This window comes from Streptomyces amakusaensis (assembly GCF_039532665.1).
Taxonomy (GTDB): Bacteria; Actinomycetota; Actinomycetes; order Streptomycetales; family Streptomycetaceae; genus Streptomyces; species Streptomyces amakusaensis.
In genome coordinates, this window is sequence record NZ_BAAASB010000016.1 from 112,504 (window position 1) to 168,162 (window position 55,659).

Annotated in this window: 52 protein-coding genes and 1 pseudogene (2 of these 53 cut by a window edge); 22 read left to right on the forward strand and 31 right to left on the reverse strand. The window is 73.4% G+C overall.

Annotated elements, in window-relative coordinates:
- Positions 1–460, reverse strand: partial view of a pyridoxal phosphate-dependent decarboxylase family protein gene (locus ABD371_RS26380; RefSeq protein WP_344481752.1) — the 5' portion only. Its footprint begins 956 nt before the window's first position; 460 of the gene's 1,416 nt are visible here — the first part of the coding sequence; the start codon lies at positions 458–460; its stop codon lies off the left edge, out of view.
- A 208-nt stretch (positions 461–668) separates the two neighbouring features.
- Between ABD371_RS26380 and ABD371_RS26385 the strand changes: the two genes are divergently transcribed.
- The 3 genes from ABD371_RS26385 to ABD371_RS26395 all read left to right on the forward strand — a co-directional run bounded on the left by ABD371_RS26385 (position 669) and on the right by ABD371_RS26395 (position 4,083).
- Positions 669–1,868, forward strand: coding sequence for an acyl-CoA dehydrogenase family protein (locus ABD371_RS26385; RefSeq protein ID WP_344481755.1), 1,200 nt, complete (start codon positions 669–671; stop codon positions 1,866–1,868).
- A 94-nt stretch (positions 1,869–1,962) separates the two neighbouring features.
- Positions 1,963–2,517, forward strand: a complete 555-nt coding sequence (locus tag ABD371_RS26390) for a flavin reductase family protein (protein ID WP_344481758.1) — start codon at positions 1,963–1,965, stop codon at positions 2,515–2,517.
- 93 nt (positions 2,518–2,610) lie between these two features.
- A complete protein-coding gene (locus ABD371_RS26395) occupies positions 2,611–4,083 on the forward strand; it encodes an MFS transporter (RefSeq protein WP_344481761.1) in 1,473 nt (490 codons plus the stop codon).
- 24 nt (positions 4,084–4,107) lie between these two features.
- On the opposite strand, the gene ABD371_RS26400 is transcribed toward ABD371_RS26395, so the two are convergent.
- Both ABD371_RS26400 and ABD371_RS26405 read right to left on the reverse strand, forming a co-directional pair.
- Positions 4,108–4,683, reverse strand: coding sequence for a hypothetical protein (locus tag ABD371_RS26400; protein WP_344481765.1), 576 nt, complete (start codon positions 4,681–4,683; stop codon positions 4,108–4,110).
- 165 nt (positions 4,684–4,848) lie between these two features.
- Positions 4,849–6,012, reverse strand: a complete 1,164-nt coding sequence (locus tag ABD371_RS26405) for an ROK family glucokinase (protein ID WP_344481769.1) — start codon at positions 6,010–6,012, stop codon at positions 4,849–4,851.
- A gap of 303 nt (positions 6,013–6,315) precedes the next feature.
- Here ABD371_RS26405 and ABD371_RS26410 point away from each other — a divergent pair, with 303 nt between their 5' ends.
- From ABD371_RS26410 to ABD371_RS26440, 7 genes are all read left to right on the forward strand, one after another.
- Complete coding sequence (locus ABD371_RS26410; RefSeq protein WP_190123393.1) at positions 6,316–6,531, forward strand: hypothetical protein; 216 nt, start codon at positions 6,316–6,318, stop codon at positions 6,529–6,531.
- 97 nt (positions 6,532–6,628) lie between these two features.
- Complete coding sequence (locus ABD371_RS26415; protein WP_344481778.1) at positions 6,629–6,844, forward strand: hypothetical protein; 216 nt, start codon at positions 6,629–6,631, stop codon at positions 6,842–6,844.
- 121 nt (positions 6,845–6,965) lie between these two features.
- Positions 6,966–9,614 carry an FtsX-like permease family protein gene (locus tag ABD371_RS26420; RefSeq protein WP_344481782.1) on the forward strand — a complete coding sequence of 883 codons (2,649 nt, stop codon included), beginning with the start codon at positions 6,966–6,968 and terminating at the stop codon, positions 9,612–9,614.
- A 58-nt stretch (positions 9,615–9,672) separates the two neighbouring features.
- Positions 9,673–10,203, forward strand: coding sequence for a TlpA family protein disulfide reductase (locus ABD371_RS26425; RefSeq protein ID WP_344481787.1), 531 nt, complete (start codon positions 9,673–9,675; stop codon positions 10,201–10,203).
- Positions 10,200–12,104, forward strand: a complete 1,905-nt coding sequence (locus ABD371_RS26430; protein ID WP_344481795.1) for an ABC transporter ATP-binding protein — start codon at positions 10,200–10,202, stop codon at positions 12,102–12,104. Before ABD371_RS26425 ends, ABD371_RS26430 begins: the two co-directional genes overlap by 4 nt.
- Positions 12,098–12,757 (forward strand): ABC transporter ATP-binding protein, encoded by a 660-nt coding sequence (locus ABD371_RS26435; protein ID WP_344481799.1) that lies wholly within the window; start codon positions 12,098–12,100, stop codon positions 12,755–12,757. Before ABD371_RS26430 ends, ABD371_RS26435 begins: the two co-directional genes overlap by 7 nt.
- 1 nt (position 12,758) lies before the next feature.
- Entirely contained in the window at positions 12,759–13,271 is a 513-nt protein-coding gene (locus ABD371_RS26440; protein ID WP_344481802.1) for a S24/S26 family peptidase, read from the forward strand.
- Positions 13,272–13,278: 7 nt separating this feature from the next.
- Here the strand turns inward: ABD371_RS26440 and ABD371_RS26445 are convergent, their stop codons facing one another.
- The 4 genes from ABD371_RS26445 to ABD371_RS26460 form a co-directional block, all read right to left on the reverse strand.
- Positions 13,279–14,115: an ATP-binding cassette domain-containing protein gene (locus ABD371_RS26445; protein WP_190126805.1), complete on the reverse strand. Its 837-nt coding sequence runs from the start codon at positions 14,113–14,115 to the stop codon at positions 13,279–13,281.
- Positions 14,082–15,143, reverse strand: a complete 1,062-nt coding sequence (locus tag ABD371_RS26450; RefSeq protein WP_190126804.1) for an ABC transporter permease — start codon at positions 15,141–15,143, stop codon at positions 14,082–14,084. Before ABD371_RS26450 ends, ABD371_RS26445 begins: the two co-directional genes overlap by 34 nt.
- Positions 15,140–16,153 carry a sugar ABC transporter substrate-binding protein gene (locus ABD371_RS26455; RefSeq protein WP_344481819.1) on the reverse strand — a complete coding sequence of 338 codons (1,014 nt, stop codon included), beginning with the start codon at positions 16,151–16,153 and terminating at the stop codon, positions 15,140–15,142. The genes ABD371_RS26450 and ABD371_RS26455 overlap by 4 nt, the downstream gene beginning before the upstream one ends.
- Positions 16,154–16,493: 340 nt before the next feature.
- Entirely contained in the window at positions 16,494–17,213 is a 720-nt protein-coding gene (locus ABD371_RS26460) for a GntR family transcriptional regulator (protein WP_344481975.1), read from the reverse strand.
- A 156-nt stretch (positions 17,214–17,369) separates the two neighbouring features.
- Between ABD371_RS26460 and ABD371_RS26465 the strand changes: the two genes are divergently transcribed.
- Positions 17,370–18,374, forward strand: a complete 1,005-nt coding sequence (locus ABD371_RS26465; RefSeq protein WP_344481825.1) for a Gfo/Idh/MocA family protein — start codon at positions 17,370–17,372, stop codon at positions 18,372–18,374.
- A 15-nt stretch (positions 18,375–18,389) separates the two neighbouring features.
- Here the strand turns inward: ABD371_RS26465 and ABD371_RS26470 are convergent, their stop codons facing one another.
- Positions 18,390–19,067 (reverse strand): response regulator transcription factor, encoded by a 678-nt coding sequence (locus tag ABD371_RS26470; RefSeq protein ID WP_344481828.1) that lies wholly within the window; start codon positions 19,065–19,067, stop codon positions 18,390–18,392.
- Positions 19,064–20,314 (reverse strand): sensor histidine kinase, encoded by a 1,251-nt coding sequence (locus ABD371_RS26475; protein ID WP_344481831.1) that lies wholly within the window; start codon positions 20,312–20,314, stop codon positions 19,064–19,066. Before ABD371_RS26475 ends, ABD371_RS26470 begins: the two co-directional genes overlap by 4 nt.
- Positions 20,315–20,458: 144 nt before the next feature.
- Between ABD371_RS26475 and ABD371_RS26480 the strand changes: the two genes are divergently transcribed.
- Positions 20,459–20,674 carry a hypothetical protein gene (locus ABD371_RS26480; protein ID WP_344481834.1) on the forward strand — a complete coding sequence of 72 codons (216 nt, stop codon included), beginning with the start codon at positions 20,459–20,461 and terminating at the stop codon, positions 20,672–20,674.
- Positions 20,675–20,698: 24 nt separating this feature from the next.
- Here ABD371_RS26480 and ABD371_RS26485 read toward each other — a convergent pair whose 3' ends face one another.
- The 3 genes from ABD371_RS26485 to allB form a co-directional block, all read right to left on the reverse strand.
- A complete protein-coding gene (locus ABD371_RS26485) occupies positions 20,699–21,307 on the reverse strand; it encodes a dihydrofolate reductase family protein (RefSeq protein WP_344481837.1) in 609 nt (202 codons plus the stop codon).
- A 185-nt stretch (positions 21,308–21,492) separates the two neighbouring features.
- On the reverse strand, positions 21,493–22,641 hold the full coding sequence (gene alc / locus ABD371_RS26490) for an allantoicase (RefSeq protein WP_344481841.1): 1,149 nt from the start codon (positions 22,639–22,641) through the stop codon (positions 21,493–21,495).
- Between the two features lie 4 nt (positions 22,642–22,645).
- Complete coding sequence (gene allB, locus ABD371_RS26495; RefSeq protein ID WP_344481845.1) at positions 22,646–23,995, reverse strand: allantoinase AllB; 1,350 nt, start codon at positions 23,993–23,995, stop codon at positions 22,646–22,648.
- 248 nt (positions 23,996–24,243) lie between these two features.
- On the opposite strand from allB, the gene ABD371_RS26500 reads away from it, so the two are divergent.
- Positions 24,244–25,089 carry an IclR family transcriptional regulator gene (locus ABD371_RS26500; protein WP_344481848.1) on the forward strand — a complete coding sequence of 282 codons (846 nt, stop codon included), beginning with the start codon at positions 24,244–24,246 and terminating at the stop codon, positions 25,087–25,089.
- A 51-nt stretch (positions 25,090–25,140) separates the two neighbouring features.
- Here the strand turns inward: ABD371_RS26500 and ABD371_RS26505 are convergent, their stop codons facing one another.
- Complete coding sequence (locus ABD371_RS26505) at positions 25,141–25,833, reverse strand: alpha/beta hydrolase (protein WP_190126793.1); 693 nt, start codon at positions 25,831–25,833, stop codon at positions 25,141–25,143.
- A gap of 113 nt (positions 25,834–25,946) precedes the next feature.
- Complete coding sequence (locus ABD371_RS26510) at positions 25,947–26,294, reverse strand: DUF5955 family protein (RefSeq protein ID WP_344481853.1); 348 nt, start codon at positions 26,292–26,294, stop codon at positions 25,947–25,949.
- A gap of 198 nt (positions 26,295–26,492) precedes the next feature.
- Between ABD371_RS26510 and ABD371_RS26515 the strand changes: the two are divergent.
- Both ABD371_RS26515 and ABD371_RS26520 read left to right on the forward strand, forming a co-directional pair.
- Positions 26,493–27,095 (forward strand): annotated as a pseudogene (locus ABD371_RS26515) (nucleotidyltransferase family protein); the annotation flags it as partial.
- Positions 27,096–27,201: 106 nt separating this feature from the next.
- Positions 27,202–28,380 carry an FAD-dependent monooxygenase gene (locus ABD371_RS26520; protein ID WP_344481856.1) on the forward strand — a complete coding sequence of 393 codons (1,179 nt, stop codon included), beginning with the start codon at positions 27,202–27,204 and terminating at the stop codon, positions 28,378–28,380.
- A 37-nt stretch (positions 28,381–28,417) separates the two neighbouring features.
- On the opposite strand, the gene ABD371_RS26525 is transcribed toward ABD371_RS26520, so the two are convergent.
- Both ABD371_RS26525 and ABD371_RS26530 read right to left on the reverse strand, forming a co-directional pair.
- Complete coding sequence (locus ABD371_RS26525) at positions 28,418–29,365, reverse strand: fibronectin type III domain-containing protein (protein WP_344481860.1); 948 nt, start codon at positions 29,363–29,365, stop codon at positions 28,418–28,420.
- A gap of 125 nt (positions 29,366–29,490) precedes the next feature.
- On the reverse strand, positions 29,491–31,041 hold the full coding sequence (locus ABD371_RS26530; RefSeq protein WP_344481863.1) for a YfcC family protein: 1,551 nt from the start codon (positions 31,039–31,041) through the stop codon (positions 29,491–29,493).
- Positions 31,042–31,243: 202 nt separating this feature from the next.
- Between ABD371_RS26530 and ABD371_RS26535 the strand changes: the two genes are divergently transcribed.
- Positions 31,244–31,732, forward strand: coding sequence for a beta-class carbonic anhydrase (locus ABD371_RS26535; protein ID WP_344481867.1), 489 nt, complete (start codon positions 31,244–31,246; stop codon positions 31,730–31,732).
- 21 nt (positions 31,733–31,753) lie between these two features.
- Here ABD371_RS26535 and ABD371_RS26540 read toward each other — a convergent pair whose 3' ends face one another.
- The 7 genes from ABD371_RS26540 to ABD371_RS26570 all read right to left on the reverse strand — a co-directional run bounded on the left by ABD371_RS26540 (position 31,754) and on the right by ABD371_RS26570 (position 38,101).
- On the reverse strand, positions 31,754–33,874 hold the full coding sequence (locus ABD371_RS26540; protein WP_344481870.1) for a HEAT repeat domain-containing protein: 2,121 nt from the start codon (positions 33,872–33,874) through the stop codon (positions 31,754–31,756).
- A gap of 78 nt (positions 33,875–33,952) precedes the next feature.
- Positions 33,953–35,317: an 8-oxoguanine deaminase gene (locus ABD371_RS26545; protein WP_344481873.1), complete on the reverse strand. Its 1,365-nt coding sequence runs from the start codon at positions 35,315–35,317 to the stop codon at positions 33,953–33,955.
- 24 nt (positions 35,318–35,341) lie between these two features.
- Positions 35,342–36,244 (reverse strand): factor-independent urate hydroxylase, encoded by a 903-nt coding sequence (gene pucL, locus ABD371_RS26550; RefSeq protein ID WP_344481876.1) that lies wholly within the window; start codon positions 36,242–36,244, stop codon positions 35,342–35,344.
- Positions 36,245–36,254: 10 nt separating this feature from the next.
- On the reverse strand, positions 36,255–36,608 hold the full coding sequence (gene uraH, locus ABD371_RS26555; protein WP_344481878.1) for a hydroxyisourate hydrolase: 354 nt from the start codon (positions 36,606–36,608) through the stop codon (positions 36,255–36,257).
- A complete protein-coding gene (uraD, locus tag ABD371_RS26560; protein ID WP_344481880.1) occupies positions 36,605–37,162 on the reverse strand; it encodes a 2-oxo-4-hydroxy-4-carboxy-5-ureidoimidazoline decarboxylase in 558 nt (185 codons plus the stop codon). Before uraD ends, uraH begins: the two co-directional genes overlap by 4 nt.
- A gap of 268 nt (positions 37,163–37,430) precedes the next feature.
- On the reverse strand, positions 37,431–37,808 hold the full coding sequence (locus ABD371_RS26565) for a helix-turn-helix domain-containing protein (protein ID WP_344481882.1): 378 nt from the start codon (positions 37,806–37,808) through the stop codon (positions 37,431–37,433).
- Complete coding sequence (locus tag ABD371_RS26570) at positions 37,805–38,101, reverse strand: hypothetical protein (RefSeq protein WP_344481885.1); 297 nt, start codon at positions 38,099–38,101, stop codon at positions 37,805–37,807. The genes ABD371_RS26565 and ABD371_RS26570 overlap by 4 nt, the downstream gene beginning before the upstream one ends.
- Positions 38,102–38,267: 166 nt before the next feature.
- Here ABD371_RS26570 and ABD371_RS26575 point away from each other — a divergent pair, with 166 nt between their 5' ends.
- Together ABD371_RS26575 and ABD371_RS26580 are read left to right on the forward strand one after the other, a co-directional pair.
- Positions 38,268–39,071, forward strand: coding sequence for a hypothetical protein (locus tag ABD371_RS26575; protein ID WP_344481888.1), 804 nt, complete (start codon positions 38,268–38,270; stop codon positions 39,069–39,071).
- Positions 39,072–39,157: 86 nt separating this feature from the next.
- Entirely contained in the window at positions 39,158–39,685 is a 528-nt protein-coding gene (locus ABD371_RS26580; RefSeq protein WP_344481891.1) for a GNAT family N-acetyltransferase, read from the forward strand.
- A gap of 24 nt (positions 39,686–39,709) precedes the next feature.
- Here ABD371_RS26580 and ABD371_RS26585 read toward each other — a convergent pair whose 3' ends face one another.
- Positions 39,710–41,377, reverse strand: coding sequence for an AMP-binding protein (locus ABD371_RS26585; RefSeq protein WP_344481894.1), 1,668 nt, complete (start codon positions 41,375–41,377; stop codon positions 39,710–39,712).
- A complete protein-coding gene (locus ABD371_RS26590; protein WP_344481897.1) occupies positions 41,374–43,053 on the reverse strand; it encodes an AMP-binding protein in 1,680 nt (559 codons plus the stop codon). Before ABD371_RS26590 ends, ABD371_RS26585 begins: the two co-directional genes overlap by 4 nt.
- Positions 43,054–43,207: 154 nt before the next feature.
- Between ABD371_RS26590 and ABD371_RS26595 the strand changes: the two genes are divergently transcribed.
- The 3 genes from ABD371_RS26595 (at position 43,208) to lysA (ending at position 45,886) form a co-directional block, all read left to right on the forward strand.
- Complete coding sequence (locus ABD371_RS26595) at positions 43,208–44,008, forward strand: helix-turn-helix transcriptional regulator (RefSeq protein ID WP_381734609.1); 801 nt, start codon at positions 43,208–43,210, stop codon at positions 44,006–44,008.
- 175 nt (positions 44,009–44,183) lie between these two features.
- Positions 44,184–44,552 (forward strand): SAV_915 family protein, encoded by a 369-nt coding sequence (locus ABD371_RS26600; RefSeq protein WP_344481903.1) that lies wholly within the window; start codon positions 44,184–44,186, stop codon positions 44,550–44,552.
- Complete coding sequence (lysA, locus tag ABD371_RS26605; RefSeq protein ID WP_344481906.1) at positions 44,549–45,886, forward strand: diaminopimelate decarboxylase; 1,338 nt, start codon at positions 44,549–44,551, stop codon at positions 45,884–45,886. Before ABD371_RS26600 ends, lysA begins: the two co-directional genes overlap by 4 nt.
- 30 nt (positions 45,887–45,916) lie before the next feature.
- On the opposite strand, the gene ABD371_RS26610 is transcribed toward lysA, so the two are convergent.
- Positions 45,917–47,041 carry a winged helix DNA-binding domain-containing protein gene (locus ABD371_RS26610; RefSeq protein ID WP_344481909.1) on the reverse strand — a complete coding sequence of 375 codons (1,125 nt, stop codon included), beginning with the start codon at positions 47,039–47,041 and terminating at the stop codon, positions 45,917–45,919.
- A 460-nt stretch (positions 47,042–47,501) separates the two neighbouring features.
- Between ABD371_RS26610 and ABD371_RS26615 the strand changes: the two genes are divergently transcribed.
- Positions 47,502–48,107 (forward strand): LuxR C-terminal-related transcriptional regulator, encoded by a 606-nt coding sequence (locus ABD371_RS26615; RefSeq protein ID WP_344481912.1) that lies wholly within the window; start codon positions 47,502–47,504, stop codon positions 48,105–48,107.
- Between the two features lie 14 nt (positions 48,108–48,121).
- Here ABD371_RS26615 and ABD371_RS26620 read toward each other — a convergent pair whose 3' ends face one another.
- The 5 genes from ABD371_RS26620 to ABD371_RS26640 all read right to left on the reverse strand — a co-directional run.
- Positions 48,122–49,963, reverse strand: coding sequence for an ATP-binding cassette domain-containing protein (locus ABD371_RS26620; RefSeq protein WP_381734595.1), 1,842 nt, complete (start codon positions 49,961–49,963; stop codon positions 48,122–48,124).
- Entirely contained in the window at positions 49,960–51,759 is a 1,800-nt protein-coding gene (locus ABD371_RS26625; protein WP_425575827.1) for an ATP-binding cassette domain-containing protein, read from the reverse strand. Before ABD371_RS26625 ends, ABD371_RS26620 begins: the two co-directional genes overlap by 4 nt.
- Before the next feature lie 132 nt (positions 51,760–51,891).
- Positions 51,892–52,023, reverse strand: coding sequence for a SapB/AmfS family lanthipeptide (locus ABD371_RS26630; RefSeq protein ID WP_190126772.1), 132 nt, complete (start codon positions 52,021–52,023; stop codon positions 51,892–51,894).
- A gap of 31 nt (positions 52,024–52,054) precedes the next feature.
- Entirely contained in the window at positions 52,055–54,715 is a 2,661-nt protein-coding gene (lanKC, locus tag ABD371_RS26635; RefSeq protein ID WP_344481917.1) for a class III lanthionine synthetase LanKC, read from the reverse strand.
- A gap of 358 nt (positions 54,716–55,073) precedes the next feature.
- On the reverse strand, positions 55,074–55,659 hold the 3' portion of the coding sequence (locus tag ABD371_RS26640) for an alpha/beta fold hydrolase (protein WP_344481920.1). The gene runs 149 nt beyond the window's last position; 586 of the gene's 735 nt are visible here — the last part of the coding sequence; its start codon lies off the right edge, out of view; it ends in the stop codon at positions 55,074–55,076.

Below are 55,659 nucleotides of genomic sequence, written 5' to 3' on the forward strand. Positions count from 1 at the left end.
CCGCCGAGAAGTTGGCCATCGAACCGCCCGAGGTCAGCACTCCTCGGGCTTCGTCCGGGTAGTCGAACATGTCGCACAGCCAGCGCACCGCGGTCGCCTCGATCTGCGCGATCACGGGGGCCTTCCCGGCGAGACTCACATAGCGGTTGAAGCCGGCCGCGAGGAGGTCCGCGAGAGCCGAGGTGAAGAGGCCGCCACCGGGTATGTACGCCAGGAAGCCAGGCCCCGAATTATTGATGACTTTACTTGACGCAACGGCCACGATATCGAGCAGTTCGGTGAATGAACTGCCTTCCTCGGGCGCCCTCTCCTGAAGTTCTCTGGCTAACTCCATGGCACCATCGAGGTCTACGGCGGGAGCCTCTGGCAGCCCATTGACAAACTCCTCCACGAGAGCGAGCGCGGCCTCTCCCATCGAGTGCATTTCGCTGGCAGTGGGTTCGAGCGGATATTTATTCACAGACGGCATCGTAACCGCATTGCGCGCAGGCTCAATGAATTTGTATCCCGGGGGTGAAGAAGTGTATACCCCGGGCAACTTGGCGGTTCGAAATAGTCAACCGGGGTGGCATCGGAAATGTCACCGTCGAGTGGATGTGATGCACTATCGACCCCGACTAGCGTCTGCCGGCATGGCTATCCCGACCGCTGAGAGCACAGCGAACTCCATGAAACTTCCACGCGGCTCGGCCGTGCACGACACCGCCGGCATCGACGCCGCCGAGATCCTCTCCCGTGCCCGTGCCGCCGCCGGGATCCTGCGCGGCAGGTCCGAGGACATCGACCGGAAGCGGCAACTGCCGGACGACGTCGTGGCGCTCCTGCGCTCCACCGGCGTGTTCCGTATGGCCATGCCCGCGGCATGGGGCGGGCCCGAGCTGACCTCAGCGCAGCAGACCGAGGTCATCGAGGCCATCGCCACCGGTGACGCGTCCGCCGCCTGGTGCGCGATGATCGGCGCCGACTCCGGGATCTTCTCCGGCTATCTGGAGGATTCGGTGGCCCGCGAGCTGTTCCCGGATCTCGACACGGCCACCGCAGGTTTCCTGAACCCGGTGGGTCGCGCCGAGCGCGTGCCCGGCGGCTACAGGATCAGCGGCGACTGGGTCTTCGGCAGCGGCATCACACACTGCGACCTGCTGACGGCGGGCTGCCGGGTGTACCGCGACGGCGAACCGGAGCCGGACGCCGACGGCGACCCGGTGCAGTGGCGAGTGATGATCGCCAGGCCCGAGGACTTCGAGATCCATGACTCCTGGTACACCACCGGTCTCGCGGGGAGCGGCAGTCGGGACTACTCGACTTCGGATCTGTTCGTGCCCGAGGAGCACTCCTTCAGCTTCTCCGCGCCGCGCCGCGAGGGGCTGCTGCACGCGGCGCCCGACGCCATCCTGCGCACCATGCCGGGCGTGCCACTCGGTCTGGCGCGGGCCGCGCTCGACCATGTCCGCGAACTCGCCGAGAGCCGCACCGACCGCACGAGCGGTACGCCCTGGGCGCGGCTCGAACGGGTCACGCGGACCATCGCCGAATGCGAGATGGATCTCTCCGCGGCCCGGAGTTACGTCTTCGCCAGCCTCGACGAGCAGTGGAAGAGGCTCGCGGCCGGACAGCGGCCCACCGCCGACGAGCGGATCGCCACGGCTCTCGCCCGCTACAAGGCGTTCCACTCCTCCCACGCCATCGTCAGCCGGCTGTTCGCCCTCGTCGGCGGTGCCGCGATCTACAGCAAGCGGTCCCCCATGGACCGATGGCTGCGGGATGTCACGACGATGTGCCGTCATGTGGATGCGGGCGACCAGAATCTGACGTCCGCGGGCGAGCTGTTGCTGGGCGGCAGCATCCCGCAGAAGACGCTCCTCTGGTGAGTCCCGTACGTCATCGCGGACGGGCCCGTGCACATCGCCTCGCCGGCGCCCCGCTCTGCACACCACCCGCCTGCCGAGAGAATTCCGAAACGCGATGAACAGTCCCCTCAGCCCGATTCCCGCGGTCACCACGCCCGCGAGCGCCACGATCGCGCAGCACGTGGAGCCTTCCCAGTTCCGTTCTCTGATGACGACGTTCCCGACCGGCGTCGCCATCGTGACCACCGGAGAGGCCGAGGAGGGCCTCGCGGGCCTGACCGTCTCCTCGGTGAGCAGCGTGTCCCTGGAGCCCCCCGTCCTCCTGGTCTGCCTGCACAAGAACAGCAACACCCTCAAATCCCTGCTGCGCCGATGCACTTTCGCGGTCAATCTGCTGCATGACGGAGCGGGAGAGACCGCGAAACTTTTCGCGTCCGGCGATCAGGGCCGATTCAAGAAAGTGGAATGGGAGTACGGCCCGGAATTCGGCGGACCGCATCTGGTGAACGATGCGCATTCCATCGCCGACTGCCGCATCAGCCACACGCTTTCCATGGGCGATCACCATGTGGTCTTCGGCGAGGTGTTCCGCGTCGAACAGCAATCCCTTGAGAGGGTAAGGCCATTGCTCTATGGAATGCGCCGCTTCTTCTCCTGGCCCGCGGCCTGAGCGGATTGATTTCCCTGACCGGCCGTACGCCGGTGATCCGTACCCGCACGCAGAAGAGATCCGCAGTTCTCACACAAGGAGCGGCACCCGGCCATGTCCATCGCACCACCGGTCCCCGGTCCGTCCACGGGCCGTCAACATGGCTCCCTGCTCGCCCTGTTGGCGTTCGCCCACCTCATCATCGGGCTCGACTACAACATCGTCTTCGTGGCGCTGCCCGACATCGCCGCGGACGTGGGGTTCTCCGCCGGCACTCTGCAGTGGGTGGTGAGCGGCTACACGGTCGCCTTCGGCGGCTTCCTGCTCCTCGGGGGGAGGGCGTCGGACCTCTTCGGCAGACGCCGGATGTTCGTCCTCGGCCTCTTCCTGTACTTCGCCGCGTCGCTGCTCGGCGCTCTGGCGACCACACCCGAGGTGCTGGTCGCCGCGCGCGCCGGGCAGGGCCTCGGCGGCGCGTTCCTCACCCCGGCCACACTGTCCCTGGTCACCACCTCCTTCGCCGAAGGGCACGAACGCAACAAGGCGCTGTCCGTGTGGGCCGGAGCCGCGGGCTGCGGCATGGTGCTGGGCTCGCTGCTGGGCGGCGTACTGACCGAGATGTTCGGCTGGGAGGCCGTCTTCTACGCGAATGTGCCCTTGGCGCTCGTGGGCATGCTGCTGGCCTTCCCGCTGATTCCGGCCGATCGAGTCCGCCGGACGAGTGGGGGATTCGACCTCGTCGGCGCCGTCACGGCCACCGCGGGGTCCACTCTGTTCGTGTTCTCGCTCGCCCAGGGCCCGGAGGCCGGCTGGACCGCGCCGGAGGTCCTCGCCTGTGGCGGAACGGGCCTGGTGCTGCTCGCCGGATTCGCCGTGCTCCAGGCGCGCGGCCGTGATCCGCTGATGCCGCTGCGGCTGTTCCGCAACCGGAATCTGAGCACCGGCACCGTCACCACGTTCATGTTCATGGCAACCTTCGGGGTGCTCGCTTACTTCCTCACCCTCTATCTCCAGGAGGTGCACGGCTTCAGCGCGCTGCGGACAGGGTTCGCCTTCGTAGTGCCCTGTGTGGGGGTCCTTGTCGGCACCGCGCTCGGAGGCCGCCTGGTGACACACCTCGGGATGCGGAAGACGCTGACCCTGAGCCTGACCGTCGGCGCCGGGGGCACGGTGGCCTTCGGCCTGGCGCTCGCGCCCGACGCGTCGTTCGTGGCGATCGTGCCGGGGCTCGCCGTACTCAGCCTGGCCCAGGGCATTGTCTACACGGCGATGTACGCCGCGGCCACAACCGGTGTCGGAGAGGAGGACCAGGGCATCGCCTCCGGCGTCGCGACGACTGGGGAGCAGATCGGCAGCGCCGTCGGCCTCGCGGTCCTCGTCGCCCTGTCCCATGCCGGCACATCGGGCCACGCGGGCGGTGCGCTGAGGGATGCCGTCACCGAAGGCCTGCGGACAGCGGTGTTCGCGGCGGCGGCCGGTATCGCCCTGATGATTCTGGTGGCCCAGAACTTCCGGCGCCCGGCGACCGGCCCTCTCCGTACCGGCCGGCCGGAGGAGAACCGGCCGAGTGGCACCCTCGCCCCGTGACGGCGGGAAGAGGAAGGGGGCCGCTCAGGGGTTGGCGGCGGAGACGACGAACACCCTGGGGCGGTCGGGGTCGGTCCGGTCGACGGTGATGTCCTGGCTGGGGCGGGGGTGCGGGTTGTTCTGGCTGACGCTCGCCCAGGAGAAGTCGCCCCCGAAGTCCCAGCCGACGGTCTCGGCGTGGCGCCGGCTGATGGCGATCTCGCCCTCGGTCAGCTCGTCGCGGCCGGTGCCCACGTCCGCGAGGAAGCGGTCGAGCCCGGCGGCGGTGGTGGTGAACTGGACATACAGTCGGCTGGTCTGCCAGTTGCTGGTTTCAAAGTAGGCGACGTCGGTCGATTTCATCGGGATCGGGATCTCGAAGACCCGGCGCTTCATCTGGGACGGCCAGTTGTCCCGCAGCCCGCTCGCGGAGGACTCGGCCGCCTTGTGCCGGCCGCTCTCGCGGCTCTGCTCGGCGGAGATCACCAGATAGCCGGCCGGGATGCCGACGAGGAGAACGATGATGATCGCCGTGAGCCAGCGGCGGACGATCATCCTTCGGCGGCCCTCCGGGGGCCGGAAGGTCTCGTCCGGGGAGGCGGACTGGCGGGGCACGGTCATGACTGCGGGGTTTCCTGGACGGTTCCGGGGAGGGCGGACTGAACCGAAGTGTACGGTTTCGCCGGAGTCCGCGGGGTGGACCCGCCCGGACCTGGGGGTACGCCGGGGCGCGCCGCCCCGGGGCGCGCGCCGGGGTGCGGCGGTCGGACGGAATCCCGACATGGCCTAGCTCTCCGGGGTGGTGCCTCGGGGGGAGGCGGAGTTGCGGAGGACCTGGGCGTAGCGCTCGTACCGTTCGTGGCGTTCGAGGCGGCGGCGGTTGGCGCGGCGGAAGCGGCGGGCGACGAGGCGGGCGAGGTCGGCGGCGCCGACCATGCCGGCCTCGGGGCCGAGCTGGGCCTTGACGATGCGGGCCTCGGGCCGGTAGCCGCGGCCGGTGAGGTGGCGGCGGAAGCCGTCCCTCGCGGGGCCGATGAGGAGGTCGTCGGCGGCGCTGACGCCGCCGCCGATGACGAAGCAGGAGGGGTCGAGGGCGGCGGCGAGGTTGGCGATGCCGACGCCGAGCCACTGGCCGATGTCCTGGAAGAGCTCGACGCACATCGCGTCGCCCTCGCGGGCCAGCTCGGTGATGAGCGGGCCGGTGATGTCCGAGACGTTTCCGCCGACGCGGTCGATGAGGGAGTGGGCGACCGGCGACTCGGCGGCGGCCAGCTCACGGGCTTCGCGGACGAGGGCGTTGCCGGAGCTGTACTGCTCCCAGCAGCCCCGGTTGCCGCAGGGGCAGCGGTGTCCGCCGGGCACCACCTGCATATGGCCGAACTCTCCGGCGACCCCGAACTTGCCCCGCTTGACCCGGCCGTCCTCCAGGATCGCGCCGCCGATGCCGGTGCCGAGGGTGATCATCACCAGATGGTCCTCGCCGCGTCCGGCGCCGAAGCGCCACTCCGCCCAGGCGGCGGTGTTGGCGTCGTTGTCGACGAGCACGGGGACGGCGAGCCGCGCGGAGAGCGCGTCGCGCAGGGGTTCGTTGCGCCAGGCGAGATGGGGGGCGAAGAGGACCGTGGAGCGGTCGGCGTCGACCCAGCCAGCCGCGCCGATGCCGACCGCGTGGACGTCGTGGCGGTCGGAGAGGTCGAGGACGAGTTCGCAGATGGTGTCCTCGACCACTTTGGGGCTCTTGGACTTGTGCGGGGTCTCGGTGCGGACCTTTTCCAGGATGACGCCGTCGGCGTCGACGACGCCGGCCATCACCTTCGTGCCGCCGATGTCGATCCCGACGGTGGGCACGCGGGGCGCGGTGAGGTGCGAGCGCCGCTCGCGGGTGCCGACGGTGCGCAGGACGGTGGCCCGGGCGGAGCCCCGGTGGGCGAAGTCGCGATAGGTGCTCACAGGGCGTGGTCCAAAGCGGCGGAGCTGTTGGGGGCGGATGCTCGCACGGGTCGCGTCGTCCCTGGTGTCGTGGGGCCGGCCATCACGTGATGGGGTCGCCCACCAGGGGCCGGCGGCGGACGGCGTCCGCCATGGGCGATTCTGCCACCCCCACTGCTGGGGGGCGTGGGGGCGGTGGGCCACCGGTGCAGGGACCCGCCGAAGCGTCAATGTGAACTGGATCACAATTATGAACGCAGCGTTGCGGCCCGGTTCGGACGAGTGATCCACTTCAGCCGCTTCATCCCCGATGGAAGGGATCGTATGAACGCCCTGCGGCGAGTCGGCGACGCGTTACTGCGGAAGCTGGTCCCCGAGGCCGAGGCCAGAGCGGTGACCTGCGGTACGGCGTGCCCGTCCCGCAAGGAGTACAAGTGCATCGTCAATCGGCTCCATGAGCGGTGCTGCTACATGGCCCGCCCCCCTGCCTGCATGAACGCCTACTGCGGTGAATGGGAGTTCACCCGGTCGTTCTGCTGAGAGGTCCTGTCACCGGATCCCGCCCTTCGCCCGGGGCGGGGGTCCGGTTCCCCGAGGAACGGCGCGACACCGGAACCGGACCTGCGAAAGGGATCACATGAAGGCTCTCAGGAAAATCGGCGACGCCCTGCTGAACAAGCTCGTGCCGGAGACCGAGGCCCACGCGCTCACCTGCACCAGCGGGGCCTGCCCGGTCCGCAAGGAGAGCAGATGCAGCGGCGGGCTCAAGCAGGAGCGCTGCTGTTACCAGGCCTATGGATCGGCCTGCCCGCGCCCCTACTGCGAGCCCTGGCACACCGTCGGAGCCTGCTGACGGATCCCGGCCGCCGGGTCCGTCCGCTCCGGGCGGGCGGACGGACCCGGCGGACCCGGTGGACCCCCGGCGGACCACCACGAGAGCCCGCGCGGAGGCGGGAGAAGGGGAAGAGGACCGGGTGTTTCTCTTCGTCCGGCGACAGCTGGCGGGGCGGCCGGCGCGATCGCTCGCCCTGCTGCTGGGGGTGCTGACGGCCGTCTCCTCCTTCGTGGTGCTCTCCTCCACCACCGAGTCCTCCCGGCTCGACGTGCGCGGCGAGCTGTCCCGCACCCGGGGCGCGTACGACATCCTCGTACGCCCCCAGGGCTCCGCCGGAGCGCTGGAGGCCCGGCTGGAGCTGGTGCGGCCCAACGCCGTGTCGGACGTGCACGGCGGCATCACCACCGCCCAGCTGGCCCGGATCCGGCAGACCCCCGGCGTCGGCGTCGCCGCCCCGATCGCCGTGCTGGGCTTCGCGCCGACGGTCGGACGCGCCACCCTCGACCTCGCCCGGATCCTGCCGAAGGGAACCCGGGGAACCTTCGAGATCACCCGCGACTGGACGTACGACCGGGGGCTCTCGACGGTCCGGCAGAGCAGCCGGCGCGTCTACCTCACCCCGAACCCGATCACCGTCGAGGAGGGTCCGACGGTGACACTGGACGGCGGGAGCCGGCGGGTCACCAACCGCTATCGGGAACGGCTGCCGTCGGGCGAGGAGAGAGAGGTCTGCCGGGGCCGCCACGAAGCCCCGTCGGCGAAGAACCTCCACACCTCGGAGGAGCCCGTCCTCTGTCTCTCCTGGACGAGCGTCACCAGCCGGCACCGGGGACCCGGCACCGGGCGCGACCTCGCGCCGACCGTCGCCGTCCTCTCCTTCCCCTCCTCCTACGTCCTCGCCGGAGTCGACCCGGCGGCCGAGGCCGAGCTGTTCGGCCTGGACCGGGCGCTGACCTCGGGCCGGTATCTCGCCCCCGGCAGGCCGGTGACGGTCGAGGGCGAGGAGGGGTACGCGGACTCCACCGAGCTTCCCCTGCTGCGCGCCCGGGCGGCCCCGACGGGCCTGACCCTGCGGACCGAGATCCGCAGGAGCGGCGGCGGCGCGCCCCTGCACCGGGCCGAGCTGTCCACCACCGACACCGTGCGCGACAGCGCGCCGGGCACCGTCAGCCCGCTCGGCGAACTCGTGGCCGCGGGGCCGGTGCGCTACACGGTGGCCCCCGACGGCGCGCTGCGGCCCCGGGCCGTGCCGCACTCCGCCGAACTGGCCCTCGACGGGCGCGACCGCTGGTTCCGCCCGCTGCCGCGCCCGGCCGCCCCCGCCGCGCCGCCCGCCGTGCACGGCCGGAACACCGGCGTCTTCGACCCGGGGCGGCTGCCCGCGTACGACGCCGCCGCCCGGGTGCCGATGGGCGCGTACACCGCCCCCGGACTGCACGGCGCGGACCAGGCCTCCCGCGAGCGCCTCGGCGGGAAGCCGCTGCTGCCCGCCAGCTCTCCCACCGGCTATCTCCAGCAGCCGCCGCTCATGCTCACCACCCTCGACGCCGTCGGCTGGCTCGGCCGGGCCGGGCTGCTCGGCGACCGGCAGGCGCGGGCCCCGATCTCCGCCGTGCGCGTCTCGGTCGCCGGCGTCACCGGGGCCGACGCCGTCTCCCGGGAGCGGGTACGGGTCGCCGCCGAGGCCCTCGCGAGCCGCACCGGCCTGGCGGTGGACATCGTGCTCGGCTCCTCGCCCGCCGCCCGGGCGGTGGAGCTGCCCGCCGGCCACTTCGGCCGTCCCGAGCTGCGGCTTCAGGAGTGGTGGAGCAAGAAGAACGTGGTGGCCGTGATCTCCGAGGCGGTGGACCGCAAGAGCGTGGTGCTGCTCGTCCTGATGCTCACCGTGTGCTGCCTGTTCATCGGCAACGCCACCGCCGCGTCCGTGCGCGCCCGGCGCGCGGAGCTGGGGCTGCTCTGTGCCGTCGGCTGGAGCCGGGGGCAGCTGTTCACCGCCGTGCTCGGGGAGCTGCTGGTACTCGGGGCCCTCGCCGGGGCGCTGGGGGTGGGCCTCGCGCTGGCCGCGGCGGCGGTGCTGGACACGGCCGTGAGCACCGCGTACGCCCTGCTCTCGGTGCCCGGCGCGATCGCCGTCGCGGTGCTCGGCGGGGTGCCCTCGGCCTGGCGGGCGTCCCGGGCGGCCCCGCTGGAGGCGCTGCGTCCGCCCGTCGCGGTCGGCCGGCGGGCCCGCCCGGTGGGCGGGGTCGGGCGGCTGGCGCTGGTGAACACGGCCCGCTCCCGGGCCCGCGCCCTGCTCGGCCTCGCCGCGTCGGCGATCGCGGCGGGCTCGGTCACGCTGCTGGTCGCGGCCCTCGGGACCTTCGACGGGGTGCTCGCCGGATCGCTGCTCGGCGACGCGGTCTCGGTACGGGTGCGGGGCACGGACATCGCGGCCGTGACGCTGATGGCGCTGCTGGCCGCGGTCGCCGTCGGCGATGTCATGCATCTGAACATCCGCGACCGGGCCGGCGAGTTCGCCACCCTGCGGGCCACCGGCTGGACGGACCGGACGATCGCCCGGCTGGTGCTGAGCGAGGGCGCGGCGCTGGGGCTGGCCGGCTCGCTGACCGGAGCCGTCCCGGCCGCCGCGGTCGCGGTCTGGCTCGCGCCCGGCGGGGCGGCGACGGCGGCCGTCGCGGCGGCGGGCGCCGCCGTGGCCGCCGGGACCCTGCTCGCCGTGGCGGGCTGCGCCCTCCCGGTGGCCGCGCTGCTGCGGCGGCGGATCGCGCCGCAGCTGGCCCGCGCATGACCCGTACCCCCTCCCCGCACATCCACCGTGTTCCGATGATCTGACAATGGAGTGAGAGATGGCCTTCCTGGTCGCCGGTCTGGTGCTCGTCGGAGCGATCGGCCTGCTGAATCTGCTGCTGCTCACGGCCGTCGTCCGGCGGCTGCGCCGGATCGAGGAGCAGCGGGGCGGACCGCCGGAGAGCGGCCCGCGCCCCGGTGACGGGATACCCGAGTTCACCGCCGCCGCGCTGGCGGGCGGGAGCGTCTCCCGGGCCGCGCTGGCCGGCGGGCCCGCCGTGCTGGCCTTTCTGTCGACGGGCTGTCCCGCCTGCCCGGCCGCCATCCCCCATCTCGCCGAGTACGCGGCGGCGGGCGGGCTCCCCCGGGAGCGGACGATCGTGGTCATCACCGGCGAGGAGGCGGAGGCGGGCGAGCTCATCGAGCCGCTGGCCGCCATCGCCACCGTCGTGGTCGAGCCCTTCCCCGGCGAGCTGAGCCGGGCGTTCGCGGTCTCCGCGACGCCGACCACCGTGATCGTCGACGCGGACGGCCGGGTCACGCACGCCGAGGCGGGCGCCCACCCGCTCCCCGCCCTGGCCGGCGCGTGAGCGCAGCCGGGCGGGGCCGGGTGGGCGGCGCCCGGGAACTCCTGGGCCGCACCGCCGAAGCGCTGGCCCTGACCTGGCGATCGGGCCCGCTCAGCTGTCTGTCGTACGCGCTGCTCGCCGTCGTCCAGGGGCTGCTGCCCGCCGGGATCGCCCTGCTGACCAAGTGGCTCCTGGACCGGATCCAGCACGGCTCGGCGGCGGCCGGGCCCGAGCCGATGTCGCTGGTGGCCGGGCTGGGTGCGCTGACCACGCTGTACGCGCTGCTGCCGGCGCTCTCCGAGTACGCGCGCTCCCGGCTCCAGCGCGGCATTCTGCTGGTGGTCCAGGACCGGCTGTACGGCACGGTCAACGGGTTCACCGGGATGGCGAGGTTCGAGACGCCGTCCTTCCTGGACCGGCTGCGGCTGGCGCAGGAGGCGGCCTTCAGCGCGCCGGAGCGGATCACCACCTCGCTCTTCGCGATCGTGCAGCAGCTGCTCACCGTGGCCGGGCTGATCGCGGTCCTCTTCACCGTCTCGCCGCTCATGACGCTGGTCACGGTCGCCGCCGCGCTGCCCGTCCTGCTGGTGGAGGTGGCGCTGAGCCGCGAGCGGGCCCGGGTGATGTTCTCGCTCAGCGCCCGCAACCGGCGGCAGCTGTTCTACCAGCGGATGCTGCTGGACCTGGCGGCGGTCAAGGAGATCCGCCTCTTCGGGCTCGGCGGCTTCCTGCTGCGCCGGATGAACGAGGAGACCTCGCTGATCAACGCCGCCGAGGAGCAGCTCGACCGCCGCTCACTGCTGCGGCAGACCCCGCTGACCGCCCTGGGCACCCTGATCGCCGCGGGCGGACTGGCCTGGATGATCATGGCGGCGGTACGGGGCGAGTTCACCGTCGGGGACGTCTCGGCCTTCATCGCCTCCGTCGCCGGGGTGCAGGGCGCGCTCGTCGCCCTGCTGCTCCAGTGCACCGGGGCGTACCACTCGCTGCTGCTGCTCGGGCACTTCACCGACGTCACCACGGCAGGCCCCGATCTGCCGGTGCCCGCCGCGCCCGCGCCCACCGCGCCGCTGCGGTCCGCGATCGCCTTCGAGGACGTCTGGTTCCGCTACGACGAGGGCGGCCCCTGGGTGCTGCGCGGGGTCACCCTGACGATCCCCGCCGGCTCCTCGGTCGCGCTGGTGGGGCTCAACGGCGCGGGCAAGAGCACCCTGGTCAAGCTGTTGTGCCGGCTCTACGACCCGGACCGGGGCACCGTCCGCTGGGACGGCGTGGATCTGCGGGACATGGACCCGGCGCGGCTGCGGGACCGGATCAGCGCGGTGTTCCAGGACTATGTCGAGTACGACTTCTCCGTGGCCGACAACATCGGTCTGGGCGATCTGGAGCACCGCGAGGACCTCGCCCGTATCGTCGCGGCGGCCGAGCGCGCGGGCGCCCACGAACTGGTCTCGGCGCTCCCCAGGGGGTACGGGACCCTGCTCTCGCGGATCTTCGCCGACGAGGACGAGGGCGGGAACGGCGCGGAGACGACCGGGATGACGCTCTCCGGCGGCCAGTGGCAGCGCCTCGCGCTGGCCCGCGCCATGATGCGCGAGGGCCGGGATCTGCTGATTCTCGACGAGCCCAGCGCGGGCCTCGACGCGGCGGCCGAGGAGAGGACGCACGAGCGGCTGCGCGCCTACCGCGAGGGGGCGACCAGTCTGCTGATCTCGCACCGGCTGGGCGCGGTGCGGCGGGCCGACGCGATCGTGGTGCTCGACGGGGGACGGATCACCGAGTCGGGCACCCACGCCGAGCTGATGCGGGAGGGCGGCGTCTACGCCGGGCTCTTCACCACCCAGGCGGCGGGCTACCGGGACACCGGGTCCGCGCAGAGCACGAAGACCACGAGAACCACGGAGGACGCGGGGCAGTGCTGACCGTGAGAGAGCTGTGCAAGACCTATCGGGCGGACTCCGGTTCGCCGCTGCGCGCCTGCGACCGGGTGGACATGGAGGCGGCCCGGGGCGAGATCGTGGCGCTGACCGGGCCCTCCGGTTCGGGCAAGTCCACCCTGCTGCACCTGGTCGGGGCGCTGGATGTGCCGGACTCGGGGACCATCGAGGTCGACGGCCGGGAGATCACCGGGCTCGGGCGGCGTGCCCTGGCGGAGTACCGGCGCGGGGTCGGCTTCGTCTTCCAGCGCTTCCATCTGCTGCCCACGCTCACCGCTCTGGACAATGTGACGGCCCCGGTGCTGCCCTACCGTACGGACTTCGACAAGCGGGCGCGCGCCCGTGAGCTGCTGGAGAGCGTGGGGCTCGGGGAGCGGACCGGCGCGCTGCCCTCGAAGCTGTCCGGCGGGCAGCAGCAGCGGGTGGCGATAGCCCGGGCGCTGATCAGCCGCCCGGCGCTGCTGCTGGCGGACGAGCCGACCGGCAATCTCGACTCGGGCACCGGGAAGGAGATCGTGGAGGTGCTGCTGGGGCTGCGGGAGAGGTTCGGCACCACGGTGGTGATGGCCACCCACGACCCCGGGGTGGTGGCCCGCTGCGACCGCGCGGTGGAACTGCGCGACGGCAGGGTGGGCTGAGATGGCGCGGGGAAGAAGGCGGTGGGCGGCGGCCGGGACCGCCGCGCTGGCGGCGGGGGCGGGGGCGGTCGCGTGGCTGGTGCGCCGGCGCTATGTGGCGATCACGGTCGTCGGCCGGAGCATGTCGCCCGCGCTGCTGCCGGGCGACCGGGTGCTGATCCGCCGGGGCACCGGCGCGCTGCGCCGGGGCCGGATCGCCGTGCTCGCGCTGCCCGATCCCGATCCGGCGGTCGCCTGGCGTCGGAGCCCGCCGGTGGGGCGCGATCTGAGCGCGGTGGAGTGGTGCGTCAAGCGGGTGACGGCGGTGGCGGGCGACCCGATGCCGGCGCGGGTGGCAGGCGGCGGGGACCGGGTGGCGGCCGGGGAGGTGGTGGTCGTCGGGGACTATCCGCTGAGCCAGGACTCCAAGCAGTACGGGCCCTGCCCCGAGGGGCAGATCCTCGGGGTGGTGGTGCGCCGGCTCTCCCCGGCGGGCGGGCCGGACCGCCCCCGCGCCGGGCGGGGGCGGGGGTGACGGGACCTTACGCGGGGTCGTCGCCGCCCGGGCCGGAGGCGCGCTCCAGCTCGTGGCGGAGGTCGTCGAGTTCGCTGCCGCCCGCCATCTGACGGGTCAGCTCGTCGAGCGTCACCGAGCCCTTGGTGTGGCTGCCGGACATCCGGCCGCGCTTGAGGAGCACGAAGCGGTCGCCGACCAGGAACGCGTGGTGCGGATTGTGGGTGATCAGGACCACGCCGAGCCCCGCGTCCCGTGCCGCCGCCACGTACTTCAGCACCACGCCGGACTGCTTGACGCCGAGCGCGGCCGTCGGCTCGTCCAGGACCAGCACCTTCGCGCCGAAGTGGACCGCGCGGGCGATGGCGACGCACTGGCGCTCGCCGCCCGAGAGGGTGCCGATCGGCTGGTCGACGTCGCGCAGGTCGATGCCCATGCGCAGCAGCTCGGTCCGGGTCGTCTCGCGCATCAGCTGCACGTCGAGGCGCTTGAAGGGGCCCACGCCCTTCGTCGGCTCGGAGCCGAGGAAGAAGTTCCGCCAGACCGGCATCAGCGGTACGACCGCCAGATCCTGGTAGACGGTGGCGATGCCCCGGTCCAGGGCGTCCCTCGGCTTCGCCAGCCGGGCCGGCTCGCCCTCGATCGAGAAGGAGCCCGCGTCGTGCTGGTGCAGCCCCGCGATGATCTTGATCAGGGTGGACTTGCCCGCGCCGTTGTCGCCGAGGACGCAGGTGATCTCCCCGGCGTGGACCTCCAGCGACACCCCTTCGAGCGCCCGGATGTTCCCGTAGTACTTGCTGACCTCGTCCAGCTCGATCAGAGCGGGTTCCGTCATCGTGTCGCCTCCGCCCTCTTGCGGACCCATGCGTTCAGCAGGGTGGCCAGGAGAAGCATCGCGCCGAGGAAGAACTTGAACCAGTCCGGGTTCCACTCCGCGTACACGATGCCCTTGCTGGTCATGCCGAAGATGAGCGCGCCGACCGCCGAACCGATGGCGGAGCCGTACCCTCCGGTGATCAGACAGCCGCCGATGACGGCCGCGATGATGTAGATCAGCTCATTGCCGACGCCCTCGCCCGACTGGACCACGTCGAACGAGAACAGCAGATGCTGTCCCGAGATCCAGGCCGCGAACGCCACCCCCATGTAGAGGCCGATCCTGGTCCTGACGACCGGGACGCCGACCGCGCGGGCCGCGTCCGGGCCGCCGCCGACCGAGAAGATCCAGTTGCCGAAGCGGGTGCGCAGCAGAATCCAGGTGGCGAGGGCGACCAGTCCGATCCACCACAGGATGGTCACCTTGATCGTGACATCGCCGAGGGTGAACTCGGAGGCGAAGAGCGCCTTGGCGGAGGAGAAGCCCTCCATGTCGGCGATGGACTTGGTGGAGACCGTGCCGCTGATCAGCTTGGTGAAGCCGAGATTGAGGCCGGTCAGCATCAGGAAGGTGCCGAGCGTGATGATGAAGCTGGGCAGTTTGGTACGGGTGAGCAGCACCCCGTTAAAAACCCCGATCGCCAGGGTGACCAGCAGGGAGACCAGCACCCCCACCCAGACGTTGGCGGTCAGCTGGTAGCTGACCATCGAGGAGACGAGCGCGGAGCTGGTCACCATGACGCCGGCCGAGAGGTCGAACTCGCCGCCGATCATCAGCAGCGCGACCGGTACGGCCATGATCCCGATGGTGGAGGCGGCGTACAGCACGGTGGAGAGGCTGGCGGCGCGCAGGAAGGAGTCGGCGACGATCGCGAAGAAGAGGAAGACGGCGACGGCTCCGACGACCGAGCCCAGCTCGGGCCTGCCCATCAGCCGGCGCAGCGGGGAGGTGCGCAGCAGCCGTTCGTCGCCGGCGCCCGGGTCGCGGGTTCCGGCGGGCGGCGCGGCGGCGCTCATCGGGTCCCCCGCCTGGTGTAGTCCTCCAGCTCGGCGGCGTCGTCCCGGGTGATGATCTGCGGGCCGGTGAGCACGGGCTTGCCGCCTCCGAGGATGTCGGCGTTGTAGCGGTAGAGCCAGAGGAGGTCGACCGCCTCGTACCCCTGGAGATAGGGCTGCTGGTCGACGGCGAAGCCCAGGGTGTCGTTCTTCAGGGCGGCGGCGACCTTGGCGTTGAGGTCGAAGGTGTCGATCTCGGCCTTGCTGCCGGCCGACTTCTTGGCCTTGACGGCGGCGTCCGCGAAGGGCGCGCCGAGGGTGACGACGGCGTCGATGGAGCTGTCGGTCTGGAGCTTGGCCTCGATGGACGCCTGGACGTCGGGCATGTTGGTGCCGTCGACGTAGAGGTTCAGCATCTCGCCGTCGAAGGTCTTCTTCGCTCCGGCGCAGCGCTGCTCGTGGCCGACGTTGCCCTGTTCGTGGAGGACGCAGACGGCCTTCTTCCTGCCGCGCTCGTTCAGCTCGTCGCCGACGGCCTCGCCGGCGACGGTCTCGTCCTGGCCGATGTGGGTGAGCGCGCCGTAGGCCTTGGACTGCTCGGACCCGGAGTTCACGGTGACCACCGGGATGCCGGCGGCGACGGCCTTCTCGACGACGGCCTTCATGGCGTCCGGCTTGGCGAGGGTGACGATCAGCCCGTCGACCTTCTTGTCGATGGCGGTCTGGACGAGCTGGGCCTGCTGCTGGCCCTCGTCGTTCTTGGAGTAGAGGAAGTTGATGTTGTCCTTGGCCGCGGCTTCCTCCGCGCCCTTCTGGACGATGTCCCAGAAGGTGTCGCCGTCGCCCGAGTGGGTCACCATGGCGAATGTCCAGCGGGGTGTGCTCACCGCCGCCTTGCCTGCCGCGGCCTGGGCCTTGCGGGCGTCCTCGGCGCGCTTGCCGCCGGTGCTGCTGCATCCCGCGAGGGACGCCACGAGCACCGCCGCCAGCAGCGCGCCGATCGCGCGTACCCCTGTCCTTGCCGTTGCCACGGTGCCGTGCCCTTCTTGCCGTACTGCTCTCCGGTGCCACCGGGGGGCGATTTGTCGCACCCCAGCCGACCAAGTATGGGTCACGGCAGGTAGGAGGGTGGGCATCGGGTACGCCGCGTGGCTCGCGGGGCGTCCTCGGCGGGCCGCGCCGGGGCCGTCGGGAGGGGCCGTACGGGGGGTGCGCGCCGTACGGGGAGGGGTACGCATGGGGATCCGCCTTCTCTCCCTGGCCGCCGGGTTGCGGCTGGGGAGTTTCTACGGCGGGCCGGGGAGGCCGTCAAGGCTTTGTCCGAACATTCTTACGCGACAGCGGGTCCCGTGGGCGCGGGTCAGGCACGGGTCAGGGCCGGACCAGCAGCTGGAACTCGAAGGAGTAGCGGGAGGCGCGGTAGATGTGCGAGCCGTACTCGACGGCGCGTCCGGTGTCGTCGAAGGTGGTGCGCTCCATGGTCAGCACCGGTCCGCCCGGCTCCTCGCCGAGCAGCGCGGCCTCCTCCCCGCCGACGGCCCGCGCGCCGACCGACTGGCGGGCGCTGTGCAGGGTGATCCCGGCGGCCCGCATCATCCGGTACAGGCCGGTGGCCTCCAGCCGCTCGGTGTCGCAGTCGAGCAGCTCGGCGGGGAGGTGGTTGGTGAGCAGGGCCATCGGCTCGCCGTGGGCGTACCGCAGCCGTTCGATCCGCCGCACCTCGCTGTTCTCGGCGATCCCCAGGGCCGCCGCCACCCGGGCGCTCGCGGGTTCGGCGACATTGCGCAGCACCTCGGTCGCGGGCCGCTGGCCCGCCGCCTCCAGGTCGTCGTAGAGGCTGCTCAGCTCCAGCGGGCGCTTGACCTGGCTGTGCACGACCTGGGTGCCGATGCCCCGGCGGCGCACCAGCAGTCCCTTGTCGACGAGGGACTGGATCGCCTGGCGCACGGTGGGGCGGGAGAGGCCGAGCCGCTGGGCCAGCTCTATCTCATTGCCGAGCAGACTGCCGGGGGTGAGAGCGCCTTTCTCGATGGCCGCCTCCAGCTGCTGGGCCAGCTGGAAGTAGAGCGGGACCGGGCTGGTGCGGTCCACGCCGAGCTGGAGCGACAGGGACGGTTCCGTCACGTGTCTGGGCTGCTTGGGCACGGGGGCGAGCGTAGTCGCCGCTCATGTTGACGGGAAGTCGTGAGGTTCGGTTGTCAGGACAAAGTCTTGACACGGTGACCGGGCCGGGCCCATTTTTGGCGCATGCGCATCGGACTCATCGGGACCGGACGGATCGGCAGCTTCCACGCGGGGGTGCTCAGCCGTCATCGCGAGGTCGGCTCCCTGGTGGTGGCGGACACGGACCCCGCGCGCGCGGCGGCGGTGGCGGAGCGCACCGGAGCGACCGCCGCCCCCGGTGTGCACGAGATCTTCTCCTGGGGCGTGGACGCGGTGGTCATCACCTCGGCGACCGCCTCGCACGCCGAGCTGATCCGCCGGGCGGCCCGCGCCAGGCTGCCGGCCTTCTGCGAGAAGCCCATAGCGCTGGATCTGCCCGGCACGCTGAGCGCCCTGGAGGCGGTCGAGTCGGCCGGGACAGTGCTCCAGGTGGGGTTCATGCGCCGTTTCGACGCGGGGTACGGGACCGCCCGTGAGCTGCTGCGCTCGGGGCGGCTCGGCCGGCTGCACACCGTACGGGCGATCACCTCGGACCCCGCGCCGCCGCCCGCCGAGTATCTGCCGCTCTCCGGCGGGCTGTACCGGGACTGTCTGGTGCACGACTTCGACATCCTGCGCTGGGTGACCGGCCGGGAGGTCGTCGAGGTGTACGCCACCGGTTCGGACGCGGGCCCGGCGATGTTCCGCGAGGCGGGCGACGTCGACACGGCAGCGGCGGTGCTCACCCTGGACGACGGGACGCTGGCGACCGCGACGGCGACCCGGTGCAACGGGGCCGGCTACGACGTGCGGATGGAGCTGTCGGGCGAGCGGGACACCTACGCGGTGGGCCTGGACGACCGTACGCCGATCACCTCGACCGAGGCGCAGGGCCCGCCCGCCGCCGACAAGCCCTGGCCGGGCTTCCTGGAGCGGTTCGCGCCCGCGTACGAGGCCGAGCTGGACGCCTTCGTCCGGGTGCTGCTCGGCGAGGCCGCGAACCCCTGCGACGGGCGCGAGGCGCTCGCCGCACTGCGGATCGCCGAGGCCTGCGAGCTGTCCCGGCGCGAGCGCCGGCCGGTGCCGCTGGCGGAGATCCCCGGCGGCTGAGCACCCGCGGGGGCGTCAGCCGTCCTCGTCCAGCAGGCCCGCGTCATGGGCCAGCAGCGCGATCTGGACCCGGTTGTTGAGGCCCAGTTTGGCGAGAATCCGCGAGACATGGGTTTTGACGGTCGGCACGCTCAGATAGAGCGAGGCGGCGATCTCCGCGTTGGACTGGCCCCGGCCGACCGCGATCGCCACCTCCCGCTCGCGCTCGGCCAGCGAGTCGAGCCTGGCCGCCGCCGTCCGCCCCCGGGCGTCCGTCGCACGCGCCACCGCGCCGCCCGCGACGTGCGACATCAGCTGGCGGGTCACGGCGGGCGAGAGCACCGGGTCGCCCGCGGCCACCCGGCGCACCGCGGCCACGATCTCCGCCGGCGGGGTGTCCTTCAGGACGAAGCCGGCGGCCCCGGCCCGCAGCGCCTTGAGCACCTGCTCGTCGGCGTGGAAGGTGGTGAGCACCAGCACCTGCGGAGCGCCGGGCCGGCGGCGCAGCTCCTCGGTGGCGGTCAGTCCGTCCACGCGCGGCATCCTGATGTCCATCAGCACCACGTCGGGGGCGTACCGCTCGATCAGCGCCGGGACCTCGGAGCCGTCCGCCCCCTCCCCCACGATCCGCAGATCGTCGGCCCCGCCGAGCATGAGGGCGAGTCCCGCGCGGACCAGGGGATCGTCGTCGACCACGAGCAACCGGATAGTCATGCCGCCCACGGTAGCCAGGCCCTCACATGGAATCCGCCGTCGCCCGCCCTGCCGTGCTCCAGGCTGCCGCCGGCGAGGGTGGCGCGCTCGGTGAGCCCGATCAGCCCCTGGCCCGAGCCGGGCACCCGGCCGGGCTCTCCGACGGGGGCGGGATTGTCGACCTCCACGACGACGCCGTCGCCCGGGGCGCCCCGGACGGCGACCGTGACCTCCGCGCCCGGCGCGTGCTTGCGGGCGTTGGTCAGGGCCTCCTGCGCGATGCGGTAGACGGTGCGGCCGGTGGCGGCGGGGACATCGGCCGGCTCCGGGATGCGGTTGACGAGGACGACCTTCATCCCGGCCTCCCGGGACTCGGCGACCAGCGCGTCCAGGGTGGCCAGGGTCGGCTGCGGCCGGTCGCCCTCGCCCTCGCCGGAGGTGCGCAGCACCCCGATGATCTGGCGCAGGTCCTGGAGCGCCTCGTGCGCGCTGTCGCGGATCACCCCGGCCGCGCGCGCCACCTCGGCGGGCGGCGCGTCGGGCCGGAACTCCAGCGCGCCCGCGTGGACGCTCAGCAGGGTCAGCCGATGGGCGAGCACATCGTGCATCTCCCGGGCAATGGCCTCCCGGGCCAGCCGCTGAGCCTGCTCGGCGCGGAGTTCCGCCTCGGCCTCGGCGCGGTGGGCGCGTTCGCGCAGGACGACGACGAGCTGCCGGCGGGAGCGGACGAGCATGCCCCAGCCCATCGCCAGCAGGATGAGGACGATTCCGGCGATGATCGAGGCGAGGAGGCCGACGCCCGGTTCGGGGCGTACGAGAGGCTGGACGAAGGCCGTCACCAGCGCCAGCGCCCCGACGAGGGCGACCGGGCGGAACGGCCGGTGCACGGCGAGGCTGAACAGGCTGACGAGGAACGCCCCGCCCGCGACCGGTGAGAACACCCCGGCGATCACGAGGACCACCGCGATCCGGACGGGCCAGCGCCGCCGCAGCCAGAGCGCGCAGCAGGCGGCCGCGCCGACCAGCTGGTCGAAGAGGACGACCGCGCCGCCCGGGTTGATCTGTTCGCTGCTCTCCGCCGCCAGCAGCCCCACCGCGGCGGCGAGCAGGAACAGAACGGTGTCGACGACCCAGTCGCGCACGGTCCGCCTCGGCCTGCGGCCCTTCGGCCGGCCGCCCCCTTGCGGCGGCGGCTCGCCCGGCAGCTCCGGGTCGTGGGGGTCCGCCATGGCCGAGGGGAGCAGCCAGGGGTATTCCGTACGCGTCATACGGCCAACGTACGCAGGATCGGCGCCCCCGGGCTCCCCGCTGCGGTGAACGGCTACCAAAGTCGCGCAACAGGAGACTTTCGGCCCGGCGGCCCATCCGCAGGGCCGACGCGCGGCGGGCGCGGCGGGTTCCAGGATCGGCGCATGAAGAAGTTGTACGAAGTCCTCGGTGTGGTGTTGCTGTTCGGCGGCGTGAGCGGAGTGATCCAGGAGCTGACGGGGTGGTTCCCCTTCATGGGGTACACCCGTTTCCTCACCGAGAACGTCGATTTCCTGGCGGGCCGGGCGGTCTTCACCAACATCGTGATCGCGGTGGTGGGTTTCGCGGTCCTGATGATCGCGGACCGCCGGGGGCGGTAGGGCCCGGCTCCGTGGGCCGGGTGGTCAGTAGCTGCCGTACTCGGGGCGGCCCGCGCGCTCGTAGACGTGGATGGCCACGCCCGAGCCGGTGGTGCGGGCGTGGAGGTGCCGGAAGGCGGTGGGGGTCGTGCCCTCGGGGAAGAGGCGCAGGCCCTCGCCGAGGACCACGGGGAAGATCAGCAGCCGCACGACGTCGATCAGATCGTGCGCGAAGAGCGACTGGGCGAGCCGGCCGCTGCCGTGGATCTGGAGTTCGCCGTCCGTGGCCTCCTTGAGCGCGGTGACCTCGCGTGCCGGATCGCCGCCGATGACGGTGGTGCCGTCCCAGTCGGCGTGCGTGAGGGTGGTGGACGCCACGTACTTGGGGAGGGAGTTGAGACGGGAGGCGATCGGGTCGGCGGGGTCGGTGACCTTCGGCCAGTACCCGGCGAAGATCTCGTAGGTGCGGCGGCCCAGCAGGAACGCCCCGGCCCGGTCGAAGACCTCGACCATGAACCGTCCGAAGTCCTCGTCCCCGTGGGGCACCGACCAGCCGCCCTGGCCGAAGCCTCCCTCCCGGTCCTCGTCGGGGCCGCCGGGGGCCTGCATCACACCGTCGAGGGTGAGGAAGGTGGTGAGAGTGAGCCGGGACATGGGGGAACACCTGCTTCCGTACGGGGAGTACCGACGCCGCTCCGATCCTCCCCCGGCACCCCGCCGGACCGCCGAAGCCACGGCCGCCCCGGTCCCGTTTCCACCCGCGCGCCCTCCGGGGACTTCTCGAACGAGCGATCACACGTCCCCGCCCAACACCGAGAGCCACCGAGAACCACCGGGCCCTAGGCGGTCAGCTGCCGGTGTCGTTCGGCGAGCCGGGCCGCGCCGTCCGGGGTCAGTTCGCCGAAGACCCGGAGCCGGGCGATGCCGCCGTCCGGGTAGACGTCGAGCCGCAGCTCGGCGCCGATCGCGGGCTCGGGCGGGAGGAGCCGGTGTGCGGTGTCGGGTTCCAGCCGGGTGCGGGGGAGGAGATCCGTCCAGGGCGCGTGGGGGCCGTCGCGGAGGGAGAGGGAGGCCCATCCGGCGCTGTTGCCCTTGAGATACGCGGTGTCGATCTCGACCGCCCGGATACGGGCCCGCTCCGCCAGCCGGTAGCGGATCCAGTCGTTGCCCCGGTCGCGGCGGCGGCGGGTCTCCCAGCCGTCGTCCATCCGTCCCGCGCGCCCGGGCCGGATGGTGTTCACCGCGGGCGAGTAGAAGAGGTCGGAGGCCTCCTCCACCCGGCCGCCGTTCTCCAGCGCGACCAGGTCGAAGGTGCCGAGGGTGCCGAGCCAGCGCGGATCGGGCGCGACCTCGCCGTACGCCCGCAGTCTGGCGACGCCCCCGTCGGGATGCTGGTTGAGCCGGAGATGGGTGAAGCGCCGCTCGGCACGGACGGTGAAACGGTTCTCGGCGTGCCCGCCGACGGGGGTACGGGGGACCAGTTCCGTCCATCTCACCGCCGGGCCCAGCAACTCGTCCGGGGAGGGCGTGCCCTCGGCCGAGGCGGCCTCGACGGAGATGGCGGCCGGGTGATTGCCCCGGAAGTGGGCGGTGTCGACCACGACGGCGCGTACGACGCCGGGCGCGCCGAGGCGGATCAGCGCCCAGTCGTGGTCGTCGGCGAGGGGATGCGGCCGGCCGGCCGAGCCGCCCCGGCGGCGGCGGGTCTCCCAGCCGTCCATGACCTTGCCCTTGTGGCCGAAGCGCCCGGGGTGGAACTCCGCGCGGCCGGGCAGCAGCAGATTCTCGCGCTCGGCGAAGAACTCGTCGTTCGCGGCGACGACTCCGGAGCCGAGACGGCGGTCGGCGAGGTCGACCCAGTGCGCGGGGGCGGGGCCGGCGGCGGCGCGGTAGTCGGCGTAGGGATCACCCCCGGCGTACGGCTCCGCGGCCCCGGTGAAAGAGGTGTCCCCGGCGGGGGCCGGGTGCTCGGCGGGAGTGCGGGGCATGGCCTCAGCCGGTCCTTTCCAGGAGCCGCCCGGCCGGTGCGGCCAGGACGCCGCCGGCCGCGATCCGTTCGCCGCGCAGCCAGGTGGAGCGGACGACCCCGTGCAGTGTCCTCCCCGCGTAGGGCGTGATCGGGTTGCGGTGGTGGAGACGGGCGGGGTCCACGGTGAAGGTCTCCTCGGGGGCGAGGACGGCGAAGTCGGCGTCGTGGCCGGGGGCTATCGCGCCCTTGCCGCCGAGACCGGCGATCCGGGCCGGGCCGTGCGACATCCAGCGGGCCACGTCCGCCAGGGTGTGCCCGCGCCGCCGGGCCTCGGTCCAGAGGACCGGCAGCCCCAGCTGGAGCGAGGAGACACCGCCCCAGGCGGTGGCGAAGTCGGCGGTCTTGAGGTCGGCGGTGCACGGCGAGTGGTCGGAGACGACACAGTCGATCGTGCCGTCGGCCAGCCCGGCCCACAGCCCGTCCCGGTTCGCCGCCTCGCGGACGGGCGGGCAGCACTTGAACTCGGTCGCGCCGTCGGGGACTTCCTCGGCGGTCAGGGCGAGGAAGTGCGGACAGGTCTCGGCGGTGATCCGTACGCCGTCCGCCCTGGCCGCCGCGATCAGGGGCACCGCGCCGCACGAGGAGAGATGGAGGATGTGCACCCGGGCGTCCAGCCGCCGGGCCAGCGCGATCAGCAGCTCGATCGCGGCGTGCTCCGCCGCCGGGGGCCGGGAGGCGAGGAAGTCGGCGTAACGGGGGCCCGGCCGCTGGGGCACGAGCCGCGCCGGGTCCTCCGCGTGGACGATCAGCAGGCCGTCGAACGCGGCGGTCTCCGCCATCGTCCGGGCCAGGCCCGCCCGGTCCAGCGCCGGGAACTCCTCGGCCCCCGACGGCGACAGAAAGCACTTGAAGCCGAGGACCCCGGCCCGGTGCAGCTCCCCCAGCGCCGCCGCGTTGTCCGGTACGGCACCGGCCCAGAAGCCGGTGTCGACATGCGCCCGGGAGCGCGCCACCGCCTGTTTGACCCGCAGCGCGCGGACGGTGGTCGTCGGCGGGACCGCGTTGAGCGGCATGTCGACGAGGGTGGTCACCCCGCCCGCCGCCGCGGCGCGGGTGGCGCTCCAGAAACCCTCCCAGGCGGTGCGGCCCGGGTCGTTCACATGGACATGGGTGTCGACCAGGCCGGGGAGCACGGCGTCGTCGCCGACGTCCTCGACCCGCGCACCGGGCCCCGGCCCGGCGTCGTACGGGAGGACCGCCGTGACGCGGCCGTCCGCCACCGCCACCGAGGCCGCGCGGGCCCCCTCCGGAGTGATCACCCGGGTGGAGCGCAGCAGCAGGGGCCGTCCCGGACGCGCGTCGGCTTCGGCCATCCGCTCTCCTTCCGCGCCCACGGGCGAAATTCAACGAACTGTCGAAGGAGTCTTCACCCGGGTGTCCCGCCCGTCAAGAGTTCGGTCACGGGACGGCGGGGGGCCGTGCGAGAGGGGTGCCCACGGCGCTCGTCCGCACCGGACAAACACCATCTGACCGGCATCAACGCCGGTTCGGGGGCGGGTTGGCGGCGACCGCCTCCCGGTAGGCTGCTCACTTGTCCGCCCGCCCGAAAGGACCGCCACCCGTGCCGACGTCCAGCGCCAGCACCTCCGACGCCGCCAAGACCGCCAGCAGCGGTGGCGTGCAGTCGCTGGAGCGCGCCTTCGACCTGCTCGAGAGAATGGCCGACGCGGGCGGCGAGGTCGGGCTGAGCGAGCTGTCCGCCAGCAGCGGGCTGCCGCTGCCGACCATCCACCGTCTGATGCGCACCCTGGTGTCCTGCGGCTATGTCCGTCAGCAGCCCAACCGCCGCTACGCGCTCGGCCCCCGGCTGATCCGGCTGGGCGAGTCGGCGTCCCGGCTGCTGGGGACCTGGGCGCGCCCCCATCTGGCCCGGCTGGTCGAGGAGACCGGCGAGACGGCGAACATGGCGCTGCTCGACGGCGACGAGATCGTCTATGTGGCCCAGGTGCCGTCCAAGCACTCCATGCGGATGTTCACCGAGGTCGGGCGGCGGGTGCTGCCGCACTCCACCGGGGTCGGCAAGGCGCTGCTCGCGGGCGCGGCCCCGGACGAGGTGCGGGCGCTGCTGCGCAGGACCGGCATGCCGGCCGCCACCGACAGGACGATCACCACGCCCGAGGGTTTCCTCCAGGCGCTGGAGCTGGTGCGACGCCATGGGTACGCGGTGGACGACAGCGAGCAGGAGATCGGGGTGCGCTGTCTGGCCGTCCCGGTGCCCGACTCGCCGACGGTGGCGGCCATCTCCATCTCGGGCCCGGCGGGCCGGGTGACGGACGCGGCCACGGTGCGGATCGTGCCGGTGCTCCAGGAGGTCGCCCGTGAGCTGTCGCGGACACTGAACAGCGCGGGAGCGGGAGCGGCCACGAGCACGGGCGCGAACGCGGGCGCGGGCGCACCGGCGGGCTGAGCGGGCCGGGGAGAACCGGGCCCGCTCAGCCGCGCCTTCCGTGGTCTCTTCTCAGCCGGCCTCGGCCGCCGCCTCGTCGATCAGGTCGGAGATGTCCCTCGGGTGGGACGCCAGCGAGGCGTGGCTGGCGGCGAGTTCGATGGTCTTGCGCGGCGACATCCGCGCCGCCATCTTCCGCTCGTTGTCCGGGTGGATCATCCGGTCGTCGGTGGAGACCTGGTACCAGACGGGCTTCTTCTTCCACGCCGGCGCGGTGATGTTGTCACCGAAGGTCGAGGCGAGCGGGGCCTTCTGGGTCACCGCCATGACCAGCGCCTCGTCGTCGCTCAGATCCTGGCCGAAGCTCCAGTGGAACTTGTCCTGCTTGATCCAGAGGTACCCGTCGGAGTCCGGCGCGAGATTCTCGAAGGCCGCGGGCGGCAGCTCCTGGCTGATGCCGCCGGGGCTCTCCCCCGCGTCGGGCGCGAAGGCCGCCACATAGACCAGCCCGACGACATTGGGCAGATCTCCCGCCTCGGTGATGACCGCGCCGCCGTAGGAGTGCCCCACCAGGACGACCGGGCCGTCGACCTGGTTGACCATCTTCCGGGTGCGCTCGGCGTCCTCGGCGAGGGAGGTCAGCGGGTTCTCCACGGCGTACAGCGAACCGTATCCCCGGTTCCGCAGCTCCAGGATGACTTTGCCCCAGTGGGCGGCTCCGCCCCAGAATCCATGCACCAGAACGACTGCCGGCTTGTCGGCCATATCCGTTTCCCTTGATCAGTGGACGGTCGTTTCGAGGCTTTCCTCCCCACGCTAAAACGACCGTGCCGGAGCTGCCACCGCTGACGCCCCGCCCGGCGGTCCGCCCCCGCCCGCTACCCCGCCGGCCACCCCGGGGATCCGGCCGGCGGCCCGGGCGGGACCTCGCCGAAGAGATCCACGGCATGTCTCACCTGCATCAGGGCGGGCCCGAGCGCGCTGACCGAGCCGATGGCCCCGGCGATCAGCAGCAGCGAGCACCGCATCCGCGCGATCTCGGGCCCTCCGCCGGTCACCATCGCGGCGAGCGCCGCCAGCTCGTCCTCCGCGATGTCCCGGTCGGGGAACCTCCCGGGATTCCCGGCCAGTTCACGGCGCAATCTGGAGACGGCCGCCCCCAGCGCGGCCGCTCTCGGGTCCTTCCCGCTCCCTGTCACCGGCGTCTGCCCCACGCTCCGCAACAAAGCACTCCCCCTCGCACACCCCTGGAACCGGTCCCCACGACCGTCAGTCGACAGCCAACCACCCAGAGTTGCGGGCAAGTTAACGCCATTGTGTGCGGTACGCGCCACTCCGAGGACCGAATTCAGGACGACGGAGGTATATCGCGTCGACACCGGGCGGCGGAGCGCGCCCGCGAACCGTCGGGGAGAGTTGTCCCCATGACCTCTCCCCTCCCGCGTCCGGCCGTCGCCGGACTGCTGCTCGCGGCGGGCGGCGGCCGTCGGCTCGGCGGGCGGCCGAAGGCGCTGCTGCGCCACCGGGGCCGGCCGCTGGCCGAGCACGCCGTACGGAGTCTGCGCGAGGGCGGCTGCGACCCGGTCCATGTGGTGCTGGGCGCGGCGGCCGACCGGGTGCGGGCCGAGGCCGATCTCACCGGCTGTGTCCTGCTCGACAACCCCGGCTGGGCCGCGGGCATGGGCTCCTCGCTCCGCGCGGGGCTCGCCTCGCTGGCCGCGGCGGGCGCGGACGCGGCGCTGGTCTGCCTGGTGGACCAGCCGGGCATCGGGCCCGCCGCCGTCGCCCGGGTGCGTGCCGCGTACCGCTCGCGGGCGACCCTGGCGGCGGCCTCGTACGGCGGGGAGCGCGGCCATCCGGTCCTGCTGGGCGCGGACCACTGGGCGGCCGTGGCGGCCGGCGCGACGGACGACCGGGGGGCCCGCGCGCACCTGCGGGAGCACGCCTCGTCACTCGTCCTGGTGGAGTGCGGCGACGTGGCCGATCCGTACGACATCGACACCGCCGCCGACCTCGCCCGCCTGGAGGGCCCGGGTCCGCCGCCCCGCCCCGGGCGGCCGGCCGGCCGATTCGGGCCGTCGCGCCCCCGCGGCCCGGGCGGGGGCGGGGGCGCGCCGCTGTCATGATGCGCGCATGAGCGGACTGCGGGTCGCCGTCGTGGGCGGCAGCATCGGGGGGTGCGCGGCCGCCCTCGCCGCGCATCGCGCGGGGCACGAGGACATCACGGTGTACGAGCGCACCTCGGGCGATCTCGCCTCGCGGGGGCTGGGCGTCGCCGTCCACCGCTCGCGCTACGCGGAACTGGAGCGGCGCGGCTATCTGGACGCGGCGATGCCGTGGACGCCGATGGTCGAGCGCCGCTGGTACGTCCGCGACGGCGGCGAACCGCTGGGCCGTCTCATCGGGGCGGGCCACTTCCCCTTCCGCACCTACAACTGGGGTCCGCTCTGGCGGGAGTTGCGCTCCCGGCTCCCGGCCTCGGTCGTCTTCCGCTCCGGTACGGCGGTGGGCTCGGCGGCCGAGTCGGCGGCCGGGGTACGGATCGGCACGGCTTCCGGTGTCGCCGACTACGACCTGGTGGTCGGGGCCGACGGCCGTCGCTCGGTGATCCGGGAGGCGGTCTGTCCGGGGGTGCGCCCCGCGCACGCGGGGTATCTGGCGTGGCGCGGGGCCTATCCGGAGAGCAGGCTGCCGGATCCGGGGCGGTGGGAGAGGAGTGCCACGGTGTACGCGGTCTTCGACGGCGGCCACGCGGTGATCTACCGCATCCCGGACGGCGGGGGCGGCCATCTCGTCAACTGGGTGCTCTACACGGCCCCGCCGCCCGGGGCGGGCACCGGCGTGAGCGGGCCGGCGGCACCGCTCCATCCGTATCTGGCCGGGCTGGTCGAGGACCGGCTGCCGCCGTTCTGGTCCACCCTGGTCGGGCTCACCACGCCCGGCGAACTCATCGTCCAGCCGATGTACGACTTCACGGCCGCCCCGGGCGTCACCGGCCGGATCGCGCTCCTCGGCGACGCGGCGGCCGTCGCCCGCCCCCACACGGGCGCGGGGGCCGTCAAGGCCCTCCAGGACGCCACGCTCCTCGAGGACGCCCTGACGGCGCACCGGTCGCTGCCGGCCGCCCTCGCCGCGTACGACACCGCGCGCTCCGCCGTGGGCGGCGGCATGGTCGACCTCGGCCGCCGGCTCGGCCACGCCCTGGTCGAGGCGACCCCGCCCTGGGGCTCGCTGGACCGGGCGGGGCTGGACGCCTGGTGGGAGGAGGCGGACGCGGCGGGGCTGTTCGGCGGGCGGCGGCTGGACGGATGACGTCCCGGCCGCCGCCCGGTCGGTCGGTCCGGTCGGGTCAGCGGACGACGACCGTGCGCTGGGCGGAGAAGTCGCCCCACTTCCCGTCGGGGAGCTTGGCGCGGAGCTTGATGCTGTAGCGGGTGCCGGCCGGTTCGGTGACCGTCATGGTGTACTTCGCCTTCCCCTCCGGCATAGTGCCCCAGACGATGGTGGTGGCGGGCTTCCCGTTGAGATACAGCTCGTGGGACTCGATGTCGCCGTCCGCCTTCGGGGGCGTCCAGGACAGCTCGATGCTCCCCTTGCGGGCGGTGGCCGTCAGATCGGTGGGGGCGGTGCTGGGGCCCTCGCCCTCCCCTGCGGGGGTGGTGAGGTCCACGGCCCGGCTGTCCGGGGAGGAGTTGTCGGCGGCGTCCCGGGCCCGGACCGTGAAGGTGTAGACGGTGCCGGGGCGCAGCCCGGTGACCTTGGCGCTGGTCTCCGTGCCGGAGACGCTGTGGATGCGGGAGTCCTCCTGGTAGATGTCGTAGGAGGTGACGGCGGTGTTGTCGGTGGCCCTGCCCCAGTCGAGGGTGACCGCGTGCGATCCGTCGAGCTTGCCGCGCAGCTCCGAGGGGGTGGTGGGGGCCTTCTTGTCCTCGGGGGTGGGCCGGGGGGTGGTGACGGCCTTCGCGGGGCTGGGCTCGGAGAGATTGCCCGCCTTGTCGCGGGCGCGGACGGTGAAGCTGTACGCGGTGTTGGGCTTGAGGCCGTCGACGTCGACCATGGTCTTGGTGCCGGGGAGCGTCTTGACCTTGACGTCCTTCTGGAACACCTCGTAGCCGGTGACGGCCTTGTCGTCGGTGGACGCCTTCCACATGACGTGGACCGAGGTGGAACTGCCTGCCTGCGCGGTGACGTCGGCCGGGGTCGTGGGGGCCTCGGTGTCCTTGTTGTCGCCTCCGCAGGCGGTGAGGGTGAGCGCGGCCAGGGCGGCCAGCGCCAGGAGTGTGGGGGGACGTTGCACGGGTGGGACCTCCGCAAGCGGACTGAGAATGGTCCAGACCTATATGACACGGGGGGCGACCCGACATCAAGGGCCGGCCGGGGATTCGTCCTGGGACGTCCGCACATGACCGCCGGGCCGGGCCCTCAGGAGAGGTTCGCGCCCGCCACCAGGAAGCCGCAGATCAGCACCGCGAGAAGGGCCAGCAGGGGCCAGACGAACCGGAGATATCTGTCGTAGCCCACCTTGGCCAGCGCGACGCCGCCGATGGTGACGGCGGTGGTGGGGACCCAGAGGTTCATCCAGCCGCTGGCCGCCTGCCACGCCGTCACCACCACCGCGCGGGAGACCCCGGCGAAGTCGGCGAGCGGGGCCAGGATCGGCATGGCCAGGGTGGCGTGGCCCGACGAGGAGGGGATCAGAAAGGCCAGCGGCAGATTGACGACGAAGACGATGACGGCGAAGAGCCCGGAGGAGGTGCCCCGCACCACGCCCTCGATCGAGTGGAGCACGGTGTCGGTGATCTGCGAGTTGTTCATGATGACGGTGACCCCCCGGGCCAGCACGATCACCAGCGCCGGGGAGATGAAGTCCGCCGCGCCCTGGACGACGACGGCGCTGAGCCGCTGTTCGCCGAAGCGGGCGACGATGCCGACCAGGACGGCCGCGACCAGGAACAGCGCCGCCAGCTGGGGGAAGGACCAGCCGAGTTCGAATCCGTACGGGGTGGCGGTCGCGTCCCCGGTCAGGGCGCTCGCCCAGGGGACCACCGAGAAGATCATGAAGGCGAAGACCAGGACCACGAGGACGAGGACCGTGCGGTGCAGGGCGGTCAGCTCCGGCGGGTCGGCGGCCCCGGCCGCCGCGTGCTCGCGGTCGCCGGGGAGGAAGCCGGAGAGCGAACGGCCGGGGTCCCGCCGCACGCGCCGCGCGTAGCGGACGACATAGCCGATCGTGACCGCCGTCAGCACCACCCACATCGCGGCGCGCAGGGCGATGCCGTCGCCGAGGGAGATGCCCGCGGCGGAGGAGGCGACCCCGGTCGCGAACGGGTTGACGGTGGAGCACAGGACGCCGACGCCCGCGCCCAGGATGATCGTGCCAGTCGCCACCATCCGGTCGTAGCCTAGCGCGAGCATCAGCGGCACGATCAGCCCGTAGAAGCCGAGGGTCTCCTCGGCGAAGCCCTCGACCGTGCCGAGGAGGGCGAAGACCAGCATCACCCCGGCGATCAGCAGCGCCCCCCGGTCGCGGAGCCGGTGGGCGAGCCGGGCGATGCCCAGGTCGAGCGCGCCGGTGGCGAAGACGACGGTGATGAAGGCCCCGATGGCGAGGACGAAGAGGAAGACGCCCGCGCTGCCGTACAGTTCGCCGGCGAGATCGGGGCCGACGACGCCGGTCCTGAGGTCCTGGATGCCGTAGAGGCCGTTGACCGGGGCGAGGAAGAGATCGTTGAGACGGTCGGCGAGGCTCTGGCCGCTCTCCACCCGGTGGTAGGTGCCCTCGACGGGAGCGCCGTCCTCGTCGCGGTCGTAGACGCCGGGCGGGACGAGGAAGGCCAGCGCCCACACCGCGAGGGTGACCAGGACCAGGACGGTCAGCGCGCTGGGGAAGACGAGGCGCCTGCCGTCCGCGGGTTCCTCGGGGGCCTGCTCGGGGGCGGCCGTCGGCCCGCCCGCCCCGGGTCCCGGATCCATCGCTGAACCCCCGTTCGCGACCGGCGCGGCCGGTTCGGTCGATGTGGTGCGGCTGAGAACAATGGATCACACGGACGCCCCGGCCGCACATCGGCGAAGCCCGTCCCGCCCCGTCCCGCCCCGTGTTCATATTTTCGATCGGCACCTTTCCGGGGGAAGATCGTTGGGCGTTCGCCCGGGTATTCCAGAGCGCGAGGTAGAGATGTCCACGACCGAAGAGTATTTGGCGAACAACGAGACGTACGCGGCGACTTTCTCGGGGCCGCTCGCCCTGCCGCCGGCCCGGAAACTGGCGATCGTCACCTGTATGGACGCCCGTATCGACGTCTACGCGATCCTGGGGCTGCGCCGGGGCGACGCCCATGTCATCCGCAACGCGGGAGGCGTGGTCACCGAGGACACCGTGCGCTCGCTGACCATCAGCCAGCGGCTGCTGGGCACCCGGAAGATCATGCTGATCCATCACACGGACTGCGGAATGCTCACCTTCACCGACGATGAATTCAAACGGGAGGTCGAAGAGGACACGAAGATTCGCCCGCCGTGGGCCCCGGAGGCCTTCTCCCATCTTGAGGACGACGTTCTCCAGTCGATGCGCCGCATTCGGGTGAACCCCTTCATCCCGCACACCGGTTCACTGCGCGGATTCGTCTTCGACGTGGACAGCGGACGGCTGACCGAAGTGAAGTGAGAGCGGCCGGGTCCGGGCCGCTCAGCCGGCGGTGGCCAGCAGCTCGCGGACCCGGTGGCGCAGGCTCTCGTCCGCCGTGGCGGGCTCGACGACCCTCAGGTCCCGCTCGGCGATCGCGGTCAGCCGGGCGGTCACCTCCCCGGTCAGCGCCTCGGGGCCCAGCGCCGCCAGGGCTTCGAGGGCGGTGGTCCAGTCCGTCTCCCGCTCCACCGAGGTCAGCAGCAGATCCGCCGCGCGGGCGCGGTCCGTCTCGTGGCCCAGCGCGCCGAGGGCGAGCAGCGCGGCGGGAACCTGCTCGTGGTCGTCGAGGAGCGCCTCCAGGGCGGGGGCCAGAGCGGCGGCGGCCGGGCCGATCAGGGTGGCGGCCCGGGCGGCGGCGGACAGCGTACGCCGGGTCCACTCGCGGTCGGCGGCCTCCGCGAGGACTCCGCCGAGCACCCGCACCGGCTCGGCCGCGTCCCCCGTCAGCCGCCAGAGCGCGAGGGCCGTCTCGATGTCGGCGTCCATGTCGGGGACGGTCCGCCGGGTGCCCGGCGGTGTCAGGGCCGCCCACAGCTGGGGTACCAGCACATCGCCCTCGGGCCCCAGTTCCCCCGCCGCCCGGGACAGCTCCGGCGCGGACTCCTCCGCCAGCGCGTCCTTCAGGGCGCTCACCAGCGGGGCGGTCTCGCCGGTGAGCGTCCGCAGCGCCTGGGCCGCCGCACAGCGGTCCTCCGGCCCCGACTCCCCCGCCGCGGCGGCCCTTCTCAGCAGCCCGGCCGTCCGCTCGCGGCTCTCCGCCGGACAGATGGCGGCGAGCGCGGGGGCGAGCGGGGCGGGCAGCCGCTCGAACACGGCGGTCAGCTCGGGCAGGGCGGCCGAGGCCTGCCGGCCCCAGCTCAGCAGCAGCGAGGCCAGCCCCCGGGCGTCGCCCGTCGTGGTGTCGTCCGCGCCCGCGATCCCGGTGAGCCGGATCCGGATCGCGTTGAGCAGCTCCGGGGTGTAGGGGATCGGGAGCGCGGGCCGGATGCCGGGGAAGCCGGTCACCGCCCGCATGGTGCGCGGCCGGCCGTCCAGATCGCGGGCGAGCAGCGGGCCCGCCTGGTCGGGGGCGATCCGCACGAGCACTTCGAGCGCGCGGTCGGCGGACTCGCCGTCCAGCTCAGCGAGGGTGGCCAGCGCCGGGGCGGCCGGGGCCGCGTGTCCGCCGAGCCTGCCCAGGACCGGCAGCATCGGCACGGGATCCGTGAACGACGGGTCGGCCAGCAGGGCCAGCAGCGCCGGGGCCAGCCGGAGCGGCGCGCCCCGGGAGATCATGCACGCGTGCTCGGCCGCCCACAGCGCCTCCCCCCTCGCCTCCGCGCCCGGCAGCCGCAGCGCGGCCTCGATCAGCTCGTAGGCGGCCGCGCGGTCCGCGTCGGTGTCGCGCAGCAGCAGCGCGTCCACCGCGTAGTGCAGGGGCTCATCGCGCTCCTCGTCGAAGCGGGCGGCGACGAGCGGTCCGGCGGGCAGCAGGGAGACGGTCGTCTCGCGGTGCGCGGCACCCCAGGGCAGGCCCAGGTCGAGGCAGCCGAGCACGGCGACGATCCGCACCTCGGCGGGGAGCTCCGGGGAGAGCGCGGCGGTCGCCGCCGCCGCGCCCTCCTCCGGGTCGAGCAGGACGAGGGCGGCGAGCAGCTCCGCCCGGACGGACGGCTCCTCCTCGGCCGCCCGCCGGGCGCGCAGCGCGGGGAGCGCCGCGGCCGCGCCGGTGCACCCGGCGGCCCAGACGGCGGCCCGGCGCACCTCGGGGTCCGGGGAGTCGAAGAGCGGCAGGATCAGCGGCAGTTGGTCCGCGACCGCCGAGCGGCAGGCTCCGGGCCGGGGCAGGCCGTACTCGTCCCGGCTCTCCGCTATGCCGCCGAGCAGGACCAGCAGATCCCCGGTGCGGACCCCGCCGGCCGCCAGCCGGGCGAGGAAGGGCACGGCCTCGGCCGTCGCCGCGTACACCGTGCCCTGGTGGAGGATGCTGCTCCACAGCTCGTCGAGTGCTTCCGAGGCCCGCTCCTCGTCGCCCGTGAGCGCGCGCAGCATGCCGGGCAGGTCGTCCGCCTCGCCGTAGGCGTGGTCGGCATCGGCCCAGCGCACACCGTCGAGATCAACGAAAAGCCGCTCAAGATCCATGCCTCAGAGCATCGCACGGGGGTCTGACAACGCCCCTTCGGAAGAGGGCCGGAGAGGGCCGGAGAGCACCGGACGAGGTCAGACGGATCCCAGCCGGCGGGCCTGCTCGCGGGTGGACCGGGCCACGGCCTCCTCGTCCACCCCGGTGAGCCGCCCGTCCTCGACCACGGTCTCGCCGCCGACGAGGGAGAGGGTCACCGGGGCCGGCGCGCCCAGGGCCAGGGCGGCCACCGGGTCGGCGATGGAGGCGTGGGCGAGGGTGTCCAGTCTCCAGAGCACGAGATCGGCGAGTTTCCCGGGCTCCAGTGAGCCGATGCGGTCCGCGCGGCCGAGGACGCGGGCGCCGCCGTGGGTGGCGAGGCGCAGGGCCCGGCGGGCGTTGAGCGCGTGTTCGCGGTGGGCCCCGAGGCGGCTGATGAGCAGGGCGTTGCGGAGTTCGGTGTGGAGTTCGCCGGACTCGTTGGAGGCGCTCCCGTCGACACCGAGGCCGACGGGCACGCCGGCCGCGAGCAGATCGGGGACGCGGGCGATGCCGGCCGCGAGCCGGGCGTTGGAGGAGGGGCAGTGGGCGACTCCGGTGCCGGTGCGGGCGAAGGCGGCGATGTCCTCGTCCGTCATGTGCACGCAGTGGGCCATCCAGACGTCCGGTCCGAGCCAGCCGGTGGACGCCAGATAGTCGGTGGGTCCCATGCCGAACCGCTGCCGGCAGTACCGTTCCTCCTCGGCGGTCTCCGAGCCGTGGGTGTGGAGCCGTACGCCCTTGCGGCGGGCCAGTTCGGCCCCCTGCCGGAGGAGTTCGGCGGAGACGGAGAACGGCGAGCAGGGCGCGACGGCGATCTGGACCATGGCGTCGGGCGAGGCGTCGTGGTGGGCGTCGATGGTCTCCTCGGTGGCGGCGAGCGCGCCGTCGAGGCTCTCCACGGCGAAGTCGGGCGGCAGTCCGCCCCGTGACGCGCCGAGGTCCATGGAGCCCCGGGCGAGGGTGAGCCGTACGCCCGTCTCGCGCGCCGCTCCGACGATCGCCCCGGAGAGGTCCCCGGAGCCGCGCGGGTGGATGTAGTGGTGGTCGGCGGCGGTGGTGACGCCGCCCCGGGCCAGGACGGCCAGGGAGCCCCGGGCGGCGGCACGGACCATCGGTTCGTCGATCCTGGACCAGAGGGGGTAGAGCGCGACCAGCCAGTCGAAGAGGCCGTGTTCGGCGGCGAGTCCCCGGGTGAGCCACTGGTAGAAGTGGTGGTGGGTGTTGATCAGGCCCGGGGTGGCGAGATGGCCGGTGGCGTCGATCCGGCGGACGACCCCCTCCAGCCCCCGGGGCGCGGGTCCGTCGCCGACGGACTCGATCAGCGGGCCGGCGAGGACGAGATGGCCCCGGGCGTACTCGGTGTCGTGCTCGTCCACGGTCGCGACGGCGCAGTTCTCGATGACGGTGCGCGGGACCGGCATGCGGGCCTCGATTCTGCCGTGGGGTCAGCGGGGGCGGAGCAGGTCCGCCGGAATGCGGGCCGGGGCTCCGGCGCGGAGGACGGTGGCCTCGATCAGGCCGTAGGGGCGGTCGGCGGCGAGGTAGACCTCATGGTCGTTGGTGAGCCCGAAGGGCGTCAGATCCACCAGGAAGTGGTGTTTGTTCGGCAGGGAGAGACGGATCTCGTCCACCTCCCCGCCGCTCCGCTCGATGACGTGTGAGCCCATGGCGTAGAGGGTCTGCTGAAGCGATCGGGAGTAGGTGCCGGCGAATGCCCCGAGAATGTTCGTCCGCGCCCGTTCGTAGGCGCGGTCCCAGTCGGGCGCGGGTTCGCCGTCGCGGCTCCAGCGGTAGCGCCAGCGGGCCGATATCTCGGTGGCGAGAATCCGGTCGGACGTCTCTTCGAGGGTGGTGTACGCGTCTTTGACGTACCCCCGGAATTCGGAGTCGGTCGAGTTGAGCGCGGAGAGGTCCTGGAGGCCGGAGACGATCTCCCAGTCCGCTCCGTCGTAGCCGATCCGGCAGACCCTGGTCTCCCGGCCGCTGCGGACGAAGGAGTGCCGGGTCGGGCCGGTGGTCCCGACGCGCTCCCAGGCGTGCTCCTCGATCTGGACGCGGGCCCGGCGCAGCACCGGCTGCGAGGTCACGAAATGGCGGGCGAGCCGCATGCCGAACTGTTCGGCGGAGTCGATTCCGTGCTCTTTGGCGAAGGCGTACACGGTGTTCTTGGCGGTGTCGGTCGGCAGGACTCCGGCGTTGGAACCGGAGTAGTGGACCTCGTCCATGTCGCCGGAGAGGGCGATGGAGACCGTGAGGTCCTTGATGTGGTGGGTGGGGCCTTCGCGGACGATTCTGACGACGCGGTTCTCCGATTTTCCGTAACTGTTCTCACCGAGAATCGTGGACACGGCTCCTGACTCAGCTCCCTCGGTAGACGGAGTAGCCGAACGGGCCGAGCAGCAGCGGCACATGGAAGTGCTCGCCCGGCACGACGGCGAAGACGACCGCCACCTCGGGGAAGAAATCGCCGCCGCCCTCCCGGTGGGTTCCGGTCCGGAATTCCAGGCGGGCGTGGGCGGTTCCCTCCGGCAGCGGCGGCAGATCCGCGCAGCGTCCGTCCGCGTCGGTGGCGAAGTCGCCGAGGACCGTCCAGGGGGCGTCGCCCGGTCCCGCGGCGCGGGCCGACAGCCGTACGGGGACGGCGGCGGCGGGGCGGCCGACGCCGGTGTCGAGGACGTGGGTGGAGACGGAGGCGGTGGTTTCCGTGCTCATACGTTCTCCCTCGGCGTCGGCGGGCGCTGTGCGGCGGGCGGCTGGAGGCCGTCCAGGAGCCGGGCCAGCCGCAGGCGGTTGATCCTGGCGAGTTCGGTGCGGACGATTTCCCGTTCGCGTTCGGGCGGGTTCTCGACGCGCAGCCGGATCGCGTCGCGCAGCCGCTCGGCCGTCAGTCCGGTGGCGCAGATCAGAAAGACATGGCCGAATCGCTCCTGGTAGGCCTGGTTGAGCGCGCGCATCTCGGCCCGGAGGCCGGCGGTGGCCCCGGCCATGGCGCGCTGTTCCCGGGCGGAGACCGGATCGCCGGGTTCCGGGCGGCCGATGGGCGGATGTCCCGCCAGCGCCTCCGCCAGTTCCCGCGCCGTCAGCTCCGCGACGGCGGTGTCGCTCGCGGCGAGGAGGGCCTCGGGGCCGGGGAAGGGCCGCCGGGCGAGCAGGCCCCGGCCCCAGGCGCGGCAGGCGCACACCCCGTGGAGCAGGGCGGCGGCCTCGGCCTCCGGTCGCGCGTTGAACCGGGCGAGCGCCGACGGGGGCGGTGGACTAGGCGTCACGGGAGCCTCCGGGACTCGCTCGCCGCCCCGCCGGGGAGCGGACCGTACAGAGAGGCCGCGAGCGAAATACGGTCAAAACCCTAGAGAAATCAGCCAGAATGCGATCGGGCGCGATCGGGCAGGCGCAGCCGACGCCCGAGGCCGGCCGGCCTCAACTCTCTGTTGAAGAATAGGGAAGGGCGGGCACCGCCGAACAGGGTCCGGAGACCGCCGATCCGGATCCGTGCCGCCGGGGCCGCCCCGGCGCACCCGGCCCCGCCCCGGCGGATCAGCCTTCGTTCCCCGCGTTCGCCCTGTTCAGATAGTTGTAGACGGTGAAACGGCTGACGCCGAGCGCCCCGGCGACCCGCTCCACGCCATGGCGTACGGAGAAAGCGCCGCGCGCCTCCAGATTCCGTACGATCAACTGCTTGGTCCTGCGGTCGAGTTCGGCCAGCGGCATGCCGTGGCGGCGCTCCAGCGCGGCCAGCAGCCGGTCCAGCGACTCGGAGAGCTGGGGCAGCCGTACCGCGACGACGCTCTCGCCCTCCCAGTCGAGCACCACGTCCTCGGGCCCCGCCCGCCCCGGGGGCACCAGCTCCGCGCCCAGCGCGTCGATCAGCGGCCGGACGGCCCGTACCAGCGGATGATCCGCGTCGCCGGTCATGCCCCGGACTCCCCGGACTCCCCCGGCGCGGCGGGCGGCTCGGCCCGAAGAGCCGGACCGACCACATTGACCTGGAGCGTGACCCGGGTCGCCCCGGCGCCGAGAGCGCGGCGCAACACCGTGTCGACGGCGGCGAGTACAGTGTCGGGGCCGCCTTCGGCGGTGTTGCCGAAGGGCCCGACGTCCACGGCGTCCAGCCCCGCCGTCCGGATCGCCTCGCGCGCGGCGACCGCGTGCTCCGGCGGCTCCTCCAGGTCGAAGGGCTCGGTCGTGAACTCCAGTCTTAATCGCACGCGCACAACCTAACGCGGCGCGGCCCCCGGGGATCACGGTACGGAGGAATCGCCGCCGCCGGGGCGGGACCTGCGGGAGGATCGCCGGGGTTGGCCGAACCCGCTCGCCGTACGGGGGGCGTTGGTGGACGATGGAGGGCCGACGGAGACGGTGGGGGTGTGAGCGATGGCCGATTCGGTGCCGGTGCGGTGCCCGTCCTGTCTGCGGGACCATCTGTTCGCCTCACCGGTGTACCCGTGCGCCTGCGGGGCCCCGCTGGCCCCGCCGCTGCTGCTGGGCGCGCCGCCCGAGCGGATGGTCCGGCGCAGCTGGGACGAGGAGTGGGTGGTGGTGCGCTGCACGGCGTGCGGACGGCGGGACCACTGGCCGCAGCCGGAGCTCGGCTGCCCCTGCGGGACGCTGCTGCGGGTGCCGGTGCGCCGGACGGAGGGCGGCGCGTCCATGGGCTCCGCCGCGCTGCCGGACGTGCGCGAGGAGGACCGGCCGGCCGCCGTGGAGCCAGCGCCCGCGCCCCCGTTCGCCCCGGCGCGCCCGGCCCGCTCGCCGCGCCCCCCGTTCCGGCCGGTCACCATAAGGACCGAGCGGGACGCGGTGAGCGTCGTGACGCTGTATCTGCGGTGGCTGGGATTCCATGACGTGACCGAGCGGGAGACGCATCCCGCCGAGGCCCGGCCGGAGGGGCCGCCGGAGGTCCGGACCGCCGCCACGACCGTGGAGCTGCGCGCCGCCGGGCTGATCGTGCAGGTGGACCCCTCCACCAGGCCCGCCACGCTCCGGGACGTGGAGTGCCTCTGGCTGAACGGGATGGCGGAGGCGTCGGCGACCGCGTTCTTCTCGCTCGCGGGGTACGCGCCCCAGGCCCGGGAGCGGGCGGACGGCCTGGGCGTGCCGCTCTTCGTGATGGACCTCACGGGGAATCCGCAGCCGGTGAACGGGGCGGCGGAGGAGCTGGTGGAGACGGGGGCCTGAGGGCTGCCCCCGTCCGAACGGCGCGCGGATCCGCGCGGCACGGAATCCACTCGCCCGCAGCCCCTCCGAACAGTGACAATTCCGGTATGCGCATATGTGTGAGAGAGGCGGAGGCCGCCGAACTGCCCCGGCTCCAGGAGATCGAGCGGGCCGCCGGAGAGGCGTTCCGGGGGCTGGGGATGGGGTGGGTCGCCGATGACGAGCCGCCCGCCCTCACGGTGCTGGAGGGCTTCCGGGGCGAGGGCCGCGCCTGGGTGGCGGTGGAGCCGGCCGCGGGCGGCGGGGACGGTCCGCCGCTGGCGTATCTGCTCCACGAGGAGGTCGACGGCGCGGCCCACATCGAGCAGGTCTCGGTCCATCCGGCGGCGGCCCGCCGGGGGCTGGGCCGCGAGCTGATCGAGCGGCTCGCCGGCCGCGCCCGGGCCGGCGGGCTCAGCGCCCTGACGCTGACGACGTTCACCGAGGTGCCGTGGAACGCGCCGTACTACGCCCGGCTGGGCTTCCGCGCCCTCGGCGAGGGGGAGCTCACCGAGGGGCTGCGGAGGATCAGAGGCGTGGAGCGGGAGATCGGTCTCGACCGGTGGCCGAGGGTGTGCATGCGCCGCGAGCTGTGACGGTCGGGACGGCGGGCGGGCCGGTCAGCGGTGGCCGGCCGCCCCGTACCGCTCGCGCAGCTCCACCTTCCGCACCTTCCCGCTGACCGTCATCGGGAAGGTGTCCAGGATCTCCAGCCGGCGCGGGATCTTGTAGTGCGCGAGCCGGTCCCGGCAGAAGGCGGCGATGCCTTCCAGGGTCGGCGGGTCGGCGGGGTCGCGGGGGACGACGCAGGCGAGGATCTCCTCGCCGTACCGCTGGTCGGGGACGCCGACGACCTGGACGTCGGAGACCTGGGGATGGGTGTGGAGGAACTCCTCGACCTCCCGGGGGTAGATGTTCTCGCCGCCCCTGATGATCATGTCCTTGATCCGGCCGACGATCCGCACATAGCCGTCCTCGCGCATCTCGGCGAGATCCCCGGTGTGCATCCAGCGGCCGGGGTCGACCGCCTCGGCGGTCCGCTCCGGCTCCCCCCAGTAGCCGGCCATCACGCTGTAGCCCCGGGTGCACAGCTCACCGGCCGTGCCCCGGGGCAGGGTCACCCCGGTGGCCGGGTCGACGATCTTGACCTCGACATGCGGCATCACCCGCCCCACCGTGCCGGTGCGGCGCTCCAGATCGTCGGCGCGCCGGGTCTGGGTGGAGACCGGGGAGGTCTCGGTCATTCCGTAACAGATCGACACCTCCGCCATGTGCATCTCGGCGACGACGCGCTTCATCACCTCCACGGGGCAGGGCGAGCCGGCCATGATGCCGGTGCGCAGCGAGCTGAGGTCGTACGAGGCGAAGTCGGGCAGGCCCAGTTCGGCGATGAACATCGTCGGGACGCCGTAGAGCGAGGTGCAGCGCTCGGCGGCGACCGCGCGGAGGGTGGCGGCCGGGTCGAAGGAGGGCCCGGGGACCACCATGCACGCGCCGTGCGAGGTGGCCGCGAGATTGCCCATCACCATGCCGAAGCAGTGGTAGAAGGGCACGGGTATGCATATCCGGTCCCGCTCGGTGTAGCCGAGCGTCTCGCCGACGAAGTAGCCGTTGTTGAGGATGTTGTGGTGCGAGAGGGTGGCTCCCTTGGGGAAGCCGGTGGTGCCCGAGGTGTACTGGATGTTGACCGGGTCGTCGCAGGAGATCTCGGCCTCCCGGGCGGCGAGCCGCCCGGCGGCGACCGTCCGGCCGGCCGCCAGCAGCGCGTCCCAGGAGGCGTCGCCGATGTAGTGGACCGAGCGCAGCCGGGGGCAGTCGGCGCGCACCCGGTCGACCATGGCGCGGTAGTCGCTGGTCTTGTGGCTGAGGGAGGCGCAGAGCACCGAGACCCCGGCCTGGTTGAGCACGTACTCCAGTTCGTGCGCGCGGTACGCGGGGTTGATGTTCACCATGATCGCGCCGATGCGGGCGGTGGCGTACTGGGTCAGCACCCACTCCGCGCAGTTGACCGCCCAGATCCCGACCCGGTCGCCCCGGGCGACGCCGATGCCGAGCAGGCCCCTGGCCAGCTCCTCGACGGCGGCTCCGAACTCGGCGTAGGTCCAGCGGGGTCCGTCCGCGACCACCAGGGCCTCGCGGCCCGGGTGGGCGGCGATCGCGCGGTCGAGGTTCTCCCCGATGGTGTCGCCGAGGAGCGGGGTGGTGCCGGTGCCGTGGTCGTACGAGAGCGGGGTGCGGGTACGGACACGGGCTCCGCTCCCCGCGCCTGTGCCGGTCACGGTGGTCATCGCGAGTCCCCTTCGTCGTATTCGGCGGTGGATCCCTTCGCGGTGCGTTCGCGCAGCTCGATCCGGCGGATCTTGCCGGAGACGGTCTTGGGCAGTTCGGCGAACTCGATGCGCCGCACCCGTTTGTAGGGCGCGAGGACGGAGCGCGAGTGGGTGAAGAGGAGCTTCGCCGTCTCCGGTCCCGGCTGCCAGCCGTCCGCCAGGACGATGTACGCCTTGGGGACGGAGAGCCGCAGCGGATCGGGCGCGGGCACCACCGCCGCCTCCGCCACCGCCTCGTGTTCGAGCAGCGCGCTCTCCAGCTCGAACGGCGAGATCTTGTAGTCGGAGGACTTGAAGACGTCGTCGGAGCGGCCGATGTAGGTGATGTACCCGTCGGCGTCGCGCGAGCCGATGTCCCCGGTGCGGTAGTGACCGCCCGCCATGGCCTCCGCCGTGCGCTCCGGATCGCCCCGGTATCCGGTCATCAGCCCCACCGGGGCGGCGGAGAGGTCGAGGGAGATCTCGCCCTCCGCCGCGCCGGGCGCGCCGGTGACGGGGTCGAGCAGCTCCACCCGGTAACCGGGGCTGGGGCGGCCCATGGAGCCGGCCTTGAGGAGCTGGCCGGGGCTGTTGGCGACCTGGACGGCGGTCTCCGTCTGGCCGAAGCCGTCCCGGATGGCGACGCCCCACTCCCGGCGCACGGTCTCGATGACCTCGGGGTTGAGCGGCTCCCCCGCCGCGACCGCCTCGCGCGGCGGGACCCGCAGCTGGGTGAGGTCGGCCTGGATCAGCATCCGCCAGACCGTGGGGGGCGCGCAGAAGCTGGTGACCCCCGCGCGGTCCATCGAGGCCATCAGCCGGGCCGCGTCGAAGCGGGTGTAGTTGTGGATGAAGACGGTGGCCTCCGCGTTCCACGGCGCGAAGAGATTGGACCAGGCGTGCTTGGCCCAGCCGGGCGAGGAGATGTTGAGGTGGACGTCGCCGGGCCGGAGGCCGATCCAGTACATCGTCGCGAGATGGCCGATGGGGTACGACGCGTGGGTGTGCTCCACCAGCTTGGGGCGGTCGGTGGTGCCGGAGGTGAAGTAGAGCATCAGCGGGTCGTCGGATCGGGTGATCCCGTCGGGCCGGAACACGGCGTCGGCGGTGTGGGCGTCCTCGTACGCCAGCCAGCCGGGCCCGGCCCCGCCGCCGACCGCGATCCGGGTGTAGTCGCCGGGCACCTCGTCGAACTTGGGGGTGTCCTCGGCGCGTACGAGCACATGGGCCGCGCCGCCGCGGTCGACGCGGTCGCGCAGATCGAGGGGGCCCAGCAGCGGGGTGGCGGGGATGACGACGGCGCGCAGCTTGATCGCGGCGAGGGCGGTCTCCCACAGCTCGTGCTGGTTGCCGAGCATCACGACGAGGCGGTCCCCGGCCCGGACGCCCCGGGCGCGCAGCCAGTTGGCGACCCTGGCGGAGCGGGCGGACAGCTCGGCGAAGGAGAGCCGGGTCTCGGAGCCGTCCTCCTCCACGATGTGGAGCGCGGTCCGGTCATTGCCCTCGGCGATGGCGTCGAACCAGTCGAGTGCCCAGTTGAACCGCTCGGGCCGGGGCCAGACGAAGCCGTCGTACGCGCTTCGGTAGTCCTCCCGGTGTCGCAGCAGGAAGTCCCGGGCCGCCCGGAACTCCTCGGTCACGCTGCTTGCCGTCATGTGCCCTCCTCATTGCCTCACCACTCAGTAGCATCGTGTAATCAGTGACGTACGTCTCACCACCCCCGATCGGGGGGTGTGAACCCTCCTCGGGGCCCCGGGGAGGAGGTACGGAGGGAGTGGAGCGGTGTCCGAGCCTGCCGAGGCGGTGGAGATGCGCGCGGCGCTGCTGCGGCTGCGCCGGGCGACCGGGATCCCGATCACTTTCGGAGGGATGCTGCACGACGCCCAGCGGCTGCGGATCGCCGAGATCAGCGGGGCGCGGACCAACGCGCTGCACGGGCTGGCGATCTGTACGGGGCACGGGCTCGGCGGGAAGTCGATGGCGCTGTCGCGGCCGTGCGCGGTGACCGACTACCGCGAGGCGCGCCACATCAGCCACGAGTACGACGCGGCGGTCTCGGCGGAGGGGCTGCGTTCGGTGCTCGCGGTGCCGGTGGTGGTGCGCCGCAAGGTGCGGGGGGTGCTGTACGGGGCGCTGCGGCGGCCGGTGGCGCTCGGTGACCGGGCCTTCGACGCGGCGGTGGCGGCGGCGCGCGATGTGGAGCAGGCGCTGGTGGTCCGGGACGAGGTGCGGGGGCTGCTGGCCCTGGCCAGGGAGCCGGTGGCGGGGCTCGGCGCGTGGGAGGAGGTCCGCGAGGTGCACGGGGTGCTGCGGGCGCTGGCCCCGCAGGTGGTGGACGGGGGGCTGCGCGAGCAGCTGCTCGCGGTGTGCGGGCGGCTGGCGGCGGCGGGCGGCGGGGAGGCGTCAGCCGGGGCGGTCGCGCTCTCGCCCCGCGAGGTGGATGTGCTGGCCTGTGTGGCGGCGGGCTCCACCAACGCGGCGGCGGCGGAGCGGCTGGGGCTGCGGCCCGAGACCGTGAAGGGGTATCTGCGGGCGGCGATGCGGAAGCTGGGGGCGCACACCCGGCTGGAGGCGGTGGTCGCGGCCCGCCGCGCGGGCCTGCTGCCGTAGGGCCTGCGCCACGACACTCGGCCGCCGCGCCAAGAGCGCGTCAAATAGCGGCGGCGAACGATCAGCGGCGCGTCAGGGAACCGCTGGGGGACCCCGGAGCGGGCATAGCTTCACGAGGTCGGCGGGTCTCCCGCCGGCCGCTGGTCCGCCATCGACTTCCCCTGCGGAGGACACCATGAACACCCTCACCCGTGAGGACGCGGAGACCGCCGACCCCGACGAACTCGGCCCGGCGGGGCCGCTGTACGTGCCGGTTCGGCTCGGCTCCGCCGGAGGACGTCAGCTGCGCTTTCTGCGCACCCCGCTCGGGGAGCGCACCGCCGTCGGATTCACCGGCCCGGAGCTGCTCGCCCGGGTCCTGGGCGCGCGCCAGCAGTGGATCAGGCTCGCGGAACCCGCGCTGCGCACTCTCGCCGAACCCCTCGGGGTGACCACCGTGACCGTGGATCCCCGGCTCGCCGCCCCCGCCCCCGCCGCCCGCGCCTCCGGGGCCCCCGCCGGGCCCTGCTCCCGCCGGCTCTCCTGGACCGAGGTGTACGGATGACCACCCTGTCGACCATCCCCGTCCCGCTCCCCGAGCTGACCGCCCCCTCGGTGTGGCCCGCGTCCGCCGTGACGGCCGGGGGCGGCGATGTCTCGGTCGGCGGGGTGCCGCTCGCCGAGCTGGCCGAGCGGTACGGCACCCCCGTCTATGTGCTGGACGAGGCCGAGGTCCGGGCCCGGGCCGCCGCCTGGCGGCGCGCGCTGCCGGACGCCGACGTGGTGTACGCGGCCAAGGCGTTCCTGTGCCGGGCGATGGTGGACTGGATGGAGCAGGAGGGTCTGGGACTCGACGTCTGCTCGGCGGGCGAGCTGGAGCTGGCCGCCTCCCGGGGCTTCCCCGCCGACCGGATCGTGCTGCACGGCAACGCCAAGTCGCCCCGGGATCTGCGGACCGCGCTGCGGGTGGGCGTGGGCCGGATCGTCATCGACTCGGAGTGCGAGATCGCCCGGCTGGCGGCCCATGTGCCGGGGCCCGAGGCGCAGCAGGTGATGGTGCGGGTGCTGCCCGGGATAACGGCGGGCGGCCATCACAAGATCAGCACGGGCGCGGAGGGGCAGAAGTTCGGCCTCTCGATCGCCGGCGGCGACGCCGAGGACGCGGTGGCCCGCATCCTGGGCCAGCCGCAGCTGGAACTGGTGGGACTGCACATGCATCTGGGGTCCCAGATCGCCTCCGCCGAGCCCTACGCGCGAGGGGTGCGGCGCGTGGTCGCGTTCATGGCGAGGATCCGCGACCGCTACGGCGTCACCCTGCCCGAGCTGGACGCGGGCGGCGGCTTCGCGGTCGCCCAGCTGCCCGGGGAGCCCGCGCCCTCGCCGGCCGCGTACGGCCGGCGGATCAATGACGCGCTGGTGCGCGCCTGCGCGGAGTTCGACCTTCCGCTGCCCCGGCTGACCGTGGAGCCGGGCCGCTCGATCGTGGCCACCGCGGGGGTGGCGCTCTACCGGGTGCTGGCGGTCAAGCGCACCGGCGGCCGGGTCTTCGCGGCGGTGGACGGCGGGATGAGTGACAACCCGAGGCCCGCGCTGTACGGGGCGCGGTACACGGTCCGGATGGTGGGGCGGCCGTCCGCCGCGCCGATGCGGGCGACGACGGTGGTCGGCCGGCACTGCGAGGCGGGCGATGTGCTCGCGGAGTCGGTGGAGCTGCCGGAGGATCTGCGGCCCGGCGATGTGCTGGCGGTGCCCGCCTCGGGCGCGTACCAGGTCTCGATGGCCTCCGGTTACAACCTGACGGGCCGGCCGCCGGTGGTGGCGGTCGCCGGGGGGCGGTCGCGGCTGCTGGTGCGGCGGGAGACCTTCGAGGACCACCGGAGCCGGGACGTGGGCCTCTGACGGCCCGCCGGGACCTTCGGTCCACCCGATTCAGTCGAGCGGGCCGAAGCGGATGTCGTACGAGGTGGCCGCGGAGAGGGCGGAGAGCATCAGCTCCCCCTCCGCGGCCACTTCCTCGCGCCGGGGGCGGGAGAGGTCGCCGAAGGGCCGCACGGTCAGGGTGGTGTGGCCGCCGGTCCCGGTCAGCCGCCAGATCCCGGCGAGCACTCCGTCGACCAGAAGGGTCGGGAAGGACTGGTTGCCGCGCCAGGTGAGGGCCCGGTGCCCGTCCTGGGCGATCACGCGGGAGCGGTCGGCGTGGGAGAGCAGCAGATTGTCGAACTCGGGGAGGAAGCGGGGCGGGGCCGGGGTGTCCGGGCCGGGCCTCGGCGCTTCGGGCAGATCGAAGAGTTCGACGCCCTTCTCGTCCTGGAAGACGGCCAGCGCCGGGCGGAGCCGCTCGAAGGCCGGTCCGGTCCGGGTCAGCCCCGACCAGGACTGGAAGTCCTTCACGGAGGCGGGTCCGAAGGCGGCCAGATAGCGCCGTACGACCTCGTCGAGAGCGGCGGCGGGCCCGGCGGGGCGGCCGAACCAGTGCTCGGCGGTGGTGAGCGTGACCTGTCCGCCGCCGCCCCACAGTCCGCGCGGGGTGGTCTGCACCAGCGGGAGCACACAGCGGGCGGCCACCGAGAGCGCGAAGGGGTCGGCGTGCGGCCACTCGGTCAGCAGCGCCTCGCGCAGCTGTTTCATGGTCCTCGGCTCCTCCTCCACGAGCGCCCGGGCCAGCTCGCCCAGCCGGTCGAGGTCCACTCCGGCGAGTCCGGCCCGGAACGCCTTCAGCTCGCGGTCGGGGCCGCCCGTCTGGAGCAGGGGGCGCAGGGCGAGGCAGTCGTCGGCGGTGTGGGTGTGCAGGGTGGAGCGCATGGTGACCATGCGGGCGACCCGGCGGGAGGCCATCAGCCCGGAGAGTTCGGCGGGGTCGAAGTCCGCGAGCCGGGCGGCGAGGGCGTAGTAGGGCGGTTTGACGTTCTGCGCCTGGAGGCCGACGAGGTGCTCCACGGCTCCCTCGACGGTCAGCTCGCTCCGGGGCGTCCGGCGCAGCAGCAGCTGTCTGGCGAGGGTGGCGCGGCCGAGGTCGCGGGCGGTGAGCCGGGGGTGGGTGGTCTTGGGGGCCATGGCGTACACGTTACGGAGGCTCGCGGACGGTTCCGGTCCTCATTGACGGCCCCGGTGTGTCTTCCGCGCCCGCCCGGCGGAGGCCGGCCCGTACGGAGCCGGTGAGTCCGCATTTCGCCGAACTGCCTTGCAATGAAAGAGAGTTGGCTTGATCTGGCACGGGAGGCGGCGTCCTGACGGAGTACGGCCGGGGCACGACTGGTTCCGCGACGACCGGGAAGGAGACTCTCGGCCGGAGCCCTCCGCGACTCAAACCCGTACACGGGTGCGGGGTTCGGTGAACGGAGGCACACGGAGGGTCACGGTGTGCGCTCTCACGCCCCCCTCGCGTCCGCCCGCGCACGGGTATTAGGCAGTTCGTCAGTGATACGCAGGTCGTCTGCGATGAACTAGTGGTAGTTGCGCATAGAACCAACTGACCCAACGCACTCTTCGGCAACGAGAGTTGAGGAGCACCCCCATGACATCGGTTCTCTTGGTACACGCGGTGGCTCTGTGGCGTGCCTCGCTGGCCTCCCTGCTGGGCAGGGACCAGGGACTCCATGTACGCACCACGGACAAGGGCGGGGTACGCACCGCCATGGCCGAGCGCGCGGCGGACATACTCGTCACCGACCTCGACTGTCCGGATTCCGTGGAAGTCCTCAGTTTCGTCGAGTCGTCGAGGCACCCGGCCGGGCTCGGCACGGCCCTGGTGGTGCTCGCCCGGGGGGACCGCGCCGGGGATCTGCGCAGAGCCTCGGACGCGGGGGCCCGGGGCTACATCGACAAGTTCGGCCAGGTGGACCACTTGTGCGAGGTCGTACGGAAAGTGGCGGCGGGCGGCCGGCACATCGACCAGTCGCTCGCCTTCGGTCTGCTCCAGGCGAGCGAAGTGCCGCTCTCGCCACGCGAATTAAGGGTGCTGGCTCTCGCGGCGGAGGGTGAGTCCGTCTCGTCGATAGCCGGCGCACTGCATCTGGCCAGTGGAACCGTACGGAACTATCTGGCCGCCGCGATCCGCAAGACCGGCGCCCGGAACCGGCTCGACGCCATCCGGCTCTCCCGGGAGTTCGGCTGGCTCTAGCCGGTCCGGGGCCGCTAACGGGGGACTCCGGGGACACCGGACCAGTGGCCGGCCAGATTGCGGTAGAGCGCCGATCCGGCGAGCAGTTCGGAGGGGGTGCCGAGGGCTGTCCGCGTGCCGTCCATCACCAGGACCCGGCCGGCGCGCGCCGCCGAGCTGAGCCGGTGGGCGATGACCACCAGCGCCCCGGCCCGCTCGGCGAGCGCGCTCTCGGCCCGGGCTTCGGCCCCCGCGTCGAGACGGCTGGTCGCCTCGTCCAGGATGAGCAGGGGCGCGGTGGTCAGATGGGCCCTGCCCAGCGCGATGAGCTGGCGTTCGCCCGGGGAGAGCAGCCCGGGGTCGAGCGGGGCGTCCGGTCCGCCGAGCCGGTCCGCGAGTTCGCCGAGGCCGATCGCCGCCACCGTCTCGGCGATCTCCCGGTCCCGGGCGTCGGGCCGGAGGTAGCGCAGATTGTCGCGGAGCGTGCCGGTGAAGACGTACGCCTGCTGGGGAAGGAGCGTACGGACGGCGGTGGGCCGCTGTCCCGCCGCGGGACGGCCCAGCCAGCGGACCTCTCCCCCGGTGGGCGCGGCCACCGCGGCGAGCACCGCCGCGAGGGTGGACTTCCCGCTGCCGCTCGGGCCGACGACCGCGAGACGGTCCCCCTCGCCGAGGGTGAGATCGAGCCGGTCGAGCACCGGGCGGGCCGCCGGCCCGTAGGCGAAGCTGACGCCCCTCAGCTCGGCGACGGGCGGGCGCGGGCGCGCCGTGGGAGTGGGAGTGGGGGCGGGCACGGACACGGGCGCGGGCGGGGGCGGGTCCGCCGGGGGCAGCGGGGCGGGGCCGGTGAAGCGGTCCAGGACCACCACGAGCCGGCCGCCCGCGGTGCCGAGCATGCTCAGCAGCGCGTGCACGGCGGGGGCCAGCGAGTAGGTGAGATAGGTGAACGCCCCCACCAGCGCACCGCTGGTGAGCCCGTGCCGCATCAGCCAGGGCGCGGCGAGCAGCAGCACCAGCGGCGGCACCCGCCCGCAGACCGCGAGCGCGAGGATCCGCACGGCCGCCCAGCGGGCCAGGCCCCGGGCCTGGTCGGCCTGGTCGCGGGCGAGCGCCTCGGCCTCGCCGACGGTCCGGTCGGCCGCCCCGGCCGCCGCGATGTCGCGGAGCGCGGCGGCGGTTCGGCCCGCGTGGGCGGCGAAGGCCTCGTCCGCGCCGAGATAGGCCCGCTGACGGGCCGCCATCGGGAAGAGCGTGGCGAGGAAGAGCCCCAGGCCGAGCAGGAGCGGCGGCAGGACCACCAGCAGCAGCCGGGGGGAGAGGACCGCGAGACCGGCCAGCGCGCCCGCCGCGGTGAAGACGAAGGAGCGCAGGGAGAGCACCAGCCCGGCCCAGCCGTCGCGGGCGATCTCGCTCTGATGCGTGACCTGGGAGACCGAGCGGGTGGTGGCGGCGGCCGGGCCGTCGAGCGCGGTGCCGAGGGCCCGGGCGACGGCCCGGCGCACCAGCCCGTCGCGCATCGGCTCCACCAGGTCCGCCAGCCGGCCGAAGACCCCCCGGGTCGCGAGCGCGGCGGGAAGCGTGGCGACGGCGGCCACCGCCAGCCAGAGCAGTCCGGTGCCCGGCTCGCCCGCGAGGAACCCCGCGTCGATCGCGCGGGCGATCGCGAACCCGCCCAGGAAGGTCTGCGCGAACTCCAGCAGCGACCAGCCGCCCAGCCGCACGAGAACCCCGGTGCGCGCCCGCAGGAACGGCCGCCCCTCGCGGACGACCCGCCCCAGCGCGCTCCTGGGTTCCGCTTCCCGCGCGGGGGCTTCCCTCGTGAGGTCCGCAAGGTCCGGGAGGTCCGCCGGGGCGGCGGCCGGTTGCTGTGGGGTCAAGGCGTCTCTCCGTCCGCGCGGACCGGACCGGCGGCACCGGGGCCACGCGGCGCGGCCCCTGCTTCCGCCTCGGTGCGAGCGCCGGATTCGGCGGTGAAGACCGCGCGGTAGGCGGGGTCCGACCAGAGGTCGTCGTGGCGGCCGACGGCGCGGACGGAGCCGTTCTCCAGCCAGACCACGCGGTCGGCGGAGGCCGCGGAGGAGACGCGGTGGGCGACGACGAGCCGGGTGCCGGTGCCCGCGCGGGCGGCGAGGGCGCGCTGGATGTGGGCCTCGGTCACGGTGTCGAGGCTGGAGGTGGCGTCGTCGAGGATCAGCAGCCGGCCGGCGTGGGCGAAGGCGCGGGCGAGGCCGAGGCGCTGGTACTCGCCGCCGGAGAGCGGGGCGTGCTCCAGCGGGGTGCGGTATCCGAGCGGGAGCAGGGCGACGAAGCCGTCGGCGCGGGCGGCGCGGGCCGCCGCGCGGACCTCGGCGGCGGAGGGGGTGCGCGCGCCGAAGGCGATCGTGTCCTCGACGGTGGTGCCGAGCAGCGCGGGCCGGGCGAAGGCGAAGGCGATCTCCTCGCGGAGCCGTGCCGGGTCGACGCCGTCCAGCTCCACCCCGTCCAGGGTCACGGTCCCCGCGTCGGGGTCGGTGAGCCGGCCCGCGACGGCCGCCAGCTCGGACTTGCCGGAGCCGGAGCGTCCGACGACCGCCATCGAGGTGCCGCCGGGCACGGTGAGGCGGACCGCGCGGAGCACCGGCCGCCCGTCCCGTACGAGGTCGACGTCGTGCAGCCGCACCGTGCCGGGGCCGCCGGGCGGCAGGGCGAGCGAGCGGTGGGGCACCGGCGGGAGGCCGAGCAGCGGGCTCAGCCTGCGGGCTGCGGTGCGGCCCCGGGAGATCGCGGCGAGCGCGCCGGTGAGCGAGCCGAGGCCCACGGAGAGCACGGCGTAGCGGGAGACGGCGAACAGATCGCCGACGCTGATCGCGCCGGAGGACATCCGCAGACCGGCGACGGCCAGCACCAGGACGGTGAGCAGGGGCAGCAGCACGGCGCTGCCGCCGACGGCCCGGCCGTGGACGTCCCAGGTGCGGCGGCCGTGGGCGGCGAGCGCGGCGAGGGGTTCGATGATCCGGGCGTGTTCGCGGGTGGCGGTGTGGGCCGCTCGTACGGTGGCGATCCCGTCGAGCGTCTCGGTCAGCCGGGTGGCGATCAGGGCCTGTTCGCGCTGGTAGTCGGCGGAGACGTCGGCGGTGCGGCGGACGAGGGTGCGCAGCAGGAGGATGAAGGCGGGGGCGCCGAGAAGGAGGGCGAGGGCCGAGAAGGGGTCGATGAGCAGCAGTCCGACGACTCCGCCGAGCGGGAGCAGGACGACGGAGGCGGCGTTCGCGGTGGTGACCGGGACGGCGGCGGCCTCGGCGGCGTTGGCGGTGAGCCGGGTGGTGAGGTCGCCGGGGGCGATCGCGCCGCCGTGGCGGGGTTCGGCCCGGACGAGGCGGTCCATGACCGCGGTGCGCAGCCGGGCGGTGAGATGCGCGGTGGTGGTGCCGCCGAGGAGGGCGACGAGCGCGTCCAGGACGACTTCGGCGGCGGTGAGCGCGGCGCACAGCAGCAGTCCGGTCCAGGGGATCCGGCCGCTCGCGAGGAGTTCGTCGACGGTGTGGCCGAGGGCCGCGGGCAGGGCGAGGGCGGCGAGGGCCGCTCCGGTGGAGCAGATGACGACGGCGGCGAGGGAGAGCCGCCCGGCGCCCGGCGGCCGGAGAACCGTCGCCTGTGGCGGGGAGGACTTCGCCACGGGCCGACTGCTCGTCACACTCACGGTCCTTCCGGTATCGGCCGGGCGCGGGCCGGCGGGGCCGGCCCCGGGCGAAGTGCCCGGGTGCCGGCCGGTGGGCCGAGGGGTCTCCGGTGCGGTTGTTCACCGGTCAGACACTCGGCCGTGGTGTCACGGGGTGCAGAGAACGACGCTCAGCGAGCTGTGCTCACAGACGAGCAGGCTGACCTGGCTGCCGTGCTCCACGTCGCCGAAGGCGTCCTCGGCGGGGGTCTCCAGGGCCTGAAGGTCGAGAAGAGCCATGATGAATTCCTTTCGTGGGGACGTATTTTTCTCATTGGTGCGCGGCCCCTGGCTGGGGCCGGGTCTGGGGGCTCTCGCGGGGCGAGAGGAACGGCAGGGCGGCCCGGTCGGGCCGGTGCACGCTGCCGAGGGCGAGCAGACATCCGGCGGTGCCGGTGGCCAGGTCCATGGACCGGCGCATCAGCTGCTCTCCGGGGAAGGCCAGTTCACCCGCGTACGGGGTGGCCTGGCGGCCGAGGAGTCCGGTGTGGCGGTCGATGGCGCGCCGCCGTTCGCCGGGGTCGCCGAGGGGGGTGCGGACCAGGTGGAGGATGAGTCCGGCCACCCCTCGGAAGATTCCCGGCTGGACGTAGAAGGCCGAGCGGAGACCGGGTTCGATCTGCCGGCGCGCGGCTTCGAAGGCGTCGTCCCGGCGGTGGGCGAGATAGTCGTCGAGCACCGCGGCCAGCCCGGCGCTGCCGCCGCCGAGGTAGGGCATGAGCCGTTTGCCGTCGACGACCATCAGCGCGCCGTCCTGGCCGGCCTTGCAGCGGGCCAGATCGCGCCGGAGCGCGGTGGCGGCGAGGTCGAGGAGGGCGGGGTCGCCGGTCCTCTCGTAGCGGCGTACGAAGAGGAGGGCGAGGCCGGTCGCGCCGTGCAGCAGCCCGGTGCGGGCGGACGGCGGACCGGAGACCAGGGCGCGGGCGGCGAGCGCGGTGCAGCGGTCGGCGGCCCGGCGCAGGGCGGTGGCCTCCGCTCCGGTGGCGGAGCCGGCCAGGTCGTCGAGGGCGAGGGCGATGCCCGCGTGGCCGCCGTGCAGATCGGGGGTGAGGCCCTCCAGCGGCTGGCGGGCGACCAGCCGGGCGGTCTCGGCGGCCTGCTCGTGGTGGCCGAGGCGGTCGAGGGTCCAGGCGATCCCGGCGAGGCCGTCGTAGAAGCCGACGGGGGTGCCGGAGGCGGGTTCCTTGACCTTGTCCAGGAGCCATTCGACGGCTTCGGGGCAGGGGGGCGCGCCGGTCCGGTGGAGGGCGTAGAGCACTCCGGCCGCGCCGTGGGCGAAGGACTGGCCGCCGGCCGGGGAGGCGAACTGGGCGATGTCGCCGGGGAAGCAGCGGTCCTCGCGCTCGGGGGTGAGGGAGGCGGTGATGGCGCGGGCCATGGAGTCGCGGCTGAGGGGCCACTCCCCGGGCTCGGGCGGCTCCGGCGCGGCGGCCGACGGCGCGGCGGCCGGGCGGTCCACGCCCCGGGCCCCGGTACGGGCCGGAGCAGGCCCGGCGTCCTCGTACACGGGCTCGCGCAGGATCTCCGTCACCGCCGGGCGGAGTTCCTCCTCGGTCACCGGGAAGACGCGGGCGATCTCGCGTGCCAGCCGGGCGGCGACGCCCCGGTCGATGGCGAGGAGCGTGGTCAGGGGGAGCAGCAGGGCGAGGCGCAGACAGGCGAGGGCGTAGCGGTCGATGTCGGTCCCCCGGTGGTCGCGCGGGGCGACGAACGCGGGGTTGGCGACGACCTGGCGGCGGTTCTCCTCGGCCGGGAAGGCGGCCTCGAAGTCCAGGAGCGTGATCCGCGACTCGTCCTCGGAGACCATGACATTGCTCATGTGGAGATCGCTGATGACGACGCCGCGCTCGTGGACGGCGCTCACCGCGCGCTCCACCCGGGCGTGCGTGCCGGCCGCCCAGGCGGCGTGCTCGGCGAGCCGCTCGGCGTCCGGGGAGGCGGAGGAGAGCGGGAAGCGGCGGGCGAAGACGGTGTTGAGGGTGGTGCCGGGCACATGCTCCAGCACCAGGAAGTGATGGCCGCCGAGCTCGAAGCCGTCGAGCACCGCGGGGACGCAGTCGAGTCCGGCGAGCTTCTCCAGCGCGGTGCGCTCGCGCTCCAGCCGGGCGACCGCGTCGGCCCCGTCGGCGGCGAGGCCGGCGTGCGGCCGGGCCTCCTTGAGGACGACGGTCCGCCCGGTGCGGGTGTCGCGGGCCCGGTAGACGCCGCCGCCGTTGGAGAAGTGCAGCGCGCCCTGGATCTCGTAGGGCATGCCGTCCATGCCGACGGCCTGCCGGGCCTCCAGATGGGGCCGGAGGATCTCTGGGGGCGTCACCCAGTCGGGGATGCTCAGCGAGGGGCCGCGCGGATCGGGTACGAGGGTGCCCGTCGGGTCGGCGATGGCGGGGACCAGCCGGCCGTCCGGGCCGGGACAGTAGCGGGCGGCGAAGGCTCCGTACCGTACGTGCACCGGTCCGTCGCCGCAGCGCAGATCGCTGAGGATGTACGGGCCGTGCTCGCCGTCCAGCAGGGCGGTCAGCTCCGCGCAGAGCTCGGGGAACATCTCCTCGGAGTGCGGGTAGACCGTGATGAACTTGCCGCTGCCGGCGCGGTCCGCGTATTTGGCGTTGCGCAGCAGGAGCAGGCCGGGGCCGGGGATGAACTTGAGCGGGATCCGCCGGGGGAGGCAGTGGTCCAGCACCCGGCGCAGAATCGATTCCGCGTTGTCGAGGGCGGCCGCGATGTGGATCTTCCAGCCCTGCTGGGGCAGGGTGAGCCCGCTCGGGGTGAGGGAGAGCCAGTCGCCCCGGCGGGAGGTCTCCCAGCCTTCGGGGGCCGGGGTGCGGGCCGCGGCGTAGAACGACTCCTCGGCGGCGACGCCGCCCCGGTCGCGGTGCGGCGCGTCGTAGAAGTCCCGGTCCGTCTGGCAGTACGCGGCGTACTCCGGGTTCACCCCGTACCCCTCTCAGGTCGGCTCCGGTTGTCCTGGTGAGAGGAAGCTTTCACACCGGTCCGGGGGGCTGACAGTCATCGCTGTCATGACTCCGGTGTACGGCCGGACATGCGGAACGCATGCCTCCCGCACGCCCGCGCGCAGCGTTCGGGCATGCGGAACGCACATCCGCGGGGAGCGCCGCCGCGCGGATCGCACCGGCGGTGGACGGCCGCCGCGCGCCCGGAGCCCCCTCAGTGTGGTTGGCGGTGATGCCGAGACGTCTCCCGTGCCGCGCCGGCCGGGGCCCGAGCGTGGGCCCGCGGCCCGCGGAGGCTTTCGCGGTCACGCGTCGGGCCGCTTCTCTCGTCCAGCGCGGTCAGGAGACGGCCTTGTCGAGGACGTCGGCGAGTTCGGTGGGTGTGGACAGCATCGGCCAGTGCCCGGTGGGCAGGTCGAAGCGCCGCCACGGCGGCTGGTTCAGATACGCCAGCATCGGTGTCCCGGCGTCCAGCAGGCCCGTGAAGTCATGACAGGCGATCAGGACACGGTCCACACCGGCCCCGGGCTCGGCCGGGCCGGCGAGGCGCTGGGTGTAGGTGCCGAACGGGTGAGGGGTGGCACGCGAGCACAGCGCGTCCCGCTGTCCCTCACCGAGCCCGTCGAGGCTTCCGGACAGACCCAGGACCTCGAACGGCGGCATCGGCAGCCGCCACCCGTCGCCGGAGGCGGAGACCTGCCGGTTCAGCCGGTCCGCCGCCTCCGGCGGCATGAGGTCGAGCATGCGCATGCCCGCGGTGAACGGGGCGCTGTCCACGTAGATCACGCGCTCCAGCCGGTCGCCGAGACGCCCGGCCGCCCCGGTGACCGGGGCGGCCCCGTAGCTGTGGGCGACCAGCGTGACGCCGCGCAGACCGTTCTCCTCGATGAAGCCGGTGATGTCCGCGATGTGCGTGTTCAGGTCC

Coding starts and splice junctions, on each gene's coding strand:
- ABD371_RS26530 (WP_344481863.1), bottom strand. CDS start 31,041: ATGGATCCGGGACCCGGGGCGGGCGGGCCGACGGCCGCCCCCGAGCAG.
- ABD371_RS26540 (WP_344481870.1), bottom strand. CDS start 33,874: ATGGATCTTGAGCGGCTTTTCGTTGATCTCGACGGTGTGCGCTGGGCC.
- ABD371_RS26565 (WP_344481882.1), bottom strand. CDS start 37,808: ATGACCGGCGACGCGGATCATCCGCTGGTACGGGCCGTCCGGCCGCTG.
- ABD371_RS26445 (WP_190126805.1), bottom strand. CDS start 14,115: ATGGGTCCGCAAGAGGGCGGAGGCGACACGATGACGGAACCCGCTCTG.
- lysA (WP_344481906.1), top strand. CDS start 44,549: ATGACCACCCTGTCGACCATCCCCGTCCCGCTCCCCGAGCTGACCGCC.
- ABD371_RS26615 (WP_344481912.1), top strand. CDS start 47,502: ATGACATCGGTTCTCTTGGTACACGCGGTGGCTCTGTGGCGTGCCTCG.
- ABD371_RS26520 (WP_344481856.1), top strand. CDS start 27,202: ATGAGCGGACTGCGGGTCGCCGTCGTGGGCGGCAGCATCGGGGGGTGC.
- ABD371_RS26545 (WP_344481873.1), bottom strand. CDS start 35,317: ATGCCGGTCCCGCGCACCGTCATCGAGAACTGCGCCGTCGCGACCGTG.
- ABD371_RS26395 (WP_344481761.1), top strand. CDS start 2,611: ATGTCCATCGCACCACCGGTCCCCGGTCCGTCCACGGGCCGTCAACAT.
- ABD371_RS26410 (WP_190123393.1), top strand. CDS start 6,316: ATGAACGCCCTGCGGCGAGTCGGCGACGCGTTACTGCGGAAGCTGGTC.
- ABD371_RS26535 (WP_344481867.1), top strand. CDS start 31,244: ATGTCCACGACCGAAGAGTATTTGGCGAACAACGAGACGTACGCGGCG.
- ABD371_RS26595 (WP_381734609.1), top strand. CDS start 43,208: ATGCGCGCGGCGCTGCTGCGGCTGCGCCGGGCGACCGGGATCCCGATC.
- ABD371_RS26450 (WP_190126804.1), bottom strand. CDS start 15,143: ATGAGCGCCGCCGCGCCGCCCGCCGGAACCCGCGACCCGGGCGCCGGC.
- ABD371_RS26440 (WP_344481802.1), top strand. CDS start 12,759: ATGGCGCGGGGAAGAAGGCGGTGGGCGGCGGCCGGGACCGCCGCGCTG.
- ABD371_RS26415 (WP_344481778.1), top strand. CDS start 6,629: ATGAAGGCTCTCAGGAAAATCGGCGACGCCCTGCTGAACAAGCTCGTG.
- ABD371_RS26585 (WP_344481894.1), bottom strand. CDS start 41,377: ATGACCACCGTGACCGGCACAGGCGCGGGGAGCGGAGCCCGTGTCCGT.
- uraH (WP_344481878.1), bottom strand. CDS start 36,608: ATGAGCACGGAAACCACCGCCTCCGTCTCCACCCACGTCCTCGACACC.
- ABD371_RS26600 (WP_344481903.1), top strand. CDS start 44,184: ATGAACACCCTCACCCGTGAGGACGCGGAGACCGCCGACCCCGACGAA.
- ABD371_RS26575 (WP_344481888.1), top strand. CDS start 38,268: ATGGCCGATTCGGTGCCGGTGCGGTGCCCGTCCTGTCTGCGGGACCAT.
- ABD371_RS26480 (WP_344481834.1), top strand. CDS start 20,459: ATGAAGAAGTTGTACGAAGTCCTCGGTGTGGTGTTGCTGTTCGGCGGC.
- ABD371_RS26400 (WP_344481765.1), bottom strand. CDS start 4,683: ATGACCGTGCCCCGCCAGTCCGCCTCCCCGGACGAGACCTTCCGGCCC.
- ABD371_RS26475 (WP_344481831.1), bottom strand. CDS start 20,314: ATGACGCGTACGGAATACCCCTGGCTGCTCCCCTCGGCCATGGCGGAC.
- allB (WP_344481845.1), bottom strand. CDS start 23,995: ATGGCCGAAGCCGACGCGCGTCCGGGACGGCCCCTGCTGCTGCGCTCC.
- ABD371_RS26385 (WP_344481755.1), top strand. CDS start 669: ATGAAACTTCCACGCGGCTCGGCCGTGCACGACACCGCCGGCATCGAC.
- ABD371_RS26590 (WP_344481897.1), bottom strand. CDS start 43,053: ATGACGGCAAGCAGCGTGACCGAGGAGTTCCGGGCGGCCCGGGACTTC.
- ABD371_RS26505 (WP_190126793.1), bottom strand. CDS start 25,833: ATGGCCGACAAGCCGGCAGTCGTTCTGGTGCATGGATTCTGGGGCGGA.
- ABD371_RS26485 (WP_344481837.1), bottom strand. CDS start 21,307: ATGTCCCGGCTCACTCTCACCACCTTCCTCACCCTCGACGGTGTGATG.
- ABD371_RS26425 (WP_344481787.1), top strand. CDS start 9,673: ATGGCCTTCCTGGTCGCCGGTCTGGTGCTCGTCGGAGCGATCGGCCTG.
- ABD371_RS26630 (WP_190126772.1), bottom strand. CDS start 52,023: ATGGCTCTTCTCGACCTTCAGGCCCTGGAGACCCCCGCCGAGGACGCC.
- ABD371_RS26610 (WP_344481909.1), bottom strand. CDS start 47,041: ATGGCCCCCAAGACCACCCACCCCCGGCTCACCGCCCGCGACCTCGGC.
- ABD371_RS26580 (WP_344481891.1), top strand. CDS start 39,158: ATGCGCATATGTGTGAGAGAGGCGGAGGCCGCCGAACTGCCCCGGCTC.
- ABD371_RS26465 (WP_344481825.1), top strand. CDS start 17,370: ATGCGCATCGGACTCATCGGGACCGGACGGATCGGCAGCTTCCACGCG.
- alc (WP_344481841.1), bottom strand. CDS start 22,641: ATGCCCCGCACTCCCGCCGAGCACCCGGCCCCCGCCGGGGACACCTCT.
- ABD371_RS26390 (WP_344481758.1), top strand. CDS start 1,963: ATGAACAGTCCCCTCAGCCCGATTCCCGCGGTCACCACGCCCGCGAGC.
- ABD371_RS26470 (WP_344481828.1), bottom strand. CDS start 19,067: ATGACTATCCGGTTGCTCGTGGTCGACGACGATCCCCTGGTCCGCGCG.